This window comes from Planobispora rosea (genome assembly GCF_014648175.1).
Classification (GTDB): Bacteria; Actinomycetota; Actinomycetes; order Streptosporangiales; family Streptosporangiaceae; genus Planobispora; species Planobispora rosea.
In genome coordinates, this window is the sequence record NZ_BMQP01000015.1 from 114,408 (window position 1) to 171,091 (window position 56,684).

At 71.4% G+C, this 56,684-nt stretch carries 50 protein-coding genes, 1 pseudogene and 1 riboswitch (1 of these 52 only partly in view); of the genes and pseudogenes, 24 read left to right on the forward strand and 27 right to left on the reverse strand.

Translation table 11 applies throughout. From position 1 onward, the window contains the following. Positions 1–8: 8 nt before the first annotated feature. Complete coding sequence (locus IEZ08_RS17030) at positions 9–623, reverse strand: hypothetical protein (RefSeq protein WP_068927692.1); 615 nt, start codon at positions 621–623, stop codon at positions 9–11. Positions 624–861: 238 nt separating this feature from the next. Here IEZ08_RS17030 and IEZ08_RS17035 point away from each other — a divergent pair, with 238 nt between their 5' ends. Next, positions 862–2,364, forward strand: coding sequence for a PP2C family protein-serine/threonine phosphatase (locus tag IEZ08_RS17035; RefSeq protein WP_068927694.1), 1,503 nt, complete (start codon positions 862–864; stop codon positions 2,362–2,364). After that, positions 2,361–3,383, forward strand: coding sequence for a cobalamin B12-binding domain-containing protein (locus tag IEZ08_RS17040; protein ID WP_068927696.1), 1,023 nt, complete (start codon positions 2,361–2,363; stop codon positions 3,381–3,383). The genes IEZ08_RS17035 and IEZ08_RS17040 overlap by 4 nt, the downstream gene beginning before the upstream one ends. 45 nt (positions 3,384–3,428) lie before the next feature. On the opposite strand, the gene cutA is transcribed toward IEZ08_RS17040, so the two are convergent. Then, positions 3,429–3,779, reverse strand: coding sequence for a divalent-cation tolerance protein CutA (gene cutA / locus IEZ08_RS17045; protein WP_203863391.1), 351 nt, complete (start codon positions 3,777–3,779; stop codon positions 3,429–3,431). Between the two features lie 154 nt (positions 3,780–3,933). Further along, positions 3,934–5,325 (reverse strand): NCS2 family permease, encoded by a 1,392-nt coding sequence (locus IEZ08_RS17050; protein ID WP_268249339.1) that lies wholly within the window; start codon positions 5,323–5,325, stop codon positions 3,934–3,936. A gap of 222 nt (positions 5,326–5,547) precedes the next feature. On the opposite strand from IEZ08_RS17050, the gene IEZ08_RS39595 reads away from it, so the two are divergent. Then, positions 5,548–5,904 (forward strand): DUF2530 domain-containing protein, encoded by a 357-nt coding sequence (locus tag IEZ08_RS39595; RefSeq protein ID WP_229803194.1) that lies wholly within the window; start codon positions 5,548–5,550, stop codon positions 5,902–5,904. Between the two features lie 269 nt (positions 5,905–6,173). Here IEZ08_RS39595 and IEZ08_RS17060 read toward each other — a convergent pair whose 3' ends face one another. The 4 genes from IEZ08_RS17060 to IEZ08_RS17075 all read right to left on the reverse strand — a co-directional run bounded on the left by IEZ08_RS17060 (position 6,174) and on the right by IEZ08_RS17075 (position 12,351). After that, positions 6,174–6,815: a hypothetical protein gene (locus tag IEZ08_RS17060; RefSeq protein WP_189242461.1), complete on the reverse strand. Its 642-nt coding sequence runs from the start codon at positions 6,813–6,815 to the stop codon at positions 6,174–6,176. Between the two features lie 270 nt (positions 6,816–7,085). Continuing rightward, positions 7,086–7,904, reverse strand: a complete 819-nt coding sequence (locus IEZ08_RS17065; RefSeq protein ID WP_189242462.1) for a VOC family protein — start codon at positions 7,902–7,904, stop codon at positions 7,086–7,088. A 287-nt stretch (positions 7,905–8,191) separates the two neighbouring features. After that, positions 8,192–11,380 carry a sacsin N-terminal ATP-binding-like domain-containing protein gene (locus tag IEZ08_RS17070; protein WP_189242463.1) on the reverse strand — a complete coding sequence of 1,063 codons (3,189 nt, stop codon included), beginning with the start codon at positions 11,378–11,380 and terminating at the stop codon, positions 8,192–8,194. 155 nt (positions 11,381–11,535) lie between these two features. Further along, on the reverse strand, positions 11,536–12,351 hold the full coding sequence (locus IEZ08_RS17075) for a DUF3027 domain-containing protein (protein ID WP_068927717.1): 816 nt from the start codon (positions 12,349–12,351) through the stop codon (positions 11,536–11,538). A 202-nt stretch (positions 12,352–12,553) separates the two neighbouring features. Between IEZ08_RS17075 and IEZ08_RS17080 the strand changes: the two genes are divergently transcribed. Then, the gene (locus IEZ08_RS17080; protein ID WP_229803196.1) at positions 12,554–14,275 is read left to right on the forward strand and encodes an MFS transporter; all 1,722 of its coding nucleotides are present in this window, start codon (positions 12,554–12,556) and stop codon (positions 14,273–14,275) included. A 103-nt stretch (positions 14,276–14,378) separates the two neighbouring features. On the opposite strand, the gene IEZ08_RS17085 is transcribed toward IEZ08_RS17080, so the two are convergent. Continuing rightward, positions 14,379–14,777 (reverse strand): cold-shock protein, encoded by a 399-nt coding sequence (locus IEZ08_RS17085; protein ID WP_068927721.1) that lies wholly within the window; start codon positions 14,775–14,777, stop codon positions 14,379–14,381. Positions 14,778–14,889: 112 nt separating this feature from the next. Further along, on the reverse strand, positions 14,890–15,507 hold the full coding sequence (locus tag IEZ08_RS17090) for an HAD family hydrolase (protein ID WP_141704285.1): 618 nt from the start codon (positions 15,505–15,507) through the stop codon (positions 14,890–14,892). Positions 15,508–15,788: 281 nt separating this feature from the next. Between IEZ08_RS17090 and IEZ08_RS17095 the strand changes: the two genes are divergently transcribed. Continuing rightward, the gene (locus IEZ08_RS17095) at positions 15,789–16,418 is read left to right on the forward strand and encodes a TetR/AcrR family transcriptional regulator (protein ID WP_068927726.1); all 630 of its coding nucleotides are present in this window, start codon (positions 15,789–15,791) and stop codon (positions 16,416–16,418) included. Positions 16,419–16,425: 7 nt separating this feature from the next. Here IEZ08_RS17095 and IEZ08_RS17100 read toward each other — a convergent pair whose 3' ends face one another. Beyond that, positions 16,426–17,469 carry a hypothetical protein gene (locus IEZ08_RS17100; protein WP_189242465.1) on the reverse strand — a complete coding sequence of 348 codons (1,044 nt, stop codon included), beginning with the start codon at positions 17,467–17,469 and terminating at the stop codon, positions 16,426–16,428. A gap of 130 nt (positions 17,470–17,599) precedes the next feature. Here IEZ08_RS17100 and IEZ08_RS39600 point away from each other — a divergent pair, with 130 nt between their 5' ends. The 4 genes from IEZ08_RS39600 (at position 17,600) to IEZ08_RS17120 (ending at position 24,388) form a co-directional block, all read left to right on the forward strand. Beyond that, positions 17,600–20,170, forward strand: a complete 2,571-nt coding sequence (locus IEZ08_RS39600) for a helicase C-terminal domain-containing protein (RefSeq protein ID WP_229803198.1) — start codon at positions 17,600–17,602, stop codon at positions 20,168–20,170. 142 nt (positions 20,171–20,312) lie between these two features. Next, entirely contained in the window at positions 20,313–21,890 is a 1,578-nt protein-coding gene (locus IEZ08_RS17110) for an AMP-binding protein (protein ID WP_189242466.1), read from the forward strand. Positions 21,891–21,936: 46 nt separating this feature from the next. Beyond that, positions 21,937–22,521, forward strand: a complete 585-nt coding sequence (locus IEZ08_RS17115) for a hypothetical protein (RefSeq protein WP_189242467.1) — start codon at positions 21,937–21,939, stop codon at positions 22,519–22,521. A gap of 220 nt (positions 22,522–22,741) precedes the next feature. Next, positions 22,742–24,388, forward strand: a complete 1,647-nt coding sequence (locus IEZ08_RS17120) for a DNA repair helicase XPB (RefSeq protein ID WP_068927735.1) — start codon at positions 22,742–22,744, stop codon at positions 24,386–24,388. Positions 24,389–24,684: 296 nt separating this feature from the next. Here IEZ08_RS17120 and IEZ08_RS17125 read toward each other — a convergent pair whose 3' ends face one another. Beyond that, positions 24,685–24,966: a hypothetical protein gene (locus tag IEZ08_RS17125; protein WP_068927737.1), complete on the reverse strand. Its 282-nt coding sequence runs from the start codon at positions 24,964–24,966 to the stop codon at positions 24,685–24,687. A 161-nt stretch (positions 24,967–25,127) separates the two neighbouring features. Between IEZ08_RS17125 and IEZ08_RS17130 the strand changes: the two genes are divergently transcribed. Continuing rightward, on the forward strand, positions 25,128–27,233 hold the full coding sequence (locus IEZ08_RS17130) for a HelD family protein (RefSeq protein WP_189242468.1): 2,106 nt from the start codon (positions 25,128–25,130) through the stop codon (positions 27,231–27,233). A gap of 117 nt (positions 27,234–27,350) precedes the next feature. On the opposite strand, the gene groL is transcribed toward IEZ08_RS17130, so the two are convergent. The 5 genes from groL to IEZ08_RS17155 all read right to left on the reverse strand — a co-directional run bounded on the left by groL (position 27,351) and on the right by IEZ08_RS17155 (position 32,566). Continuing rightward, positions 27,351–28,979: a chaperonin GroEL gene (gene groL / locus IEZ08_RS17135; RefSeq protein ID WP_068927741.1), complete on the reverse strand. Its 1,629-nt coding sequence runs from the start codon at positions 28,977–28,979 to the stop codon at positions 27,351–27,353. Positions 28,980–29,484: 505 nt separating this feature from the next. Continuing rightward, positions 29,485–29,685 (reverse strand): cold-shock protein, encoded by a 201-nt coding sequence (locus IEZ08_RS17140; protein WP_068927743.1) that lies wholly within the window; start codon positions 29,683–29,685, stop codon positions 29,485–29,487. A gap of 348 nt (positions 29,686–30,033) precedes the next feature. Further along, entirely contained in the window at positions 30,034–30,309 is a 276-nt protein-coding gene (locus tag IEZ08_RS17145; protein WP_068927745.1) for a MoaD/ThiS family protein, read from the reverse strand. Between the two features lie 23 nt (positions 30,310–30,332). Continuing rightward, positions 30,333–31,619, reverse strand: a complete 1,287-nt coding sequence (gene thrC, locus IEZ08_RS17150; protein WP_068927747.1) for a threonine synthase — start codon at positions 31,617–31,619, stop codon at positions 30,333–30,335. Between the two features lie 14 nt (positions 31,620–31,633). Beyond that, positions 31,634–31,774: riboswitch (SAM riboswitch) on the reverse strand. 234 nt (positions 31,775–32,008) lie between these two features. Then, positions 32,009–32,566: an RNA polymerase sigma factor gene (locus IEZ08_RS17155; protein ID WP_068927749.1), complete on the reverse strand. Its 558-nt coding sequence runs from the start codon at positions 32,564–32,566 to the stop codon at positions 32,009–32,011. A gap of 100 nt (positions 32,567–32,666) precedes the next feature. On the opposite strand from IEZ08_RS17155, the gene IEZ08_RS17160 reads away from it, so the two are divergent. Together IEZ08_RS17160 and IEZ08_RS17165 are read left to right on the forward strand one after the other, a co-directional pair. Further along, positions 32,667–34,091, forward strand: a complete 1,425-nt coding sequence (locus IEZ08_RS17160) for an alpha,alpha-trehalose-phosphate synthase (UDP-forming) (RefSeq protein WP_068927751.1) — start codon at positions 32,667–32,669, stop codon at positions 34,089–34,091. 105 nt (positions 34,092–34,196) lie between these two features. Next, entirely contained in the window at positions 34,197–35,357 is a 1,161-nt protein-coding gene (locus IEZ08_RS17165) for an MFS transporter (protein ID WP_068927753.1), read from the forward strand. A gap of 51 nt (positions 35,358–35,408) precedes the next feature. Here IEZ08_RS17165 and IEZ08_RS17170 read toward each other — a convergent pair. Further along, a pseudogene (locus IEZ08_RS17170) lies at positions 35,409–36,320 on the reverse strand (AraC family transcriptional regulator); the annotation flags it as partial. 89 nt (positions 36,321–36,409) lie between these two features. Here IEZ08_RS17170 and IEZ08_RS39605 point away from each other — a divergent pair. From IEZ08_RS39605 to IEZ08_RS17185, 3 genes are read left to right on the forward strand one after another with little or no spacing between them, the layout of a single operon-like run. After that, the gene (locus tag IEZ08_RS39605; RefSeq protein ID WP_229803202.1) at positions 36,410–38,029 is read left to right on the forward strand and encodes an alcohol dehydrogenase catalytic domain-containing protein; all 1,620 of its coding nucleotides are present in this window, start codon (positions 36,410–36,412) and stop codon (positions 38,027–38,029) included. After that, positions 38,026–38,250 carry an NADPH-dependent FMN reductase gene (locus IEZ08_RS17180; RefSeq protein WP_068927757.1) on the forward strand — a complete coding sequence of 75 codons (225 nt, stop codon included), beginning with the start codon at positions 38,026–38,028 and terminating at the stop codon, positions 38,248–38,250. Before IEZ08_RS39605 ends, IEZ08_RS17180 begins: the two co-directional genes overlap by 4 nt. A 9-nt stretch (positions 38,251–38,259) precedes the next feature. Next, entirely contained in the window at positions 38,260–38,958 is a 699-nt protein-coding gene (locus IEZ08_RS17185; RefSeq protein WP_068927759.1) for a hypothetical protein, read from the forward strand. A 73-nt stretch (positions 38,959–39,031) separates the two neighbouring features. On the opposite strand, the gene IEZ08_RS17190 is transcribed toward IEZ08_RS17185, so the two are convergent. The 3 genes from IEZ08_RS17190 to IEZ08_RS17200 form a co-directional block, all read right to left on the reverse strand. Next, a complete protein-coding gene (locus IEZ08_RS17190; RefSeq protein ID WP_189242469.1) occupies positions 39,032–39,682 on the reverse strand; it encodes a hypothetical protein in 651 nt (216 codons plus the stop codon). A gap of 94 nt (positions 39,683–39,776) precedes the next feature. Then, positions 39,777–40,577 (reverse strand): trehalose-phosphatase, encoded by an 801-nt coding sequence (gene otsB, locus IEZ08_RS17195; RefSeq protein ID WP_189242470.1) that lies wholly within the window; start codon positions 40,575–40,577, stop codon positions 39,777–39,779. A gap of 51 nt (positions 40,578–40,628) precedes the next feature. Then, a complete protein-coding gene (locus tag IEZ08_RS17200; protein ID WP_068927767.1) occupies positions 40,629–40,931 on the reverse strand; it encodes a DUF3263 domain-containing protein in 303 nt (100 codons plus the stop codon). A 118-nt stretch (positions 40,932–41,049) separates the two neighbouring features. Here IEZ08_RS17200 and IEZ08_RS17205 point away from each other — a divergent pair, with 118 nt between their 5' ends. The 5 genes from IEZ08_RS17205 (at position 41,050) to IEZ08_RS17225 (ending at position 45,400) form a co-directional block, all read left to right on the forward strand. Continuing rightward, positions 41,050–41,856 carry an SAM hydrolase/SAM-dependent halogenase family protein gene (locus IEZ08_RS17205; RefSeq protein ID WP_068927769.1) on the forward strand — a complete coding sequence of 269 codons (807 nt, stop codon included), beginning with the start codon at positions 41,050–41,052 and terminating at the stop codon, positions 41,854–41,856. A 134-nt stretch (positions 41,857–41,990) separates the two neighbouring features. Then, positions 41,991–43,238 (forward strand): S8 family peptidase, encoded by a 1,248-nt coding sequence (locus tag IEZ08_RS17210; protein WP_176728627.1) that lies wholly within the window; start codon positions 41,991–41,993, stop codon positions 43,236–43,238. A gap of 117 nt (positions 43,239–43,355) precedes the next feature. Further along, positions 43,356–43,859, forward strand: coding sequence for a Zn-ribbon domain-containing OB-fold protein (locus tag IEZ08_RS17215; RefSeq protein WP_189242471.1), 504 nt, complete (start codon positions 43,356–43,358; stop codon positions 43,857–43,859). Further along, the gene (locus IEZ08_RS17220) at positions 43,856–45,040 is read left to right on the forward strand and encodes a lipid-transfer protein (protein ID WP_068927774.1); all 1,185 of its coding nucleotides are present in this window, start codon (positions 43,856–43,858) and stop codon (positions 45,038–45,040) included. Before IEZ08_RS17215 ends, IEZ08_RS17220 begins: the two co-directional genes overlap by 4 nt. 126 nt (positions 45,041–45,166) lie before the next feature. Then, positions 45,167–45,400: a hypothetical protein gene (locus IEZ08_RS17225; protein WP_068927776.1), complete on the forward strand. Its 234-nt coding sequence runs from the start codon at positions 45,167–45,169 to the stop codon at positions 45,398–45,400. Between the two features lie 119 nt (positions 45,401–45,519). Here IEZ08_RS17225 and IEZ08_RS17230 read toward each other — a convergent pair whose 3' ends face one another. The 5 genes from IEZ08_RS17230 to IEZ08_RS17250 form a co-directional block, all read right to left on the reverse strand. After that, the gene (locus IEZ08_RS17230) at positions 45,520–46,539 is read right to left on the reverse strand and encodes an ABC transporter ATP-binding protein (protein WP_189242472.1); all 1,020 of its coding nucleotides are present in this window, start codon (positions 46,537–46,539) and stop codon (positions 45,520–45,522) included. Then, on the reverse strand, positions 46,523–47,566 hold the full coding sequence (locus IEZ08_RS17235; protein WP_275424743.1) for an ABC transporter ATP-binding protein: 1,044 nt from the start codon (positions 47,564–47,566) through the stop codon (positions 46,523–46,525). The genes IEZ08_RS17230 and IEZ08_RS17235 overlap by 17 nt, the downstream gene beginning before the upstream one ends. A gap of 10 nt (positions 47,567–47,576) precedes the next feature. Beyond that, complete coding sequence (locus IEZ08_RS17240) at positions 47,577–48,623, reverse strand: ABC transporter permease (RefSeq protein WP_189242473.1); 1,047 nt, start codon at positions 48,621–48,623, stop codon at positions 47,577–47,579. After that, positions 48,616–49,557 (reverse strand): ABC transporter permease, encoded by a 942-nt coding sequence (locus IEZ08_RS17245; RefSeq protein ID WP_068927782.1) that lies wholly within the window; start codon positions 49,555–49,557, stop codon positions 48,616–48,618. Before IEZ08_RS17245 ends, IEZ08_RS17240 begins: the two co-directional genes overlap by 8 nt. Positions 49,558–49,637: 80 nt before the next feature. After that, entirely contained in the window at positions 49,638–51,266 is a 1,629-nt protein-coding gene (locus tag IEZ08_RS17250) for a peptide ABC transporter substrate-binding protein (RefSeq protein ID WP_189242474.1), read from the reverse strand. Positions 51,267–51,791: 525 nt separating this feature from the next. On the opposite strand from IEZ08_RS17250, the gene IEZ08_RS17255 reads away from it, so the two are divergent. The 4 genes from IEZ08_RS17255 (at position 51,792) to IEZ08_RS17270 (ending at position 54,574) form a co-directional block, all read left to right on the forward strand. Further along, a complete protein-coding gene (locus IEZ08_RS17255) occupies positions 51,792–52,745 on the forward strand; it encodes an ABC transporter permease (RefSeq protein WP_068927786.1) in 954 nt (317 codons plus the stop codon). Further along, positions 52,738–53,592 (forward strand): ABC transporter ATP-binding protein, encoded by an 855-nt coding sequence (locus IEZ08_RS17260; RefSeq protein WP_176728628.1) that lies wholly within the window; start codon positions 52,738–52,740, stop codon positions 53,590–53,592. Before IEZ08_RS17255 ends, IEZ08_RS17260 begins: the two co-directional genes overlap by 8 nt. A 53-nt stretch (positions 53,593–53,645) precedes the next feature. After that, positions 53,646–54,173 (forward strand): YbhB/YbcL family Raf kinase inhibitor-like protein, encoded by a 528-nt coding sequence (locus IEZ08_RS17265; protein ID WP_189242475.1) that lies wholly within the window; start codon positions 53,646–53,648, stop codon positions 54,171–54,173. Positions 54,174–54,370: 197 nt separating this feature from the next. Continuing rightward, complete coding sequence (locus IEZ08_RS17270) at positions 54,371–54,574, forward strand: hypothetical protein (RefSeq protein ID WP_068927790.1); 204 nt, start codon at positions 54,371–54,373, stop codon at positions 54,572–54,574. A 146-nt stretch (positions 54,575–54,720) separates the two neighbouring features. Here the strand turns inward: IEZ08_RS17270 and IEZ08_RS17275 are convergent, their stop codons facing one another. Continuing rightward, on the reverse strand, positions 54,721–55,455 hold the full coding sequence (locus IEZ08_RS17275; RefSeq protein WP_141704287.1) for a hypothetical protein: 735 nt from the start codon (positions 55,453–55,455) through the stop codon (positions 54,721–54,723). A gap of 458 nt (positions 55,456–55,913) precedes the next feature. Then, on the reverse strand, positions 55,914–56,684 hold the 3' portion of the coding sequence (locus IEZ08_RS17280) for a KamA family radical SAM protein (RefSeq protein ID WP_068927794.1). Its footprint extends 552 nt past the window's final position; only the last 771 of its 1,323 coding nucleotides appear in the window; its start codon lies beyond the right edge, outside the window; its stop codon occupies positions 55,914–55,916.

The window sequence follows — 56,684 nt, forward strand, 5'->3', positions numbered from 1 at the left end:
AACGGGGATCAGTCCGAGGACCGGGCGGCGGTCGTGACTGCTTCGGCGATCTGGGCGTAGGTCCGCCGAAGGGTGCCGGGGTCGGTGAGGACCGCCAGGGCGGCCACGTCGTGTGCGGCGTAGGCGTAGCGCAGCGCATCCTGGTGCAGGCCGATCGCGCGCTGCCCGTGTCCCCGTTCATCTTCCACATCGGCCGGTGCCCCCCAGACCCTCTCCAGCGCCCAGGCCAGGATCGACACCGTCGCGGGCTCCGCGTCGGTGCCGCGCACCGCCTCGGCGATCTGCCGCAGCCCCGGTGCCACCACCCCGGCCACCGCCTGCGAACGGTCCCGAACCAGCACCTGCTCCAGCAGCCCGCATGCCTGATCCCACTCCCGCAGCCGCAGCAGGTACGGCACCGCCGCCGGCCCGGCACGCACCACCAGCGGCCCGAACTCCTGTCCCTCCTCCCCCGCCATCACCTGGGCGAACACCGCCTGCCAGAAGGCCGTGAAACGCCGGTCGCCGACGCCGAGCCGTACCTCGTGATCGGTCAGGAACTTGCCCCCGGCCTCGCGGAGCGTCCACCGCCACTGCTCCGGGCTCCGGAAGTCATGGACCTCGGGATGCAGTTCTCCGGCCACGGCACCACCTCAGGAGGAGGGCTTTCCAGCGATGCTGAATCTTCGCCACTCGGTGTGCGCAGAACATTCACATGCGTAATGAAGCACCCCACCGACCGGCGTCCCGGCCCCGCAGTCGTACGGAGATCACCGTCCTCGAAGTGATCGAAAGCCCATCCGGGGGGCAGCACTCCCCAAGAATGATCCCCGCGTGGAAGGCAGCGGATAGGGTGGGGAGAAATCAACCGAAGGGCGCCGTATGTCAGGAACGCGCGCGACGGGCGATGCGGCCCACTCCGCCGTCGGCCGCCCCCTCCTCCCTCCTGACCATCCCGTCACCCCGGACGAGCAGCCCGGTCATCCCTCCGCCGCGGGCAAGCTCTCCGACCGTTCCGTCCTTGACGACCAGCAGCGGACCCGGTTCCTGCTGGAGGTCGGGGCACGTCTGTCGGCCTCGCTCAACCTGCACCGCTGCGCCCGCACCGCCGTCGATCTCGCCGTGCCGTTCCTGGCCGACGCCGCGCTGGTCGTGCTGCCGCCCGACGTCACCGGACGCTCAACCTGGCTGCGCGCCACGGGCCACGCCGTGGACTCCACCGCGGGCCGCGCCGCGGATGGCCGGCCCCGGCCGCACGAGGGCGTGATCACGGCGGCCGACGCCGCCGAGGTGCCCGGCCTGACCGAGGCCCTGACCGGCTTCCCGCCGGTACCCAGCCGCTGGCTGGTTCCCGCCCAGGCGCCCGAGTGGCTGCTGCCTGAGGGGTACGGTCCCGCTGCACACCTGCTGGTGACCCCGTTGCCCGGCAACGGGGTCGCCGCCGGGGCGCTGCTGCTGGCCCGCGGACCCGGCGCCCCGGCTTTCGGAGACGAGACCGAGGCCCTGGTACGTGTCTTCGCGGCCCGGACGGGCGCAGCGATCTCGGCGGCCCTGCTCTACCGGGAACAGAGTTCCGTCAACCAGGTGCTGATCACCGGCCTGCTGCCGCCGCCCCTCCCCGAGCTGGACGGGGCGGAGCTGGCCGGGTCGCTGCGCGCCTCACAGGAGGCCACCCAGATCGGCGGGGACTTCTACGACGTCTACCTCCCGGCTCCCACCGGCGACGGCGCCACCGGTGACGGCGCCACCGGTGACGGCGCCGCTCGCAACGGCGCCATCGACGAGGACGGCGCCGCGGCGCTGGTGGCCCTGGGTGACGTGTGCGGCAAGGGAGCCCCGGCCGCCGTGCTGGCCGGACAGATCCGCCACTCCCTGCGAGCACTCATGCTGGTCGAGCGGCGTCCCGAACGGCTCGCCGAGCTGCTCAACCGCTTCCTCCTCGGCTTCCCGCCGCCCCGCTCCTTCGCCACCATGGTGCTGGCGGAGCTCCGCCCCGCCGCCGGGCGCCTGCGGGTCGGCCTGACCTCCGCGGGCCACCCGCCGCCGCTGATCCTGCGCCGCGACGGCACCGTGGAGGAGAGCTCCGCCCTCGGAACCCTGCTCGGCGTGTTCGACGACGTCACCGTGGCCTCCAGCGGCGTCGAACTGGCCCCCGGCGAACTGTGCCTGCTCTACAGCGACGGCATCACCGAGGCGTTCGGCGGCCCCACCGGCGGGGAGATGTACGGCGAGCACCGGCTCCAGGCCGCCCTGGCCACCTGCGCCGGCATGCCGGCCCGGGCGGTGGTGGAGCGGCTGGAGCAGCTCAGCACCGAGTGGCTGGCCGACCGCGGCGGGACCCACGACGACCGGGCACTACTGGTCATCCAGGCGAGGACGCGGTGACCCCCATCTCCGAGACCGTGATCGACCGCTACCTGAAGCTGGCCGGTCTGGCCGACGAGTACGGCGCCATCGACCTGGCCCTCGAGCTCCTGGGCCGCGGCGTCCCCGCCGAGGCCGTCCTGCTGGACCTCGTCGCCCCCGCCCAGGCACGCGTCGGTGAACTGTGGGCCGCCGACGAGTGGTCGGTGGCCCGTGAGCACGCGGCCACCGCCGTCAGCGACCGGGTCGTCGCCGCCGTCGCCGCGCACGCGCGACCCCGGCCCACCCGGGAGCGGATCATCGTGACCTGCCCGGACGGCGAGTACCACGCGCTGCCCGCCCGGCTGCTGGCCGAGGTCCTGCGACTGCGCGGCTGGCAGGTCGACTTCCTGGGGGCCAGCGTCCCGGACGCCCACCTGATCACCTACCTCCACCAGACCGGCCCCGAGGCGGTCGCGCTCAGTTGCACCCTGCCCACCCGTCTGCCCCGCGCCCACGCCACGCTCACCGCCTGCCGGTCCGTCGGCGTGCCGGTCCTGGCCGGCGGGCGCGGCTTCGGCCCCGGCGGCCACCGCGCCTTCCTGCTGGGTGCCGACGCGTGGGCGCCCAGCGCCCGCCCGGCCGCCGACCGCCTCGACCGGGGACTGCCCTCGTTCCCGCCGCAGCCACCGGTCATGAAGCACCTCGCCGACGAGGAGTACACCTCTCTGGCCGGCCGGCGCGGAGACCTGCTGGCCCGGGTGATGCGGGCGCTGGGCGCCGCCTATCCGCCGATGGCCTCCTACGACGTCCGGCAGTTGGAGGCCACCGCCGAGGACCTCGCCCACTACGCCGACTTCCTCGCCGCGGCGCTGTACGTCGACGACAGCACGCTGTTCACCGACTTCGTCACCTGGACGGCCGGGGTGCTGCGGGCGCGCGGGGTGCCGGCCGGAGCCGTACGGGCGGCGCTGGACGTCTTCGCCGGCGAACTGCGTGAATTCCCCCGCGCCCGCCGCTTCCTCTCCGAGGCCGCCGCCGCTCTCACCTGCCCGGCGTAACCGCCACTCGCCGGTCCGGCGGAGCGGAGTATCCGGAGGATCGCTCTATGACGAAGTGTCGATCCGCTTCGTCTTCCTCCCGATCCAGGACAGATACCCGGCGCTTCCCGTGACGATCGGTGTCGCGATGATCTCCGGGGTGTCATACGGGTGATTCGCCGTGATGTGCGCTTCCAGAGCGGGGAAGGCCTCGGCCGTCGTCTGGATGAGGAGCTGCCACTCCTCCACCTGCCTGACCCTCCCTTCCTCCCAGCGCACCGACTGGACCGGGCCCACGATCCGCACACAGGCGGCGAGCCGTGCCCCGGTAATGCTCCATGCCAGCTTCGTCCCGTTCCGATAACCCTTCACCGCCGTCTGGACCTGCAGATACGTCGTCATGGCCTGATCCTTCACGGCATCCGAAGATCGTCGAGACGGCACCACCCTAACCACGCGCCCTCCGTTCCGGGACGCGGGCGCCGATCGGACATGAGCGGCAGCGCATCCATGCCGCCCAAAGGCCGTCGTGGTGGCCGCTCACGCCGGTCACCACGACGGCCTCCGGTTCTCAGCCCAGGCCGAGCAGGGCCTTGATCGGACCGAGGGCGAAGTAGACGACGAACAGGGCCGCGACCACCCACATCAGCGGGTGGACCTCACGGGCCTTGCCCTTGACCAGCTTGATCAGCACGAAGGTGATGAACCCGGCGCCGATTCCGTTGGCGATGGAGTAGCTGAAGGGCATCAGCACGATCGTCAGGAACGCCGGGATGGCGATCTCGTAGTCGGTGAAGTCGATGTCACGGACCGAGGTCATCATCAGGAAGCCCACCACGACCAACGCCGGGGCGGCGGCCTCGTGGGGGACGATGCCGACCAGCGGCGAGACGAAGATGGCCAGCAGGAACAGCACTCCGGTGACCACGCTGGCCAGGCCGGTGCGCGCGCCCTCGCCGACACCCGCGGCCGACTCGATGTAGGTGGTGTTGGAGGAGACCGAGCCGGCGCCGCCGGCCGCCGCGCCGATCGAGTCCACGAGCAGGATCTCGCGGGTGCGGGGAAGGGTTCCGTCCTCCCTGACCAGGCCCGCCTGTCCGCCGACGCCGACGATCGTGCCCATCGTGTCGAAGAAGTCGGTGATGAGCAGGGTGAAGATGAGCAGCAGGGCGATGACGGCGGAGACGGAGGCGAACGCGCCGAACGGGTCGAACTCCCGGAACAGCACCAGCGGGTTGGTGAATCCGAAGATCTCCTCGGGCCACGTGGGCACGACGAGCCGCCAGCCGGCCGCGTTGGGCTCGTCGGGCGTCCCGGAGCCGCCGACCTGGGCGACGGCCTCGACGATGATCGCGAGGATCGTGGTGGCGACGATGCCGATCAGGATGGCGCCCTTCACTCTGCGGGCCACCAGCAGGGCGATCAGCAGCAGGCCGACCACGAACACGAAGATCGGCCAGCTGGTCAGGTTGCCGCCGATGCCGAGTTCGAGCGGTACGGCGGGCGCCTTGCGGACGAAACCGGCGTCCACGAAGCCGATCAGCGCGATGAACAGGCCGATGCCGACGCTGATCGCGGTCTTGAGCGGGGCCGGGATGGCGTTGAACACGGCCGTACGGAATCCGGTCAGCACCAGCAGGGCGATGATGACGCCCTCCAGGAAGACCAGGCCCATGGCCGACTCCCACGACATCTGGGTGGCGATGCCGAAGGTGACGAAGGCGTTGAGTCCCAGCCCCGCCGCCATGGCGAACGGAACCTTCCCGATGACACCCATCAGGATGCTGAGCACACCGGCCACGAAGGCGGTGCCGGCGGCGACCAGGGGCACGTTCGGGGTGGTGCCGTCCCCGATGAACTGGCCCTGGGCGTCCGGGGCGGTGGCGATGATCAGGGGGTTGAGCACCACGATGTAGGCCATCGTGAAGAAGGTCGCGAAGCCGCCGCGGACCTCCTGCCCCACGCTGGAGCCACGTTCGGAGATATGGAAGAAACGGTCAAGGAAGCTTATTCGGGATTTTTCGGGTATCCGGGATGCTTTAGTGTCACTCACGGACGCAGGGTGACAGGGAGATTCTTATGCCGGAAGACCCGCGTCACGAATGGTGATCGGATCGCAACCGATCCGCGCCCTCACACCGTCCGTTTTGCGAGTAGTGAGGTTCCGTCGCCTACCCTGGATCGTGTGAACCAGCCTCACCGTCAGGATCTCCAGCCGCTGAAGACCAACGATACGGCGACGATCCTCGCGGGCATGGCCCTGTGGGCGGTCGCCCTGGTCGTGCTCCTGATCCTCCAGCCGGACCCGGAGGACCGCTGGTGGATCTGGACGTGCCTGTCGGGCATCGGTCTCGGAGTCTTCGGCCTCTGGTACGTCAGGCGGCGCGACCGCCGCGGCTCGCCCCCGCCCGCCCGGGAGGAGCCGATCGAACCCGCCACGGCGATCCCGTCCTCCCGGGAGGAGCCGATCAAGCCCGCGACGGCGGGCCCGCCCGCTCCCCCGGCGCCGTCGGCCTCCGACGCCGCCGGTTCCGCGTCCTGAATCCCGCCGAGCGCCACGGGTGCGGAATGGCGGCCCCGTACCGGGCCCGCCACCCGCACCCGTGACAACGGATCCGGGGAGTCTCAGACGGTGAACTGCTCCACGATGCCGTATCGGTCTCATGCGTCGAGCGCGTTCGCGCCCGCAATGCGACCATCGGCAGGGCCGGCCACGGGGTGGGTGGAATCACTCCACGGATGGCCTCGGATGGCCCTGTCCCTCCATCCGGTGTGTCCCGGATCTCGAAGAGGGCATCGCCGGACGGGCTCTCACCTGTGGGGATGGACGTGCGCGCAGTCGATCCAATAGTGCTCTCCGGGGTGCTGGCATTCGAAGTACGCCTTCTCGCAGTTGCACAGGCACTGCAGGTCATGTGGATCTCTGCACCGGACAAGGCAGGTCGCCCTCTTGCTGGCGCACGAGGAGGAGACCCCGCCGGGAGAGGATCCCCGTACGTCGATGGGCGCACCCGTCGCGTAGTCGATGTACATGCCGGTGGCTGCCGTGCGGGTGTCCAGGTACACACGGGGTGCGTAGTCGTCCGCGACGGGGACCGCGCGAAGCGCCCACTCCCTGCTGTCCGGCCCCGGAAGGGAACCGGTTGCCCGCTGCCTGCTCGGGTCGGTGAACTGCCTGACGACATCGGCCAGGGTCGGATCCGCAAAGTTCACCTGCACCACCGACAGGCGCTTGCCGCAGCACCAGTGATCCTCGTCTGTCGTGGTGAGTGATTCGATCGCCTCCTTGGGCAACACCACCGACACCGCGCACTGGCACCCTCCGCCCGGCAGGTACGGGGTGACCTTTACCTTGCCGGGCTGATCCGCGACGGCCTCGATCGTCGCCCGGATGCCCTGGGGCTGCTCCTGGTTCGCCAGGAGATCGTCGATGGAGATTCGCTTGCCGGACATCACAACCTCCGGATTCCCGGCGACCTGGAGTGACAACGACCGCATTCACGGTAACAAGGCGCGCGTCACCGGGACAGGGGCCGGGGCCTCATGCCCATCGCGCCGGCTCACAGGGCGTCGTTTCCTTCTGATCCCGCGGGGCCGGTCCTTCGGGAGGGGCCGGTCAGCGCCCGGCGTGGTGTCAGCTCACCGCCTTTCGATGCGGTGCTCATCGACGTCATGCTCCCTGTGCCGGGTTTTTGTGATCATGATGCTGACAGCGGGCGGGGTTCAGTGCGTCACTTTCCACCAGAAGCCGTCCGGGTCGGTGAAGTGGCCGCAGTAGTCACCCCCGGGGGTCTGCGCGGCGGCAGTGACATGGCCGCCGGCCGCGGCCGCGGCCGTCAGGAGGGCGTCGACGTCGTCGCGGGAGGCGGCGGTGTGGGTGAGGACCATCGCGGGGAAGCCGTCGCCGGCTTTGCCGGTGCCCGCATCCCGGGCCAGCACACCGCGTTCCATCAGGCAGAGCCTGGCTGCCGCCTTGGCGGGGTGGAAGTCGATGTACTTGCTGCCGTAGTCCCGGTCGACCGTCATGCCCAGGGCTCGGTAGAAAGTCGCGGACGCCTTCGGTGCGGCGACGCCAAGGATGACCGTGGTCTCGGTCGGCCGCGGGCTCTGCGCCGCGGGGCCGGTGTCCTTGCCGGTGGCCGCCGCCAGCTTCCACAGGGCGCCGTCCGGTGCGCGGAACACCCCGGAGAACGAGCCGAACAGGGCCTTCTTGGCGGGTTTGAGCACCTGTGCACCGCTGCGGGCGGCGGCGTCCATCAGGGTCGTGACCTCGGTGGGCTGGTCGAAGGTGGAGGTCAACAGGTAGCCGCGAAAGCCTGAGGTCGCCGGGTCGGCGCCGGCGTCCGCGGCGATCCTGTCGGTCACCGACAGCTCGAACTGCGCGGTGCCGTGCAGGTCGAGGCCCACAGAGTCACCGCCGTCACCGCCGTCACCGCCGTCACCGCCGTCGGTGACAGCGGGCGAGAACACGGTGGCGTAGAACCCGCGCGCGGCGGGCACCTCGGGCGCTCCGAGGGCGATGACGTCAAGCGTGAGATGCATGTGTGGCTCCTTGCGCCCGGCGCATCCGGAGGTGCTGTGCGGGCGGTCGATACGGCGTGGGAGGCGGGGAGGGCCGCAGGCTCAGCGCGGTTCCCGGATGCGGACCACGTCGCCCGCGGGGTCGCGGAGGGCGCACAGGAAGCCGGTGTGGATGGCGATGTCCATACAAGTGATGTTCATACAGGTAACGCTAGGGAGGGCCCGGGGACGCACGCTTCTCGATTCCTGATCGATCCGCCGCCTGCTCCGCCACGCAGCGCGGCGGACCCCCTCCGATCCTCGGCCGCTCAGGAGGTCGCGGCGATCCAGCTGTCCAGGTCGGCCTCGGCGAGCAGCAGCGGCACCGCGGCCGGGTCGCGCAGCAGCGCGGCGACCGCGAGCCGGTCGCCCCACTGACCCGCCGCCCACGCGAGCCCCCGCGCCAGACCCTCCACGCCCGAGGCGTGCACCGTGCCCTCGGCGAAGCGCCAGGTGACCGGCACCCCGTCCACCAGGAGCTTCTCGTGCTCCACATAGGTCGCGGGCGCGGTCGGCAGCAGTGACCGCACGGCGGGCGGGACCTCGCGGACCTCGCCCGACGACGTCACCTCCCCGGCCGTCGCCTCCCCGGCCAACGGCAGGTCGAGCAGCTCCGACAGGGCCTCGGCGAGATCGAACGGGGCGAGGACCAGCGGCCGGTCCGCAACCAGCGGCAGCAGGTCGGGCGCCTCGACCACGACCGGCTCGCCCGGGCCGGTACCGGAGCCTGTCCCCGAAGCACCGGGGATCGCACGCCCGTCCTCGGCGTCGGCGACGACGACCTCACCGTCGAGGACCGCGCGGACCGCCCTCGGGGGCGCGACGCGGGCCGGGTCGACGGCGGCCAGAGCCACCCACAGGGCCCTGAGCTGAGCCCGGTCCACCTCGATCGAGGGGTCGGCCAGCAGGTCGAGGAGCTCGTCGGGACCGCCGTGCGAGGCGAGCAGGTCGGGAAGCGCGGTCCGGACGCCGATCATCGCCAGGGCGGCCTCGTCCGCGGCGGCCGGGGCGTCGCCGTACAGGCCGAACAGGAGCGGGTCACCGGTCGGCAGACGCAGCTCCGTGGGGAGCTTCCCGCCGAGGACCGGATGGGTGGACAACCACCACGCGGTGTAGGACGGGACCTCCACGACCTCCCCCGCGGCCAGGACGCGCAGCGGGTGCAGGACCGAGCGGAGCGGCGGGCGGGAGAGCAGGGCCAGGGCGGAGGGCCAGTCGGCGATGTACTCCAGATCGCGGACGGCGGAGAACTCCCTGGCCACCGGGGGCACGTCCAGCTCGGGCAGCAGGTCGAGCACGTGCTCGACCCATTCGTCCTCGCGGTCCAGGTCGTGGTCGCACTCGTCCGGGTCGAGCATGACGTCGCTGTCGTTGACCACGGCGAAGCCGTCGAGCACGCCGGCCGCCGCCAGCACCCGCGAGCCGTACCGCTCCACCAGGTCGGGCGCGGCCGTGCCGAAGTGGGTCTCGGGGTCCAGCAGCCCGGCCAGCGAGCCGTCGGCCAGCAGCAGCTCCCCCGCCGGGTAGAGCTCGCCGTCGGTGCCGCGCAACGCCAGGTCCGCCAGCCACGGTGCCTCACCCGCGGTCAGCCCCGCGGCGTCGACCAGGGCCAGTACGGCCTGGGCCACCGGCTCGGGATCGGCGCTCTCCAGCGACTCGGAGACGGCCGCCCGGGTGAGCGGGTCCTCCAGCACGGTCCTGGGGGTCGCCTCGGCGGCACCGAGGCGGAGCAGCAGAGGATGGGCGGCGTCGGGGTGGACCACGCGGAGCCCGAGCGGGGCGAGCACCCCCAGGTCGAGGGAGCCGCGCTCGGTCAGCACGAGCGTGCCGCGCGGCCCTCTCACCAGGCGGCCGTCCGCCAGCGGAACCGGCAGCGCGCCGAGTGCCTCGGGGTCGTCGCCGGGCAGCACCTCGTACAGGGAGCGCCACCAGGCCGGGTCCCGGTCCTCGCCCGCACCGCCGGAGAGGTCGCCGGCGAGCATGTCCACGACGTCGGCCAGCTCCACCCGCTTCACACCGAGCGTGGTGATCGCGGGGTGCCGGGACGGCCATCCGGCGGGCAGCAGGCCGGGGACCATGGGGGCGATCTTCTCCAGCAGCTCGCCCGGGGCCGCCACCACGGACGCCTGCCGGCCGGTCACCACCGGGTTCGTGTTCCCCGCGTCGGCGGGCTCGGCGTCGGCGGACTCGGCGTCGGCGGGCAGGGAGAGGGCGGGCAGGAGCGGGGTGTCGGGGAGCCTGCGCAGGATGGCCCGGCGGATCCGGGCGTCGAGCTCGCCCCGGCCCATCAGGCCGGGCACGAGGTCGAGCAGCTTCGGCGTGCGGGGCAGCCCGGCGAGCAGCTCCAGGTAGGTCTCGGCGGCACGCTCGACCAGGAAGTCGGTGAGCGGGCCCAGCGCCACGTGCCGCCGGTCGGTGGCCAGCGGGAAGGACGCGATCAGCAGGGCGGGCAGGTCGAGCGGCTCGTCGCTCGGGGTCGGAGCGTGCACGACGGGCGGCACGTTCCCCGGCAGCGGCCCCGGCTCGCCGCCCCGCGTCCCGTCCTCGGCCCCGGCCTCGGAGCCGTTCCGCACTCCGCCCGGGGAAGCTGGCCCGGCGCCGCCGAGAAGACCGGCCCCGCCCGGGGAGGCGGGCCGGTCGGAGACGGGGACGGCCCAGCGGATCAGCCAGTGGGGGCGGGCGCGTTCCTCGGTCGGGCGGTCGGCGAACAGCTCGGCCACCTGCTCCGGGGTGAACCGGCCGGAGGCCGAGACGACCCGCCAGCCGCCGGGGGCGATGGTCCTGGTCTCGCCGTCCACGTCGATCTCGATCGACTCCAGGGCGGGCATGCCGATCAGCAGCGCGGGACCGGCCTCCCGGAGCATCGTCCGGACGGCCTCCACGGCGGCCGCGTCGCGGAGCGGGAGCCGGACGAGCGTGTCGAAGCCCTGCGGGATCTCCACCGGCCCGCCCGGGAACGGCAGGCGCAGCAGGGGCACGTGCCCGCCGCGCTCGGCGAGCTCCCGGGCCAGCGCGGGCTCGGCGGCCACCAGAGCGGCGGTCTGCTCGCGGGACCAGCGGACCACCCCGGAGCCGAGTGAACCGATCACCGGCTCGTCGCAGACCGACACCACGGCCGCGAAGCCGACGCCGAACCGGCCCGTCGCCCCGGCCTCGCCCCGCTTGGCGGAGACCCGCAGCGTGGACAGGCTCTCGATCCCGGCGGCGTCGATCGGCGCGCCGGTGTTGGCCGCCGACAGCACCCCTTCGCGCAGCGAGAGCCGCAGGCGGCCGGGGACCCCCGCCCGCAGGGCGGCGTCGGCGGCGTTCTGGGCGAGTTCGACGATCAGCCGGTCGCGGTAGCCGCCGAGTGCGAAGTCCTCCTCCGCGTTGGCGTCCTCGCGGAAGCGCGCGGGCGAGGCGGTCCAGGCCGCGAGCACGGCGGAGCGCAGTCGGTCGGTGCCGAAGGTGTCAGTCACAGCGATGCATCCAAAGGTCAGGGCCCCGGGGCCGCCGGTCCGGGGCGGTCCGGCGGCCCGATGACCCTATCCGGAGCGACGGACAGAAACGGCCCGGCGATGCGACGGCCCGGTCGGGGCGCGTCGGGCCGGGAGCGGCCCGGGGGCGCGTCGGGTCAGGAATGGCCCAGCGGCTCGTCGGAGGAGTCGTCGTCCACGGAACCGGCGAGGTCCGCGGCGGGGGTCTCCTCCAGGTCGTAGAGGTGGTCGTCGAGGATCGGGGCGGCCGGCTCGGCCTGGGGCGGCGCCACCGTGGCCTCGGAGTGCGCGCCGCAGCCGTGGTCGGCGGCGACCACCCGGCCGTCGTCGGGGGCGTACTCGTTGGCGCAGACGCCGAAGCCGATGCGCAGCGCGCCCGCGAGCGGCCAGTAGAACCCGCAGGTGGAGCACTGCGCGGGGGCGGCGTGCGCGATCGGGGTGTGCGGGCCGGGCTCGCCGGCGTGCCAGCGCCGCACCGCCAGGTCGCGGCCGAGCGGAGAGAGCACCCGGGCCCGGCCGAGGCCGTACTCGAAGATCACCTGGCGCTCGTTCTCGTCGTCCGTCTCGGTGAAACCGGGGGCGAGCCGGACGTCGTCCTCGGTGGCGGGCAGCAGGTCGCCCACGCCGAGGTCACCCGGGCGCAGCCGCTCGCTCCACGGCACCCACGGGGGCGCCAGCAGGGCGCCGGTGCCGGGCAGCAGCACGACCTCGCTGACCGTGACGTTGCGCGCGCGGGCGGCGCGGGTGACGGTGACGGCCCAGCGCCAGCCCCGGTAGGCGCGGTCGAGGCAGGCGAAGTAGTGGGTGACGACCCGGTCGCCCTCGCCCTCGACGCCGAGGTGCTCGCCGATCTCCTCGGGCCTGACGTTCTCCTCGACCGCGGAACGGGCCAGATCGACCGCGGCGGCGCACGCCTGGTCGAGAACCACGGCACGAGATCGAGTGCGGGTCACGACTCCTCCCCCGTCGTTCTCGTAACCCGAAGGGTGCTGTGCCCGTAGGCTCGCCCGCTGCGCTCGCTCACGGTTTCATTCTCGCCCATACCCGGAGCGGACAGCACCGCTACCGGTCAACATCCCGGGGCGGGTGTCGGAGCCGGATAACAGAACCGGGCACATCGGGCGTCGGATGTGTCCTTCGGGTAAGACTGGATGCGTGGCAGATGGCTGGGAGCAGACTCGGAGGACTGCGGGAGAGGCCTCCCGCCGGCTCGGCCGCGCCCTCGCCGGAGCGGGCAGGGCGACCGTACGGGCCGGGCGGGCGACCGCGCGGGCGGGCAAGGTCGCGGGGCAGGCGTCCGTACGGGCGGGGCGGGGCGTGGCCGACGCGGCGCACGGCGCCGGCCGGGCCGCGCGGCGGCTGACCCACGCCCAGGGCGCGGGCCGTACCGGCCTGGGACAGCTGATCGAGCTGACCGCCGCGCACAGCGCGGGTGACGCGCTGGTCACCGCGGCGCTGGCGGGGACGCTGTTCAAGCTTCCGGTGAACGAGGCCCGCGGGCAGGTCGCGCTCTACCTGCTGATCACGATGATCCCCTTCGTGGTGGTCGCGCCGTTCGTCGGCCCGGTCCTGGACCGGTTCCGCTCGGGCCGCCGTTTCGTCATGGCCGGCACGCTCTTCGGCCGCGGCCTGCTCTGCTTCGCGATGGCGGCGGCGGTCGTCTCGGAGGACGCGTTCACCATCTTCCCCGCGGCGCTGGCCGTGCTGGTGCTGTCGAAGGCCTACAACGTCTCGCGTGCCGCGATCATGCCGAGCGTGCTGCCCGCCGACATCGCGCTGGTCACCGCCAACGCCAGGGTCGCGCTGTTCGCGCTGGTCTCGGCGGGGGTGGCGATCCCCGTCGGCGCGGGCATCAGCGCCTGGCTCGGGGCGGAGTGGGTGCTGCGCGCCGCGATGCTGCTCTTCCTGTTCCAGGGGGTGCTGGCGGTACGGCTCCCGCGCCACGTCGACTCCCCCGACCTGGAGGAGGTCCAGGAGGGCGGCGACCGGCCGGCCCGCTGGCGCACCATGCTCAACGTGGGGCCGGTGGTCTCCGAGTCGATGAAGGCCAACGTCGCCATCCGCTTCTACTCCGGGTTCATGCTCTTCTACCTGCTCTTCCTGGTGCAGGAGAAGAAGCTGCCCGGTCTGGCCCCGACGGTCACCATCGGCGTGCTGGCCGTCGCCGCGGGAGCGGGCGGCCTCGCCGGGGCGGGCGTGGCCTCCTGGGTCCGAAGTCACTCGCCGCAGATCATCGTGCTGATCACGCTCGCGCTGGCGATGGCGGCCACGGTGGTGGCGGCCGTGGTGTTCGGATTGTGGACCGCTGTGGCCGTCGCGCTGGTGGCGGCGTTCGCGCAGGGGCTGGGCAAGCTCGCGCTGGACGCGATCGTGCAGCGCGAGATCGGCGAGGAGGTGCGCTCGTCCACGTTCGGTGTGGTCGAGGCGTTCCTGCAGATCGCCTGGGTGGTCGGCGGGCTGGTCGGGCTGCTGCTGTCGCTGTTCGCCGACGGTCCCGCCGGGCTCACGGTGATGGCCGTGGTGCTGGCGGGCTCTCTCGTCTGGCTGCTGGTACGGCGCCGCCGGCGCGTTCAGAGCGTGGACGCCAGGGTGGAGGCCGCGCGATCCGCGAGGCGTGCCCCCGGCCCGGCGCAGAAGCCCGGCCCCGCGCAGCAGGCCGGCCTGCCGGAGGAGGACGACGACCTGCTGGAGGAGGACGGTCCGACGGAGGAGGTCGGGCCGAGGAAGGAACCCGGGCCGCGGCAGGGGCCGGGGTCGCGGCAGGGCCATCGGCCGCCGGTCCCGGGGGACCGGCCGGGAGGGACCACCACCGTCGTACGGCGCGGCGATCCCCCCACCGAGAAGCGGACCAAGCCGCTGACCAACCCGCACGGCTGAGGGCCCCGCCGGAGCCCGCCGAGGCTTCCCCCGGACACGCCGGTCGAGGGCCCCGCCGGAGCCCGCCGGGGTCTCCTCCGGAGCCTGGTGCGGAGTGGGGCGGTCAGCCGTCCAGGTCGTCGGCCACGGCCCGGAGGACCGTGGCGATCTTCTTGGCGTGCACGGTCTCGGGGTGCTTGCCCTTCTGGTAGGACATGGAGATCGTGTCCAGAAGCTTGATCAGGTCTTCCACGATGACGACCATCTCGTCGGGCTTCTTGCGCTTGCCCTTCGGCTTGGCGGTCTTTGCGAGGGTCGGGGGCTGGTCGATCACGCGGACCGAGAGCGCCTGCTGTCCGCGGCGCCCCTCCGCCACGCCGAACTCGACCTTCTGACCCGGCTTGAGAGCATCCACGCCGCCGGGGAGCGCAGATGAATGCACGAAGACCTCACCGCCGTCGTCGCGGGTGAGGAAGCCGAAACCCTTGTCGGCGTCGTACCACTTGACCTTGCCACTCGGCACAGGGGTGACCTCGTTCAGACTGTCGTGAAAAGGATGGAAGTAGGTTATGCCCAAGGAAGGCTGAGGGCGACCGTGTAAACAGGCGCCGACCGGAGTGTCTTGTGGACACCGGCTACACGAGTGCGGCCCGGGCCCGCCACCCGTCGAACCAGCCGGCGAACTGCGTCAGATCGCCCAGCACGACGTCCGCTCCGTGCTCACGCAACTCTCCCGCCGGATAGAGACCAGTGGCCACCGCCACGCTGACGGTGCCTCCCGCCCGCGCCGCCTCGATATCGGCGACGTGATCTCCAACATAAGCCGCCGCGCCGAAAGTCGCGAGGGCCGGGCCTTTGTCGGCGCCGAAAACCGATCCGACGACCTCGTCCACGTCCAGGCCGAGGAACTCCACCGTGCTCTTGGCGTCGCGGGGGTTCTTCCCGGTGACCACGATGACCTTGCCGCCGGCCTGCCGTACCGCGTCGACGGCCTCACGTGCGCCGGCCATGAGGCTGGTGGCGGGTACGGCGAGCGAGGGGTACAGCGACCTGAAGACCGTGACGGCCTCGGGGATCTCGGCCGCGGGAAACCAGTTGGCCAGTTCCCACTCCAGCGGCGGTCCGAGCCGGGCCACCACGGCGGCGCTGTCGATGGTCACTCCCATGCGCAGCGCCAGCTCGTCGTAGACGGCGGCGATCCCGGCGCGAGTGTCCGCGAGCGTCATATCGAGGTCGAACCCCACAGATTGCATACCTCGCAGCATGTCAAACGCCAACATAACTGGGTAATCACACTTATTTCCTATGTTGTGGCACCGGTCTCCCCTGGTCCGCGACATGAGCCGTGGTATCGCTTCCCGCCCCACCACGGCCCCGCAGAGGTGCTGTACGCGACGACACCGCTGTGGAACCCTTCGGAAAGGAATTACTTACCGGCCGGGAAAGTTGCCATCACCACAGGTGATGAAGGGGGGAACCGCGTCCCGGCGGGTTCCGTACTGGATAAGGTCGTGATGGAGGTGTCGGAGCGGAAATGACCAGATCGACGCGTGAGCGGATCATCGACGAAGCCCTGCGGCTGTTCGCCGAGCGGGGATACTCGGCGACCTCGGTGGCCGAGATCGAGGCCGCCTCGGGGCTCTCGCCCGGCGCGGGCGGGCTCTACCGGCACTTCAAGTCCAAGTACGAGGTGCTGGCCGCGGCGATGAACGAGCACGCCACCCGGACCCGTGCACAGATCGCCGAGACCCTGAACGAGATGGGCACCGTCGACGCCACCCTCGACGTCGAAACCCGCCTGGCGCACCTGTGCAGGGCGGGACTGGCCAAGGTCCGCGAGGAGAGCGAGCTGACGCGCGTCTTCTTCCGTGACCTGAGCCAGTTCCCCGAGCTGGTGGCGATCGTGCGTGAGGGGTTGCTGCAGCCCATGTTCGACGCGATCACCACCTGGTTCCGCGCGCAGCCCGAGTACGCCGGGGCCGACGTCGACTGGCCCGCGATCGGCGCCGTGCTGGGAGGCGCGGTGGTCCACTACCGCCTGTTCCAGGAGACGGTGGGCGAGCCTCCGGGCCGCGCGGAGCGCGAGCGTTTCGTGGCCTCGTGGGTACGGCTCGCGCTGGGCCTGCTGCCCCAGCCCCACCCTGCGGTGCAGGCGGTCGGCTGAGCCGTCGCTACGGCCTCCCGGTGAACGGGGCGGGCGGGTTGACCAGGCGATAGGCCAGCCAGAGCGCACCCACCGCCGTGCCGAGGACGAACATGGACCCGCTCACGTCGTGGAAACCGCTGATCATCCGATCGAGATCGCCCTCCGCCCGGGCGATCGCCACCGCCGCGCCGCCGATGGCGTAGACGAGCACCGGGGCCGCCGCGCTGAGCACCTTGTCCCCGACCTCCCAGCCCGAGCAGGACAGCACGACCGCCGTCCCGACCGCCCACACCAGGAACGGAATCGGGAAGATCGCGACCGGCGCCAGGGGAACCGGGACGAGGAGGGCCGCCAGGACGAGCACGGCGATCCCTGCCACCTCGCGCGGGCGCGCCGCCGGAATCGACCCCGTGCCGGACCTCCCCCGCCGGCTCTCCCCGGCCCCGAAGTCCTCCCGTCCGTCCTCTCCGGCGCCGAACGCCCGCCCGCCCCCTCGGGCGTCCCGGCCTCTCCTCAGACTTCTCCGGCCTCGCCGGACTCCCCGGACGCCCGTTCCCTCCGGCCCGCGCTCTCCCGGATCCGGGCGCCGGCCTCCGGCCTCCCGCTCGGCCAGTTTCCTCCTCGCCTCTTCCGTGAACCGTGCCACTCCCGGCGGCATCCCTCGCGGCAGCCGCCCGGTACCCGGCCCCGCGGAGCTCGCGGGCCCCACGGAACTCGCGGGGCTCGCGGGGCTCGCGGGGCTCGTACGCGGAGGTTTCGACCGCACCGGGGGCAGCTCGCGGGTGACCGCCTCCGCGGCGGCCATGAGGGTCGGCGAGTCCTCCTCCTTCGGGGCCCGGGCCTCCTGCAGGCGCCTGACCTCGCGCGCCACCAGGGCCTCCGGGTCACCGAACACGGCGAGCACCTTCCTGACGGCGGCGGGACTCTCCAGCCCCCTCCGCTCGGCGTCGATCCGCTCGCGCAGCCTCCGGATGAAGTCGAGCCGCTGGTCCTGGCGCAGCACACCGTGAGCGGCGTCGGCCACCTTGCTGACGTACTCCAGGACGAGCTGGTCGGCACGCTCGATCACGCCGTCATCCTCCCTCAGCGTTCCCCCGCCCGCGACCCCTTCCCTGATTCCCCGCCGATCGGACGACCGCCACGCTTCCCGGCATTCCCCCGGCGGCACACTGTCGGTACGGCGTCTTACCATTGACGGAATGAGCACGGACTTCGCGGAGTGGCTGCGCGCCCGGAGCGACGAGCAGCTACGGGAGCTCGTCGCCCTGCGTCCCGAGCTCATCACTCCGGTCCCCGCCCACGTCGAGGGGCTGGCCGGGCGGGCGAGCAGCCCGTCGGCGATCGGCCGGGTGCTCGACCGGCTCGACCGGTTCACCTTCGCGGTCGTGGAGACGATCGCCGTGCTGCCCTCGCCGATCGCCTGCGCGCCGCTCCGCGACCAGGTGGCCCGGGCGTTGCCGGAGGCACCGGGCGCAGCGGACACGGCGACGACGGACACGACGGCAGCGGCGACAGCGACCCCGATCACCGCGGCCTCGGTGTTCGAGGCCAGGTTCCGGGAGACGCTCGACCGGCTGCGGACCCTGGCGCTGGTCTACGGTCCCGACGAGGCCCTGGCCCCCGCGCCGGGCGTGCGGGAGGTGCTGGACGCCCCCGCGGGCCTGGGACCACCCGCGGCGGAGGTCTTCCGCCACCACCACCGGGAACGGCTGGCCGAGCTGATCGAGGACCTCGGCGGCACCGGCGACTCCAGGGAGGAGCTCGCCGCGCTGCTGGCCGACCGGGAGACCCTGACCCGGCTGCTGGGCGAGGTCTCGCCGCAGGCGCGTGCCGCCCTCGACGAGCTGGCCTGGGGTCCGGCCGGGGGCCGGGTGCCCAACGCGCGCCGGGAGGTCCGGCTGGCCGCCGCCCAGTCGCCGATCGAGCAGCTCCTGGCCCGCGCGCTGCTGGGCGCGACCGGCGAGGAGTCCGTCGTCCTGCCCCGCGAGGTCGGACTGTTCCTGCGTGGCGGCCGGATCCACCGCGACCTGTCGCCGGTCCCGCCGCCGCTCGGCGGCGTCGAGCGGGACCGCGCGCGGGTCGACCTGACCGCGGCCGGTCAGGCGTTCGCGTTCACGCGCGCGGTGGAGGAGCTGTGCGAGCGGTGGAGCGCCGACCCGCCCGGCGTCCTCCGCGGCGGCGGCCTGGCCGTACGCGACCTGAAGCGCGTCGCCGCCCTGCTCGACCTGCCCGAGTGGGTGGCCGGTCTGATCGTCGAGGTGGCGCACGCGGCGGGGCTGGTGGCGGCGGGCGGCGCGGTCGACGGCGAGTGGTTGCCGACCCCCGGTTACGACGCCTGGAAGGTGCGCACCACCGAGGACCGGTGGGTCGCGCTGGCCACCGCCTGGCTCACCATGGACCGGGTGCCGGGCATGATCGGCGAGCGGGACGAGCGCGACCGGCTGCGCAGCGCCCTCCACCCCGACCTGCGGCACCCGGCCGCGCCGGAGGTCCGCGTGACCACGCTGAACCTGCTGGCGGCGGCCGCGGAGACAGCCACAGCGGAGACAGCGGCTCACGAAGCCCAGGAGACGCGCGCGGCCCGTGGCCGAGGGGCCCGGAAGACGGCCGGGGCGATCGTCCCGGCCGGAGCCGCCGGCGCGAGGACGACCGTCCCGGCCCCGACTCCGGAGGCGATCCGCGAGCGCCTGGCCTGGGAGCAGCCCCGCCGCCGCGGCGCCCACCGCGACCGGCTGATGGAGTTCACGCTGCGCGAGGCCGAGCAGATCGGGATCACCGGCCTCGGCGCCCTCTCCGGTCACGGACGCGCCCTGCTGCCCGCCGCACCGGGTGGCGAGGGCGGCAGCCGTACGGCCTCCGCGGCCGAACTGCTGGCGCCGCTGCTGCCCGAGCCGCTCGACCACGTGCTGCTCCAGGCCGACCTGACCGCCGTCGCCCCGGGTCCGCTCACCGGTGAGCTGAGCCGCTGGCTGGCGCTGGCCGCCGATGTCGAGTCCACCGGCGGCGCGACGGTCTACCGGTTCTGCGAGAGGTCGATCCGGCGGGCGCTGGACGCCGGGCAGGGCGCCGACGAGATGCTGGCCATGCTGGAGCGGCACTCGACGACCCCGGTCCCGCAGCCGCTCGGTTACCTGGTCGCCGACGTGGCCCGGCGCCACGGCCGCATGCGGATCGGCACGGCCAGCGCCTACGTGCGCTGCGACGACCCGTCGGTGCTCGACGAGGTCATGGCCGACCGGCGGTCGGCCCCGCTCCGGCTGCGCCGCCTGGCCCCCACGGTGATCGCGTCCAAGACCTCCCGGGCCACCCTGGTCGACTCGCTGCGCGCGATGGGATACGCCCCGGTGGCCGAGTCCCTGGACGGCGACGTGATCATCACTCAGCTCGACGTCCGCAGGACCGAGGGCCCGCCGCAGCCGCGGGGCCCGGTGACGTTCACCGGCCCGGACGCCGACGTGATCGCGGCGGCGGTGCGCGCCGTACGCGCCGGAGACGCCGCCCACCAGGCCCGGCGCAGGCCGGTGGACGCACCCGCGGGCCAGGTGCCCCGTTCCCCGGCGAGCGCCACGATCACCGCTCTGCGCGAGGCCATCCGGCAGGGGTCCCAGGTCTGGATCGGCTACCTCGACTCCCAGGGCAACGCCACCAGCCGCATCCTCGAACCCGCCCGCATGGAGGGCGGCTACCTGACGGCCTACGACGAGACGCGGGCCGCGGTGCACCGCTTCGCCCTGCACCGCATCACCGGAGTCTCCGAGCTCCAGGCGTAGCCCCCGGCCTCGCGTCCCCGGCCCCCCCGCGTCCCCGATTCCCCGCGTCCCCGGTCCCCGGCTCCCGGTTCCCGCGCGCCGGACGGGGCCGGACCCGGTGGGCGGGGTTGACGGCGTGGCCGTACCGGATCACGTTGGCCTTATGGGCGCTGAGCACACGCTGGGCCGGTTGGCGGAGGACTCCTGGAGCCGGTTCGGGGACTTCGACTCGCTGTACTACGAGGGAACCTGGCACCGGGCGCTGACGCTCGCCGAACGGGCGCGGCGGGCAGCGGGCGGTTTCAGCGCGTTCGGCGTCGAACCGGGCGACCGGGTGATCGTCATGATGGCCACCTGCCCGGAGGTGCCGATCGTCTACCAGGCGCTCTGGGCGGCCGGGGCCGTGGTCACACCGGTGGTGTTCCTGGTCGGGGCGGGGGAGCTGCGGCACATCCTCGCCGACAGCGGCGCCGCGGCGGTGGTCACCTCCCCCGAGCTGCTGGAGACCGTACGGGCCGCCTCCGAGCGGACCCCGGTGATCGTGGTGGGCGACGCCCCGCCGGGTACGACGCCGTTCTCCGAGATAGAGGCGGCGACGGAGCGGGGAGCGGTGGCCCGGGACTCCGCCGACCTCGCCGCGCTCATGTACACCGGCGGCACCACCGGCCGGGCCAAGGGCGTCATGCTCACCCACGGCGGTCTCTGGCACGTCTCGAAGGCCGCCTGGGAGATGTCCCACCTTCCCGGGGTCGACCGGGCGATCGTGCCGGTCCCGCTCTCCCACGCCTACGGGCTGATCATCACGATCGCGGGCATGCACGCCGTCGAACCGCCCCAGGCCGTGCTCATGCGCTGGTTCGACCCCAAGGCGTTCCTGAGCCTGGCCACCGGGCAGCGCGTGCAGTACGGCGCGGTGGTCCCGGCGATGTTGCAGATGTTGCTGGCCGAGCCGCTGGAGGAGTTCGACCTGTCGGAGCTGCGCTACCTGACCTGCGGGGCGGCGCCCCTGGGCCGGGAGGTGCTGGAGGAGTTCGAGCGGCGGGTGCCGGGCACGCAGATCCTGGAGGGGTACGGCCTGACCGAGACCAGCGCGGTCACCACCTTCAACCCGCCGGGCAGGCGCAAGGTCGGCAGCGTCGGCCTGCCGCTCCCGGGTTACACGATCACGATCCGCGACGACGACGGCGAGGAGCTGGAGATCGGTGACGTGGGGGAGATCTGCGTCCGCGGCGAGGCCCTGATGACGGGGTACTGGACCGGCGACCCCGCAGCGGCCGCCCCGGACACGGCGCCCACCCCGTCCACGACGGCGCTGGTGGGCGGCGAGCTCTACACCGGTGACATCGGCTGCCTGGACGACGACGGATACCTGCACGTCGTGGACCGGAAGAAGGACCTGATCATCCGGGGCGGGTTCAACGTCTTCCCCCGCGACGTCGAGGACGCCCTGAACGAGCACCCGGATGTGGTGATGTCCGGCGTGGTCGGCCGCCCCGACCCGATCCACGGTGAGGAGGTCGTGGCCTTCGTCCAGCTCCACCCGGGGGCCACGGTCACGGCCGAGGAGCTCATCGAGTGGGCCCGGGCCCGGGTCGGCCGGGTGAAGTACCCCAGGGAGCTGCACTTCACCGACTCGATCCCGGTCACCAGCGTCCTCAAGCTCGACCGCAAGGCCCTGCGCACCCGCCTGACCGAACGCCGCGACCTCGGCGACCCCGGGACCGGTCCATCCCTGCCGTGATATCTGTTATGTGCACGCTTCCACACGGGCGAGACGAGATTTTCCAGTGAGCAGTGGCACCCCCGAAGGCCCCAGCACGAACCCGGGCGACTGGAAGAGCCCTTACAGCACCGGTCCCGGGCAGACCTCCGGATACGGCGGGCAGCAGCCCTCCGGCTACGGGCAGCCGGGTCACGGTCAGCCCGCGACGGGCTACGACCGGCCCTCGACGGGTTACGGCGAGTCCCCGGCCGGCTATGGACAGGCCGAGTACGGCAGGCCCTCCCCCGCCGCCTACGGAGGTTACGGCCCGTCCCACGACGCCTACGGTCAGGCGGGTTACGGGCAGGGCGGCTACGGCCGGGGATACGGTTACGGGTCGCCGGACTACCACAACGTCGACGGGGTCAGGACCCACGGGATCGTCGCGCTGATCGTCAGCCTCGTCCTGGCGCTGAGCTGTTTCCTCAGCCTCGGCGGCGTCGCCGGGGCGATCCTGTCGGGCGTCGCGCTCAGCAAGGTCGACCATGAGACCGCGCGGGCCAGGGACCTGCTCAAATGGACCTGGATCAGCATCGGCGCCAACGTGGTGCTGCTCGTCCTGGGCGCCGCCGTCTTCATCGCGGCGGGCGTCAACGACGCCTTCCGCTGAAGGACGCCCGGTGCGGCCTCTCGCCCGTCCGGCCGCCCGGGCGGCGGGGATCCGCGGGCCGCTTCCATGAACCGCCCGGATCGGGGACTGTCCGGCCGCGTTCTCTTGTTGGATATGCGGTAGCCGTACCTCGGGTGTGCCCGGCGACCCTCCCCGCACGGCGGGCCGGTCGCTCGGACGCCCCGCGAGGATCCACCAGACACGCCCGAGGGGAGATTCAGTGGCCGACGGCCCGTTGATCGTGCAGTCCGACAAGACCCTGCTGCTTGAGGTCGACCACGAGCAGGCCGACGCCTGCCGCAAGGCGATCGCGCCGTTCGCCGAGCTGGAGCGCGCGCCCGAGCACGTGCACACCTACCGGATCACCCCGCTGGCGCTGTGGAACGCGCGTGCCGCCGGGCACGACGCGGAGCAGGTGATCGACGCGCTGATCGGCTTCAGCCGCTACCCGGTCCCGCACGCGCTGCTGGTGGACATCGCCGAGACCATGGCGCGGTACGGCAGACTCCGGCTGGAGAAGCACCCCCTGCACGGGCTGGTGCTGACCAGCACCGACCGGGCCGTGCTGGAGGAGGTGCTGCGCTCGAAGAAGGTCCAGCCCATGCTGGGCGAGCGGCTGGGCGACGACGGGGTGGCGGTGCACCCGAGCGAGCGCGGCAACATCAAGCAGCTCCTGCTCAAGCTGGGCTGGCCCGCCGAGGACCTCGCCGGCTACGTCGACGGCGAGCACCATCCGATCACCCTGGCCGAGGACGGCTGGGAGCTCCGGTCCTACCAGCGTGAGGCCGCCGAGGCGTTCTGGCACGGCGGCTCGGGCGTGGTCGTGCTCCCCTGCGGGGCGGGCAAGACCATCGTGGGCGCGGCGGCGATGGCGCACGCCCGCGCCACCACGCTGATCCTGGTGACGAACACGGTCTCGGCCCACCAGTGGAAGCAGGAGCTGCTCCGGCGGACCTCCCTGACCGAGGACGAGATCGGCGAGTACACCGGGAGCAAGAAGGAGATCCGGCCGGTCACCATCGCCACCTACCAGGTGATGACGACCCGGCGGCAGGGCGTCTACAAGCACCTGGAGCTGTTCGACGCGCGCGACTGGGGACTGATCATCTACGACGAGGTGCACCTGCTGCCTGCGCCGATCTTCCGGATGACCGCCGACCTGCAGGCCCGGCGGCGGGTCGGGCTGACCGCGACGCTGGTGCGTGAGGACGGCCGGGAGGGCGACGTCTTCTCCCTGATCGGTCCCAAGCGTTACGACGCGCCGTGGAAGGAGATGGAGAACCAGGGCTGGATCGCCCCGGCCGACTGCGTCGAGGTGCGGGTGACGCTCGGCGACGAGGAGCGGCTCGCCTACGCGATGGCCGAGGCCGAGGAGCGCTACCGGTTCTGCGCGACCACGCCCTCCAAGACCCGCGTCACCGAGGCTCTGGTCAGGCGGCACCCGGACGAGCAGGTGCTGATCATCGGCCAGTACATCGACCAGCTCGACGAACTGGGCGAGCATCTGGACGCACCGGTGATCAAGGGGGAGACCAAGGTCAAGGAGCGCGAGCGGCTGTTCCAGGCCTTCCGCGACAAGGAGATCCGGGTCCTGGTCGTCTCGAAGGTCGCCAACTTCTCCATCGACCTGCCGGAGGCGTCGGTGGCCATCCAGGTGTCGGGCACCTTCGGGTCCCGGCAGGAGGAGGCCCAGCGGCTCGGCCGGGTGCTGCGTCCCAAGTCCGGCGGGGGCGGGGCACGGTTCTACTCCGTGGTGAGCAGGGACACCGTGGACCAGGAGTTCGCCGCCCACCGGCAGCGGTTCCTGGCCGAGCAGGGCTACGCCTACCAGATCATCGACGCGGACGACGTGCTCGCCGGCGACTGACCCGGGCCGCGGTGCCCGCCGGGGACCGGCCCGGGCCTCGGCGGGAACGCGGACGGCGGTCGGGGCGGGAAGGCGGACGACGTGCCCGCCGCCGACCGCAGTCGTCTGGCGAACACGTCGTCACGTGGTCGTCACTTCAGTCAGATCCACGAGAGACCGCGGGTCTTCGACAAAGCAACCACCCCCTCGCTAGGTCACGATGACCAGTGGCGGCATACCCTATGATCTGAGTAATTCACCAGGTTTGCCCACCTTTTTCGGGCTTCCATGAAGAATGACCGAGAGTTACCCATCAGCTACCGGGCGATCAGCCCGCCGACGAACAACGTCCCCTCGGCGGCCACCCACGCGATCACGGCGGCACCGGTCAGGGCCGTGAAACGCCCCTCATCTCCGCGGGCCTGCGGGGACAACCAGGCCACCGCCGTACAGCAGGCCGCGACCAGCGCGAAGAGGCCGGACAGCATGGCGACGCCGACCATCCGCTCGGCGCATTCCAGGTCCGAGCAGAACGCCTTCGTCCCCCAGCCCGCGAAGACCGACAACCCCCACAGCAGGCCGAGGAGGATATCGGCCACGGTCGGTATCACGAAGGAGAACCGCACGGTCGTCGGAATACCCGCGGCAACGATGACCCACGCGGGCGTTAATCCTTTTGAGAGCGGTGCGGGGCGTCAGTAAGCTGGTCGATTCGCTGCCTGACGACCACCTCCGTTTACCGAATGGGAGGCACTCTCGCATGCCCGCACATCAGCTGGCCCCGAACATAACCACCGGCACATCTCCCGCCGACACCTCTCCCACCGGCACATCTCCCGCCGACACCTCTCCCACCGGCACATCTCCCGCCGACGCCGAAGACCCCGCGGCCGCGACCCTCGCCGCCGAACGCGAGCACCTGGCCGTCTCCCGGGCCGCGCTGCGCGCGATGCGCGAGCACGCCCAGTCCCTGTCCGCCGACGCCGCCGGCGACTGGGTCTCCCAGCAGATCCTCCAGGCGCTGCTGGACCAGCGGGTGGCGGCGCTCGCCGACCACGCCGGCACGCCGCTTTTCTTCGGCCGCCTCGACCGGTCGGCCGACGACGACCTGCCCGGCACCATCTACGTCGGGCGCAGGCACGTCCACGACGACCGGAGCCGGCCCCTGGTCATCGACTGGCGCGCGCCCGTCTCCCGCGCGTTCTACCAGGCCAGCCCTTCCGACCCGATGGGCGTCTCACGCCGCCGCCGGTTCGGTTACCACGGCGGTGACCTGACCGCCTTCGAGGACGAGCAGCTCGACCAGGGCCAGACGCTCCAGCAGTCGAAGATCCTCACCGAGGAGATCGAGCGGCCCCGCTCCGGTCCGATGCGCGACATCGTCGCGACTATCCAGCCCGACCAGGACGAGATCGTCCGCTCCGAGCTGGGCCGCACGGTGTGCGTGCAGGGCGCCCCCGGCACCGGGAAGACCGCCGTCGGCCTGCACCGGGCCGCCTATCTGCTCTTCACCCACCGGGAGAAGCTCGCCCGCTCCGGCGTCATGATCGTCGGCCCCAACCGGGCCTTCCTGTCCTACATCTCCTCGGTGCTCCCCGCACTGGGCGAGATCAAGGTCGACCAGACCACGGTCGCGGGCATCCTCGGCGACCACTCCGCGCCCGAGGACCCCGCCGTCTCCGCGCTCAAGGGCGACGCGAAGATCGTCCCGGTGCTGGAACGCGCTCTGTGGGCGCACATCGTCAAGCCGGCCGAGGGCCTGCTGTTCACCAAGGGGTCCAACCGCTACCGGGTCGCCGACTACGAGGTCCGCGAGATCGTGGCCTCCCTGCGCGGCACCACCCGGTACGGCCCCGGCCGCGCGGCCCTCGCCCAGCGCCTGGCGCACCAGGTGCTCGTCCGGATGGAGCAGCGCGGCGAGTCCCCCGACGACCGGGTCCAGGACGCGGTCGCCCGCTCCAAGCCGGTCAAGCAGCTGGTGGACCAGGTCTGGCCCAAGCTCACCCCGGCGCAGGTGCTGTACCGGCTCTTCAGCGACGCCGCGTTCCTCGCCGCGGCGGCGAAGAACGACCTCACCGCCGACGAGCAGGCCGCCCTGCTCTGGGACAGGCCCGCCAAGTCGTTCCGCTCGGCGAAGTGGTCGGCGGCCGACTGCGCGCTGATGGACGAGCTCGCCGACATGATCGAGCGCACCCCGTCCCTCGGCCACCTGGTCGTGGACGAGGCCCAGGACCTGTCGGCCATGCAGCTGCGCGCCCTGGGACGGCGCTGCCGCACCGGCTCGGCGACCGTCCTGGGCGACATCGCCCAGGGCACCACCCCCTGGTCGGCCCGGTCCTGGACCGACGTCCTCGGCCACCTGGGCTTCGCCGACGGCGCGGTCACCGAGCTGGTGCTCGGCTTCCGCGTGCCCCGCGAAGTCCTCGACTACGCCGCCCGGCTGCTCCCCTCCGTCGCCCCCGGCCTGGCCGCACCCCGCTCCCTCCGTCCCGGCGCGGGCTCGTTGTCCGTACGGCCCGCTCCCGACCTGGCCTCGTCCCTGGCCGAGGCCGCCGGGCAGGCGCTGGCCCGGGAGGGTTCGATCGGCGTCATCGTCCCGGACGCCTCGGTCACGGCCGTCTCCGGGATGTTGTCCCACCTCGACCACGGCGTGCTGGCCCCCGACTCGACCGAGGACCACCGGCTCCTGATCGTGCCGGCCACCCTGGCCAAGGGTCTGGAGTACGACCACGTCATCGTGGTCGAACCGGCCGACATCGTGGCGGCCGAACCGCGTGGCCTGGCCCGGCTGTACGTGGTGCTCACCCGCGCGGTCACGTCCCTGACGGTGCTGCACGCGAAGGATCTCCCGGCCGAGCTGACCTGACCTGCGGCGGGAAACGTCCTGCTCCCCGAAGCCGTCCTCATCGCCGGGGACGGAGGGGAGAAGAAGAAAGGGCCGGTCCCGTACGGGACCGGCCTTCTCTTCGATCAGGCGATGGACTTAGAAGTCCATGTCGCCGCCGCCCGGCATGCCGCCGGCCGGGGCCGCGGCCTTCTCGGGCTTCTCGGCGATGACGGCCTCGGTGGTGAGGAACAGCGCCGCGATGGACGCCGCGTTCTGCAGAGCGGAACGGGTCACCTTGGCCGGGTCGATGATGCCCGACTCGAACATGTTGACGTACTCGCCGGTGGCGGCGTTGAGGCCCTCACCCGGGGTGAGGTTGCGCACGCGCTCCACCACGACGCCGCCCTCGAGGCCGGCGTTGACGGCGATCTGCTTCAGCGGCTCCTCGAGCGCCTTCTTGACGATCGCGGCACCGGTGGCCTCGTCGCCCTGCAGCTCGAGCTTGTCGAACGCCTTGGCGCTGGCCTGCAGCAGGGCCACGCCACCGCCGGGGACGATGCCCTCCTCGACGGCCGCCTTCGCGTTGCGGACGGCGTCCTCGATGCGGTGCTTGCGCTCCTTGAGCTCGACCTCGGTGGCCGCGCCGGCCTTGATGACGGCGACGCCGCCGGCCAGCTTGGCGAGGCGCTCCTGGAGCTTCTCGCGGTCGTAGTCGGAGTCGGTGTTCTCGATCTCGGCGCGGATCTGGTTGACCCGGCCGGCGATCTGCTCGGCGTCACCGGCGCCGTCCACGATGGTGGTCTCGTCCTTGGTGACGATGACCTGGCGGGCGCGGCCCAGCATGTCCAGGGTGGTGGACTCGAGCTTGAGGCCGAGGTCCTCGCTGACGACCTGGGCGCCGGTCAGCGTGGCGATGTCGCCCAGCATGGCCTTGCGGCGGTCACCGAAGCCCGGGGCCTTGACGGCGACCGAGCGGAACAGGCCGCGGATCTTGTTGACGACCAGGGTGGCCAGGGCCTCGCCCTCGACGTCCTCGGCGATGATCAGCAGCGGCTTGCCGGCCTGCACGACCTTGTCGAGGACCGGGAGCAGGTCCTTGTTGGCGGAGACCTTGGAGTTGACGACCAGGATGTACGGGTCGTCGAGGACGGCCTCCATGCGCTCCGGGTCGGTCACGAAGTACATCGAGATGAGGCCCTTGTCGAAGCGCATGCCCTCGGTGAGCTCGAGCTCCAGGCCGAAGGTGTTGCTCTCCTCGACGGTGATGACGCCTTCCTTGCCGACCTTGTCCATCGCCTCGGCGATCATCTCGCCGATCTGGGCGTCGCCCGCGGAGATGGAAGCGGTGGAGGCGATCTGCGCCTTCGTCTCCACGTCCTTGGCCAGCTTGGAGAGCTCCTCGGAGACGCGCTCGACGGCGGCCTCGATGCCCTTCTTCAGGGACATCGGGTTGGCGCCGGCGGCGACGTTACGGAGGCCCTCTCGGACCAGAGCCTGCGCGAGCACGGTGGCGGTGGTGGTGCCGTCGCCGGCGACGTCGTCAGTCTTCTTGGCGACTTCCTTGACGAGCTCGGCCCCGATCTTCTCCCACGGGTCCTCGAGCTCGATCTCCTTGGCGATGGAGACACCGTCGTTGGTGATGGTGGGGGCGCCCCACTTCTTCTCCAGGACGACGTTACGGCCCTTGGGGCCGAGGGTCACCTTGACGGCGTCCGCAAGCTGGTTCATACCGCGCTCGAGACCGCGCCGGGCGTCCTCGTCAAACGCGATCATCTTGGCTGCCATACGGCTAGACCTCCCAAACACAGGGTGGCGTGCACCGGATCGAGCCGACGCCCGCGACGGCATATGGGTCCGCGACTCCGTTCGGCGGGCCCCATCGCCTCGATCCAGGTTTGGCACTCTCGAACAGAGAGTGCCAACGAACTGTTTAGCACTCTACCCTGCCGAGTGCAAGCTCCGGCCACAGTGACCTGCACTCAGCCCAGAGCGAAGCCGCGGACGCGTCGGCCCGGCCCGCCCGCTGAGGCGGCGGGCCGGGCCGGCATGGACGATTCCCCTCGGATCCCAGCGATCCCCTCGGATCCCGGTAATTCCCTCGGATCCCGGTAATTCCCTCGGATCCACCGGACGCCGGGCGCGGGATCGGCATGGACTTCAGCGTGTCCGCCCCGGCGGACCGCCACGCGTGGTGAGCCACGCAGACTGCGCTGCCGCATGGACCACCGAGCACCTGCGGCCTCCGGCGACCTGGCGGAATCGCCGGTTCAGCCGGTACGGAATCGCCGGTTCAGACGGCCCGGACGGACTCCGCCTGGGGGCCCTTCTGTCCCTGGGTGATCTCGAACTCGACTCGCTGGCCCTGCTCAAGGGAGCGGTAACCATCCATCATGATCGCGGAGTAATGGACAAAAACATCCTTACCACCGTCGACCGCGATGAAGCCGTAGCCCTTGTCCGCGTTGAACCACTTGACGGTGCCCTGCGCCACTTGCGACTCCTCTTACTGGCCTTGAGAACCACGCCCATTCCTCTCGCGCGACCCTCAATCTCCGTGGCGGAGACACCGCCTACGTCGATCGTCCTCGACCATACCTGTGGGATGCCGTGGGGCAACAGAGTCAATCTGACAATCGTTCCTTTTAGACGGCGTTTCATACGGGACATAGTTTTGCTATCACAATTAGTTAGTTAAAATTTGCATTATGTCTCTCGCCCCAGATACGTCCTCCCGCCACAAAACGCGACACCCGCACGCGGCCGGGAGGGCCGGTGCGGGTGTCCGGAAGCGTCGCGGGGACGCGAGGGGCGATGGGTGCCCGGGAGACCGGTGCGCGGATCAGCCTCCGGCGACCGCCGGGATGATCGAGATCTGGACGCCGGACGGCGTGGCGGTGTCCAGGTTGTCGGCGAAACGGACGTCCTCTTCCCCGACATAGACGTTGACGAAACGCCGGATCTTGCCCGTCTCGTCGAGAATGCGCGCACCGATACCGGGGAAATCCGCGTCGAGCTTCTGCAGAACCTCGCGGAGGGTCGCCCCCTCACCGCTCACCTCGGCGGAGCCGTTGGTGTATGTGCGCAGAATCGTCGGAATCCGTACAGAAACGCTCATGATTAACGACCTTTCAGGAGTTCTTACGCGAAAGCCGTACGGAATGCGTCCAGCGACGGCCGGATGACGGCGGTGGGACGCGCCTGGTCGGCCACCGCGTCGAGGGTCTTCAGGCCGTCACCGGTGTTGAGGACCACCGTCTCGGCGTCGGGGTCGAGCCTGCCCTCCGCGACCAGCTTGCGGAGCACGCCGACGGTGACGCCGCCCGCGGTCTCCGCGAAGATGCCCTCCGTCCGGGCCAGCAGCCGGATCGCCTCGACGATCTCGGTGTCCGTGACGTCCTCCACGGCGCCGCCGGTGCGCCGGGCGATGTCCAGGACGTAGGGCCCGTCGGCCGGGTTGCCGATGGCCAGCGACTTGGCGATCGTGTCGGGCTTGACCGGGCGGATCACGTCGTGGCCCGCCTTGTACGCCGCCGAGACCGGGGAGCACCCCTCGGCCTGGGCCGCGAAGATCTTGTAGGGCCTCTCCTCGACCAGCCCCAGGGCGATCAGCTCCTTGAAACCCTTGTCGATCTTCGTCAGCTGGGAGCCGGAGGCCACCGGGATGATGATCTGGTCGGGGATCCGCCAGCCGAGCTGCTCGGCGATCTCGTAGGCCAGGGTCTTGGAGCCCTCGGCGTAGTAGGGACGGAGGTTGACGTTGACGAAGCCCCACCTGTCGCCCAGTTCGTCGCCGATGAGCTCGGAGCAGAAGCGGTTCACGTCGTCGTAGGTGCCGTCGATGCCGACGAGGCGTCCGCCGTACACCGAGGCCATGACGATCTTGGCCTGCTCCAGGTCGGCGGGGATGAACACGCAGGCGTCCAGGCCGGCGCGGGCGGCGGCGGCGGTGACCGCGCCCGCGAGGTTGCCGGTGGAGGAGCAGGACAGGGTGTGGAAGCCGAAGTTGCGGGCCGCCTCGACGGCGATGGCCACCACGCGGTCCTTGAAGGAGTGCGTGGGGTTGCCGGAGTCGTCCTTCACGTGCAGGGAACGGATGCCCAGCTCCCGGGCGAGGTTGTCGGCCTTGACGAGCTTGGTCCAGCCGGGGGCCATGTTGGGCTTGGCGGCCACGTCCGCGGGGACCGGGAGCAGGGACCGGTAACGCCAGATGTTGGTCGGTCCCGCGGCGATCTCCTCGCGGGTGACCCGGGAGAACTCGTAGGCGATTTCGAGAGGGCCGAAACACTCGATACAGGCGAAGATCGGACCGAGGTCGTAGCGAGCGCCGCACTCGCGACAGGACAGTGCGGCAGCGGGGCCGAAGCGGCGGTCCGCCGAGCCGGCGGAGGCGGAGCCGAGAGTGGTTTCAGCGGTTGTGAGCGCCATGAAGCGAGGCCTTTCCCTCATCTTCGTCTGCGGCCACCTTGGTCGCAGACCGGAATTGGCACCTGTCCCGGCCGACCTCGTCAGATCACGAGCCTTGAACCGGGAGGGTTGCCGGGGCTTCGCAGGGCCGGTCCCTCCACCCCTCTGGATGAGCAATATGCAGTTGTCGTCCTGGTGACCAGGTCACACGCACTCTACCTTGCCTGAACGCCTCCTTGACCACTCGTCTCACTCAGCGAGACAGGATGTGTTATCCACTGGACGACCGCCACCGGCCGTCCGCCGCCCACAGGGTGTGGATAAACTCCGGATGAAGCCAGATGAACGATCACCAGTCCCGGCGGCGGCACCCGCGGGGCCGCCCACCGGGGCCAGCGAGGTGGGCGAGGTCAGATGCTGTAGGCCTCGCCCAGGACTCCCTGGACGTATTTGCGCGCCTGGTGGATGCGGGACTTGGCGGTGCCGAGGGGGATGCCGAGCTGCTCGGCCACCTCGCTGTAGTCGAGCTGGCAGATGTCCCGGAGCACCAGTGCCTGCGCCAGCTCCGGCTTGTCGGCCTCCAGCGCCTCCATCGCGTCGAGCAGGTCCAGCCGGGAGCCCGCGATCACGCTCACCCGGGCGACGTCGGGCTTCTGCAGCGGCAGCTCGTCGGAGCTCTGCTCGGCGGCCCGGCGCTTCAGCGAGCGGTAGGTGGTCCGGGCGCAGTTGGCGGTCACGATGTGCAGCCAGGTGCTGAACCGCGCCCGCCCCTCGAACCGGCCGATGTTGCGGGCCACCGCCAGCAGGGTGTCCTGGCTCGCCTCCTCGGCGTCCTGCCGGTAGGGCAGGATCCGCCCGCAGTGCCGCAGCACGTCGGGTTCGATCCGCTTGAGCAGCTCACCGAGCGCTCGGTGGTCACCCCCGGCGGCCGTACGGGCCAGTTCCTCGGTCGTCTCGTCAAGCGCCATCACGGGCCCCCATCAGCGGTCACAGTCGCTGCACATCCTACGGTCGAAGGTCATGGTTGGTTAACCTTCGAGGCAAGCACTCCTGCCGGTGAGGGAACCGATGAACGCGATCCTGGTGGCCTCCAACCGCGGCCCTTTCTCATTCACCACGTCCGAGGACGGCTCGTTGTCCATGCGCCGGGGCGGCGGCGGGCTGGTGTCCGGCCTGTCGGAGGTGGCCAGGGACCTGGACGTCCTGTGGGTCTGCGCGGCGCTGTCCGACGGCGACCGGACCGCGGTACGGCAGGCGCCCGGCGGCCGCCTGGACCACGCGGGCTACGACACCGGCGCCCTGCGGATGCTCGACATCCCGCAGGCCACCTTCCACCGGGCCTACAACGCCGTGGCCAACTCCACTCTCTGGTTCGTCAACCACCTGCTCTACGACACGCCGAACACCCCCAGCTTCGGCGCCCGCTTCCGCCGGGAGTGGGAGTCCTACCAGTCCTACAACGCGGCGTTCGCGCTGGCGCTGGCGGAGGAGGCCGCGCACGGGGCCCAGGTGATGGTGCAGGACTACCACCTGACCCTCACCCCGGCCATGCTCCGGGTCGAGCGGCCCGACCTGCGCATCTCCCACTTCTCGCACACTCCGTGGGCCCCTCCGGAGTACTTCGCCCTGCTCCCCGACGGCGTCGCGGCCGAGGTCCTGGAGGGCGTCCTGGGCGCCGACCACGCGGGGTTCCTGACCGCGCGCTGGGCCGGGGCGTTCATGGACTGCTGCGAGAGACTCCTGGGCGCCGAGGTGGACCGCATGGGCCGTACCGTCCTCCACTGCGGCCGGAGCACCCGGATCGGCGTGCACGGGCTGGGGGTGGACGGCGAGGCGCTCTGGGCCCGGGCGCGGGAACCCGACGTCGAGTCCAACATGACGGCCCTGCGCGACCAGGTCGGCGACCGGAAGCTGATCGTCAGGATCGACCGGACCGAGCTGTCCAAGAACATCGTCCGGGGCCTGAGGGCCTACCGGGAGTTCCTCGACACCCACCCCGAGTGGCACGGCCGCGTCGTGCACCTGGCCTTCGCCTACCCGTCCCGGCACGACCTGCCCGAGTACCGCGAGTACACGGCGGCGGTGCAGCGGTGCGCCGAGGAGATCGAGGACAGGTACGCCACCGAGGACTGGGATCCGCTGATCCTCAACGTGAACGACGACTACCCGCGCTCCCTGGCCGCCTACCGGCTGGCGGACGTGCTGCTGGTCAACCCGATCCGCGACGGGATGAACCTGGTGGCGAAGGAGGGGCCCATCCTCTCCCCGGGCAGCGTCCTGGTGCTCTCCCGCGAGGCGGGGGCGGCGGCCGAGCTGGGTGAGCACGCCCTGCTGGTCAACCCCTACGACGTCTCGGCCACGGCCGACGCGCTGCACCGCGCGTTGACCATGCCCGAGGAGGAGCGGGTGCGGCGGGGCTCCCGGCTGGCCGCCGCGGCCGCCGCGCTCCCTCCGCACCGCTGGTTCTCCGAGCAGCTCGCCGCCCTCAAGTGACCGCCCCGGGGCGGGCGGTCCGGGAACAGGCGTCTGCGGGTGGACTATCCCGGGTGAGATAGTTTTCGTGGACATTTCAACTTTCATCCGCTCGGGGGAGCCTCAGTGACCACGATCACGTCCGTCCGCCTGACCCGTGATCGCGCCACCTGGCTCATCTACCTGCAGCTGGGCGTCTTCGCCACCTACCTGTACGGCCTCAGCGCGGTCCTGCCGATGCTCCGCCTCGACCAGGGGGTCAGCCAGGCCGTCGCCGGCCTGCACGGAACCTCGATGGCGGCCGGCGCCATCCTGACCGGGCTCGCGCTCCCCTGGATGACCCGGCGGATCGGCCGCCGGGCCGTCACCTGGACCGGGCTCGCGGGAATGAGCGCGGGCATGCTGCTGGTGGCCGTCGGCGAGGCCCTCCCGGTCACCCTCCTGGGGTACGGCGTCGCCAGCGGCATGGGATCGATCACCCTCTACGCGGGCATGGCGGTGCTCAGCGACCACCACGGCCCGGCGGGTCCCTCGGCGATCAGCGAGGCCAACGCGGTCTGCGTGACCGTGGGCATCGCGGTGCCGTTCGCGGTCAGCTTCGCCGCGCAGAGCGCGCTCGGCTGGCGGGTCGCGCTGCTGCTGAACCCGATCGCGGCCATCCTGCTCGCGGTGACCATGGGCCGCGTCTGGATCCCCGCGCGGGAGGACACGGGCGCCCTCCCCGACGCCCCGGAGACCGGCGGCCGGTTCAGCGGGCGGTTCTACCTGGCGGGCGTGGTGCTGCTGTGCTGCGTCGCGATGGAGTTCTGCTTCAACCTGTGGGCGGCGAAGCTGGTCTCCGACCGGACGGAGCTCTCGGTCGAGCTGGCGGCGACCGCGCTGACCGCCTTCACCGCCGGGATGGCGGCCGGGCGGTGGGGCGGGGCGCGGCTGGCCCTCCGGCTGCCCCCGGCGTCGCTGCTCGTGGGCGCGCTCGCGCTCACCGGCGCGGGCTGGCTGATCTTCTGGATCAGCACGAACCCGGTCCTGTCCTACCTCGGCCTCGTCCTGTCCGGACTCGGGGTCTCCATGCACTTCCCGCTGGCGCTCGCCCGCGTGCTGGCCGCCTCCGGCGGGCGGCCGGACCGGGCCTCAGCCGTGGCCTCGGTCTTCTCGGGCGTCGCGGTCGGGCTCGGCCCGTTCCTGCTGGGCGCGCTGGCCGACGGATACGGCACCCACCAGGCCTTCCTCATGGTCCCCGTCCTGATCGGCCTGGCCGTCGGCGGGGTGCTGGCGAGCCGCCGGTAGCGGACCGGGAGCCGCGCCTGCCGCCGTTCGGCCTGAAGACGGACAGCCCAGGCGGCGGTATCTGCCGGGGGCCATGCCGTACTCGCGCTTGAAGGCATTGGCGAAGGCGAACTCCGAGCCGTAGCCGACGGCGCCGGCGATTTCGCTCAGGGCGGCGTCGGAGTCGCGCAGCATGCGCGCCGCCGTCCCCAGCCGCCACCAGGTCAGATAGGTCAGCGGCGGCTGCCCGACGAACCGGGTGAACCGGCGGGAGAACGCCGCGCGGGACAGTCCTGCACGGCGGCCGAGCGACTCGACCGTCCACGGGTGGGAAGGGTCGCGGTGGATGCCGTCGAGTGCGGCGTTGATGGCCGGATCGGCCAGCGCGGCGGCCCAGCTGTCGACCTTGCAGTGCTCCGTCGAGACGTCGAGCCAGGCACGCAGGATGTACAGCAGCAGCATGTCCAGTAGCGCCGGCACCACCATGTCCGCGCCTGGCCGCGGGTCCTCGATCTCCTTGCCGAGCAGTTCGACGGCGGCGCGCAACTCGGTGCTGCGCCCCAGCCTGGCGGGCAGATGGACCATCTCGGGCAGCCCGCTGAGCAGCGGATGCGCCCGGCTGGAGTCGAGTCGGTAGCCGCCGCAGAGCGTCACGGTGACGGGGCCGGTGCCCTCCATGGAGGCTGAGGCGAACAGCTCTGCGGGGGCATGGGGGTCACAGTCGGGCTCCGCGACGGGACTGGTGGGCGAGTCGGCCAGCGTGTAGCCGTGTCCGTGGGGGAAGAACAGCACGTCGCCCGTCCCGACCGGGATCGGCTCGCCTTCCGGTGGAACCACCCAGCACGAGCCCTGCAGCACCACCTGGAAGCCCGCCGAGCCGGGCGCCGACGGGAACCGCTGCCCCCAGGGCGCCGACCACTCGACACGCGCCGACCGCGGTGTGCCCGTGCGCATCGTGGCGACCACGTCACTGAGCACATCCATACCGTGAGTCTAAAGCAGGAGACGATCACGTATGAATCACAGACAGAGACGCATTGGATGCCTCGCTCCAGGCTCATACGGTTGACGGCATGACAAGAGTCCTGGTCAGCGGGGCGACCGGCACGATCGGCCGTCCACTGGTGAACCGACTTCAAGACGCGGGCGTCGACGTTCGCACGGTGACGAGGGAGCTGACCGACCCGGTCGCGCTGGAGGCGGCTCTCGGCGGCGTCGACGCGGTGTTCCTGCTGTGGCCGTTCGCCTCGGCCGAGGGCGCCCGCGAGGTGCTGGAGCTGATCGGGGCGCGGCGGGTGGTCTACCTGTCCTCGGCCGCCGCCCGCCCGCACGAGGTCGAGATCGAGCGCCTGATCGCCGGGACCGCCCGCGAGTGGACGGTGCTGCGCCCGCACGCGTTCGCGGCCAACACCCTGCGGTGGGCCGAGCAGGTCCGCGCGGGCGTCGTGCGGCAGCCGTACGGCGACGCGGTCTCCTCCCCCGTTCACGAGCGGGATGTCGCAGCCGTCGCGGTACGCGCGCTGCTCGGCGAAGGGCATCACGGCGCGGTCCACACGCTGACCGGACCCCGGCCGCTGACCCGGCGGGAGCAGGCACGGGCGATCGGCGCCGCGATCGGCCGGCCGGTGCGCTGGGAGGAGGAGCCTCCACAGGAGGCCAGGCTACGGCTGCTCGGACTGGGATGGCCCGCGCCGGCCGTGGACGGGATGCTGCGCGGTCTCACCGAGCCGGGACCGGCCACCGGGACCGTGGAGGAGATCACCGGAGCGCCCGCGCACACGTTCGAGACGTGGGCGAGCGAGCACGCCGCAGATTTCCTCGGCACCATGCGGGCCGCCCGCATCCACGAGTACGGCGACGCCTCGGTGATCTCGCTGGACGAGGTGCCGGTGCCGAAGCCCGGGCCGGGCGAGGTGCTCATCAGAGTGGCCGCCACATCGTTCAACCCGTCGGAGGTCGGCCTGCGGATGGGCCTGCTGCAGGACGTGCTCGGCGTCACGTTGCCGCACACGCTCGGCTGGGACGTCGCGGGCACCGTGGTCACCGGGGCGGGTGACCTCGCCCCCGGCGATCGAGTGATCGGGTTCATCGACGGGGCGGCGGCCGAGTACGCGGTCGCAGAGGCGAGCATGCTGGCCCGGGCACCGCAGCGGATCCCGCTGACGGACGCGGCCGCCGTGCCGGTGGCCGGGCTCACCGCGTGGCAGGCGGTCTTCGACCATTCCCGCATCGGTCGTGGCAGCCGGGTGCTGATCAACGGAGCCGGTGGCGGCGTCGGTCTGTTCGCCGTGCAACTGGCCAAGCATGCGGGCGCGCACGTGGTGGCGACCGCCGGCCCACGCAGCACCGCCGCCGTACGGGCACTGGGCGCCGACGAGATCGTCGACTACACCGTCGCCCCCCTGCCGGGCGGCAACGACGTACTGATCAACCTGGTGGCCGACGTTCCTGCCTCGGTGACGGAACTGGCCGAGGAATTCGTCTCGATCACCCAGCCGATCGAGCATCCGCGCGCCGTCCGGTTCGTGGCCCGAAACGACCCGGGTCAGCTGGCCGAGCTCGTCGCGCTGATCGACGAGGGCGTGGTGGGCGTCAAGGTGGACACTCGCCCGCTGGAGTCCCTGGCAGACCTGCACCGCGCCGCCGAGCGCGGTCTTATCCGCGGAAAAATCACGCTAAAGGTGGAGAAATGATCAGGATTGGCATCATCGTCCGCAGCACGCGACCGGGACGCAACGGCGAGGCCGTCGCCCGCTGGGTACACGACCACGCGGTCAGGCGCGGCGACGCGCACTACGAGCTGGTCGACCTGAAGGACTACGGCCTGCCCCACCTCGACGAACCGGAGGTAGTGCCAGGGCTACCCCCAACCCTCGCCCGGCCGCCAATGCGCGCTCCGACCTGCGCCGATTGAATCGTGGTCATGAAGACGAACGAGGGTTTCCCCGGCAAATGGATCGAAGGCACCGGGTTGGTCCTGGGGCCGACGCTGGTGATGATCGGCGTCCTGCTGAAGCTCGGCCACGACGCGTTCTTCCCCGGACAACTCGCCGCCTTCGCCGACAGCCCCGCACAGATGACGGCCGCCTACAGTTGCTTCGCCGCCGGGGTCGTACTGCTCGCCCCCGCTGTCCTGGGTGTGGCCGGAAGGATCGACGCCACCCACCCGCGCCTGGCCCGATGGGGCCTGGCCCTCGCCCTGGCAGGCCTGTTCGCCCGCACTTTCCACGCCGGCGTCAGCCACCTGGCTTCCCAACTGGTGGACGTACAGGGGTTGGGGACGGCGCAGCAGGCGGTCAGCGGGCAGTACGGCTCCTTTCATGTCTTCCAGACGATCAACCTGGCCACGATGGTGGGCTGGATCGTCCTCGCGGTCGGTGCATGGCGCGCGGGCGTGCTTGGACGGGTGCAGTCGTCGGGGCTGGCGTTGATGACGGCCATGCCTCTCGGGGTGCTCAAGGGCAGCGGCGTGATGTCGATCGTCGCTGCGGCCGGATTGTGCCTCGCCCTCGTCCCGCTCGGCATCAAGGTGCTGTCGCAGGGACCGGCGCCCAGGTGGTGGGCCTATCCCCTGGCCGCCGCCATCGCCGCCACCGGCGCCCTGGTCGGCCTCGTCGGCTAGGAAGCCGTTCGGGGTTCGGCCATGTGGCTGAAGTTCCTCACCTCAACCACATGATCCGGACCCCGGGCAGCTCCTAGCGCCAGGTGGCCTTCTTCAGGATGTCCGCCAGGCCACGGGTGTTCCACACGTCCACCACGAGGATCCTCGACGTGGGCAGGAACCACTCGCGCTGGTCGAAGGTGGCCGTCTGCTCGCCGTTGCCGTGCTTCACGCACCGCCCGAACCAGGAGACGTACTTGGCCCTGTGCCCGCGGCCGACCTGGCGCAGGCCGAGCGCGGTGGGCTTGCCGATGACCTGGCCGTGCTTGCCGTTGAAGGGGCACGCCTGCACGTCGCTGGCCGGGTAGAACGGCTGATCGCCCCGGTAGGGGTCGAAGCCCTCGTCACCGTACTTGATCGCCTTCGGCCCGAGGATCCAGAACCCCTGGCACTTCGCGGCGAAGTAGGCCGGCGTCTCGCACCCGCCGGTCTGCACCAGCATCCAGTCGCCATCGCGGTGCACCTGCCAGCCGGACGGGACCTTCAGGCTCATCCCGCGGAAGGACACGGTCTTCACCCCCGCCGTGGAGGTCGCGGAGACCTCGGCGGGCGCGGAGACCCCGGCGGGCGCGGAGACCCCGGCGGGCGCGGAAACCTCAGCGGCCGTGGAGGCGGAGGCGATCGCGGGGGTGCCGAGGAGGGCGGAGCCGGCGAGCGCGGCGATGACGATGGAACGCTTTCTCATGCGGGAGAAGCTATCGGTGCCCGCTTGCCGTCTGCTTGATGCCGGGTTGTAGGGGACTTCCGCGGCAGGTGGGAGAGCCCGTGCGCGCGGGGCCTTAGGGGCCCGTGAGGGCGTCGGCGATGGAATCGAGGAGCTCGATCACCCCGGCGGGGCCGTCCACCACGATGTCGGCCTCCGCGCCCAGCTCCGCGCCGACCTCCGCCGAGCCGCTGAACACCGTGACCCCGGGCAGCCCTGAGGCCCGTACGGCGGCGAACGCCGCCACGTCTCCCAGGTCGTCCCCGGCGAACAGCACCGAGCGGGCCGAGCGTTCACGGAGGAAGGCGGTCAGCGTGCCGCCCTTGTCGACCCCGGGGGGCCGCAGCTCCAGCACGAACTTGCCCGGCTCGACCGCCAGTCCGGTCTCGGCCGCCAGCACGCCGATCGGCGCGCGCAGCGCGTCGATCGCGGCCTGCGGTTCGGGGGCCTGCCGCGTGTGCACGGCGACGGACCGGTCCTTGTCCTCGATCCTGACCCCGTCGAGCCCGGCGATCAGCCGGGGCAGCTCGGCCCGGACGTACGCCAGGCCCGGATGGACGGGCGGGGTCGTCAGCCTGCCCGCCTCCCAGCGTTCGAGGCCATAGTGACCGAGGACGACCAGCCCCGGTACCCGGTCCAGAGAGCCGTACTCGACGGCCGTGGCGGCGGGGCGCCCGGTGATGACCACCAGGGAGCCGACCAGGTCACCGAGCCTGGCCAGCACCCCGGGACCGGCCGGATGGATCCTGGCCGACTCGGGGTCGGGCACGATCGGGGCGAGCGTGCCGTCGAAGTCGACTCCGATCACCGCTCCGGCGGGATCGGCGAGGATCGCCTTCAGCCCGTCGGTGAGGATCTTCTCCAGTCCCTTGGTCATGCGTCATGGCCCGTTCTGTGCTGATGTCCTTCCCGCGGCCATACCCGGGGATCAGGGACGTAGGCCGAGCCGCCGCGCGGCGCGGTCGCGCCTGCGGTTGTCGCGGAGCCGGCGCAGGCGTTTGACCAGCATCGGATCGTGCGCGAGCGCTTCCGGCCTGTCGATGAGTTCACTGAGCAGCTGGTAGTAACGAGTGGCGGAGATGTCGAAGGCCTCACGGATGGCCTGTTCCTTGGCGCCCGCGTAGCGCCACCACTGGCGCTCGAAGGCGAGCAGCTCCCTCTCCCTGTCCGTCAGGGCCTTCGGGGTCGGTTTCTGGGCAGCACTGTCACCGGGAATCGGCGCAGTGTCCATGGGCGGTCCTCCTCGGTCGGGCGCGGGGTGATCCCACCGCGCGCACGCGGCCCGAAGCCAGGATAGTCGGGAATTTCCGGCTGTTCATGGCCGATGTGGAGACGTACAGTCACCAAATGTGACCTCTGTCATCACCCTCCTCACTGACTACGGGCTGGAGGACGGCTACGTCGCCGCCTGCCACGGCGTGATCGCCCGGATCGCCCCCCAGACGCGGATCATCGACGTGTGCCACCTGGTCCCCTCCGGCGACGTGCGGCGCGGCGCGGCGATCCTGGCACAGACCATCCGCTACCTTCCCGCGGGCGTGCACGTCGCCGTGATCGATCCCGGCGTGGGCGGCGCGCGCCGGGGGGTGGCGATCGAGGCCGGGGACCACGTGTTCCTGGGCCCGGACAACGGGGTGCTGTCCTGGGCCGTGCAGGCGGTCGGCGGGGCCCGGGCGGCCTACGAGCTGACCAATGAGGACCTCTTCCTCAAACCGGTCTCGCTGACGTTCCTGGGCCGCGACGTCTTCGCCCCGGTGGCCGCCCGGCTGGCGGTCGGCCACGACCTGGCGGGGGTGGGCCCGCAGGTCCCGCTGGATCGGCTGGCCGCCTTCCCCGCGCCGACCTCCCTGGTACGGGACGGGGCGGTGGAGGGCGAGGTGCTCTCGGTGGACCACTACGGCAACGCCCAGCTGTCGATCAGCGCGGGCGACCTGGCCACCCTGGGAGCCCGGCCGGGGACCACGCTGGCGGTACGGCTCGGCAGGCGGCAGCTCTCGGTGCCGTTCCGCGAGACGTTCGCGTCCGTACCCCCGGGAGAGGTGGTCGCCTTCACCGACTCGGCCGGGCTGATCGCCCTGGCCATCAACTCCGGCGACGCGTCGCAGCGGCTCGGTCTCCCGCCGGGGGCTCACGTGCGGCTCTCCATGGCTCCGTAGGGGTTTCCACCTTTCACGACTAAACAGACTAACCGCCCGTATCGGCCTGTTTACTGAAAGCATCGGATTGAGCGGGGAGGTGCGTGTCAGAATCCCCATCTGACGTGCCCTCCCCTCTCCGACACGAGGTCACCGTGTTCCCCACGCGTGCGCTCGGCGCGGCCCTAACCGCCGCCACCCTGACCGCTTTCTCCTGGCCTTCCGTCCGCGGTCCCGACGAACCCCCCGCCCCCTCGGAGCGGCGGGCCCGGCAGTGGGCGCTGGACCCCCTGGACGTGCCGGAGGCGTGGCGGACGACCCGCGGTGAGGGTGTGATCGTCGCCGTCCTGGACACGGGGGTCGACGCGCGCCACCCCGACCTGGCGGGCGCGGTGGTCAGCGGCCCCGACCTGACGGGCACGGCGCACCGGCGGTCCTGGTGGGGACATCACGGTACGGCCATGGCCAGCGTCATCGCCGGACGCGGGCGCGGCGACGGCCGCTCCCGCGGGGTGACGGGGATCGCTCCGTCCGCGACGATCCTGTCCGTCCGGGTCGCGCTCGAACACGACGACCCCCGGCGCCGCCAGCACCGCGAGCGGGGGAAGGGCGCCCTGGCCCGGGGCATCCGCTACGCCGTGGACCGCGGGGCCAAGGTGATCAGCATGTCGCTGGGCGGCGGCGGCCGGTCGTGGCAGGGGTCGGCGGCCGAGCAGCAGGCGGTGCGGTACGCCCTCGACCGGGGCGCGGTCCTGGTGGCCTCCTCGGGCAATGACGGCGCGGGCCTCAACCGGAGGCACTTCCCCGCGGCCTACCCCGGCGTGATCTCGGTGGGCGCGGTGGACCAGGCGATGCGCGTGGCGCCGTTCTCCAACCGCCAGGACCACCTCTCGGTGGTCGCGCCCGGCGTGGAGATCGTCGCCGCCGACGGACCCGGCTCCTACACCGTGGGGAACGGCACCAGCTCGGCCGCCGCGCTGGTCGCCGGGATCGCCGCGCTGATCAGGGCGGAGTACCCCGAGCTGAGCCCCGAGCAGATCCGCCACGCCATCGAGTACGGCACGACCCACCGTCCCGCGGAGGGCCACAACCCCGCCTACGGCCACGGCGTGGTCAACGCCTCCCGGGCGCTGGAGCGGGCCGCGCAGCTGCGGCGGCAGTGGCTCCGGGCGCCGGGAGCAGACCGGGAAACAGGCGGGGCGACGGGCGAGGCGACGGGCGGGGAGCCGGGAGGGGAGCCCGGCCGGGACGCCGTCGGCCGGGACGGTGGGCGCGACGGCGGCGGGGCGTCGGCCGGAACCGGCATGGGGCACGGTCTCCGCCGGATCGTCTGCGGCGCCCTGTCCCTTCTCGTCATCGTGCTGGCGATCCGCCTGCTGCTCGGCCGCCGTCCCTACCCCTGAGAGCACCCGCCGCCCGGCCGTCCCTGTGCCCCGAGGGCTCCTGCCGCCCCGCCCCCCTCGCCCACGGAGAGCGCCCGGGGGATGCAACCTAGCAAGCGCTTGTGTCATATTGGCTCCATGGACACCCCCGCGATCGACGGCTGGTTCACCGTCGACGACGACACCGTCCACCTGATCGGCACCCGCTGCGCCGAGTGCCGGACGGTCTGCTTCCCGCCCCGGACGGGGTTCTGCCCCAACCCCCGCTGCCCGGGTGAGGAGCTCGTACCGGCCCGGCTCTCCCGGCGCGGCACCGTGTGGTCCTACACCGACGCCCGCTACCCGCCCCCCGCGCCGTTCGTCGCGGCGGAGCCGTACACGCCGGTGACCCTGGCCGCGGTCGAACTCGCCGAGGAGGGCATCGTCGTGCTCGGCCAGGTCAAGGACCTGACCGTGGACGACCTGCACGTCGGCATGGAACTGGAGCTGACCGCGGGCCCGCTCGCGGACGGCCCGCTGGTGTGGATGTGGGGCAGGCCGCGCGGTCCCGGGCAGACGGGCGCGGGCGCCCCGGCGAGCACGGGAGGCACGGGAGGCACGGGAGGCACGGGAGGCACGGGAGGCACGGGAGGCACGACATGAGCGTCGTCATCGCGGGCACGGGGATGCACCCGTGGGGGAAGTGGGGGCGGCCCTTCGCCGAGTACGGCGTGGCCGCCGCCCGCGCGGCGCTCCGCGACGCGGGCCTGGAGTGGACCGACGTCCAGTTCGCGGTGGGCGCCGACACGATCAGGAACGGCTACCCGGGATTCATCGCGGGCGCCACCTTCGCCCAGGCGCTCGGCTGGACCGGCGCGCGGATCGCCTCCTGCTACGCGGCCTGCGCATCGGGCGCGCAGGCCCTCGACATCGCCCGCACCCGCATCCTCGCCGGCCTCTGCGACGTCGCGCTGGTCGTCGGAGCCGACTCCACGCCCAAGGGCTTCTTCCGGCCGGTGGGCGGCGACCGCCCAGACGACCCGGACTGGCTCAGGTTCCGGCTGCTCGGCGCCACCAACCCGGCGTACTTCGCGCTCTACGCGCGCAGGCGCATGGCGCTGTACGGCGACACCTCGCAGGACTTCGCCGCGGTCAAGGTCAAGAACGCGCTGGCCGGCTCCCTGAACGAGAACGCCCGCTACCGCAGGACCGTGACCGCCGAGGAGGTGCTCGCCTCCCCGATGGTGGCCGACCCCCTGCGGCTGATGGACATCTGCGCCACCTCCGACGGAGGCGCCGCGGTGGTCCTCGTCTCGGAGGAGTACGCCCGCCGCCGCGGCCTGAGCACGGCCGTGCGGATCGCGGCCGTCTCCACGGTCACCCCGACCTTCCCCAACACCGTCCTCGAACTGCCCTGCTTCGCCACCGACTCGACCGCGGCCGCGCCTCCCCCGGAGCGGGCCTTCCGCGCCTCCATCGCCCACGCCGCCTACGAGGAGGCCGGGCTCGGTCCGGCGGACCTGTCGTTCGCCGAGGTCTACGACCTGTCCACCGCGCTGGAACTGGACTGGGTCGAGGACATCGGGCTGGCTCCGCCGGGCGAGGCCGCCAAGCTCCTGCGCGCCGGGGACACCGCGCTCGGCGGCAGGGTCCCGGTGAACCCCTCCGGCGGGCTCGCCTCCTTCGGGGAGGCCATCCCGGCGCAGGCGATCGCGCAGGTGTGCGAGCTGACCCGGCAGCTGCGCGGTACGGCGGGAACCCGTCAGGTGGTCAACGCACGGGCTGGCCTGGCCGCGAACCAGGGCCTGTTCGGTCATGGATCGGCCATCATCGCCATTACCTGACGCGCCTGCGTGTCGCGTCCGCGGGCGAGGGGCCCATACTGCTAGGCGCCAAAGCGTAGTCGCGCGGGCACGGAGGGCGGCCGGAGCCGCGCGTCCGGCCCGGAATTCCTTCGGGGGAAGAACATCATGGTCCGTCGCATCATCACCGCCTCCGCCATCGTCTGCCTCGCCGTCGTCGGCACGGCCACGGTCGCCTCCGCCGAGCCCGAGCCCCAGCAGTCCCAGCAGCAGGAGCAGCAGCCCGTCTCCCTCGGCACCTCCCTGCCCGGCCCGCTCGGCAGCCTGCTCAACGGCCACGGCCCGCTGGGCACCATCGCCAACGGCCTCCTGGGCAACCTGCTCAAGGCCGTCCGCGACTGACATCCGTCCCGCGAGCGGCGCGGCCCTCCCCACCCCGGGGAGGGCCGCGTCCGCGTCCGCCGGAAACACCCTGCCGGTGACTGCCGGGAACACCGGGCGGACATCCGCCGGGGTCCCGGTCAGAACGGGCGGCGCATGATGTCGTAGACCTCCGCGAAGTGGCAGGCGCTCTCGTGCCAGGTGCCCGGCCGCAGCTGGAGCGGGGGCTCCTGCTGCGCGCAGATCTCCTGCGCCTTCCAGCACCGGGTACGGAACCGGCAGCCCGAGGGCGGGTTGGCCGGGGAGGGCGGATCGCCCTGCAGGACGATCCGCCTGCGCCGCTCACGCCCGTCCGGGTCGGGGACCGGCGCGGCCGACAGCAGCTCCTGGGTGTAGGGGTGCGCGGGCTGGCCGTAGATCTCGGCGTCCCCACCGAGTTCGACCATCTTGCCCAGGTACATCACGCCGACCCGGTCGGAGATGTGGCGGACCACCGACAGGTCGTGGGCGATGAAGACGTACGCCAGGCCGAGTTCCCGCTGCAGCCTGGCCAGCAGGTTGATCACCTGGGCCTGGATCGACACGTCCAGCGCGGAGACCGGCTCGTCGCAGACGATGATCTCCGGCTGGAGCGCCAGGCCGCGGGCGATGCCGATGCGCTGGCGCTGCCCGCCCGAGAACTGGTGCGGATAGCGGTTGATGTGGTCGGGGTTGAGGCCCACCATTTCCAGGAGCGCCTGGACCCGGCGGCGGCGGTCGCCCTTGGGCGCCGCCCCGGGGTGGATCTCGTACGGCTCGCCGACGATGTCGCCGACCGTCATCCGCGGGTTCAGCGAGGTGTACGGATCCTGCATCACCAGCTGGATGGTCCGGCGGACCCCCTTGAGCTCGCTCTCCCTGGCGCCGGCGATCTCCCTGCCCTTGATCCGGACCGAGCCCGAGGTGGGTCGCTCCAGTCCCATCAGCAGCTTGGCCAGCGTGGACTTGCCGCAGCCGGACTCCCCCACGATGCCGAGCGTCTCGCCGCGGCGCAGGTCGAAGGAGACCCCGTCCACCGCCCTGATCGCGCCGATCTGCTTGCGGACGAGTACGCCCTGGGTCATCGGGAAGTGCTTGACCAGGTCGCGGACTTCGAGGATCGGACTACCCGTGGCCGCCATCGAGGACCTCCCTCCAGTAGTGGCAGGCGCTGCCGCGCGTCGCGCCGATCCGGTACAGCGGCACCGGCTCGGTGACGCAGTTGTCCTGCCGGTAGGGGCAGCGGGGGGCGAAGGCGCAGCCCGGCGGCATGTCGAGCAGGTCCGGCGGCATGCCCGCGATGGCGTACAGTTCCCGGCCCTTCCGGTCGGCCCGGGGGACCGACTCCAGCAGGCCCCTGGTGTAGGGGTGGGCGGGGTTGCGGTAGATGTCGCGCACGGGGGCGTTCTCGACGACGCGCCCGCCGTACATGACAACGATCTTGTCGGCGACGTCGGCCACCACGCCGAGGTCGTGGGTGATCAGGATCAGGCCCATGCCGCTCTCCCGCTGGACCTCGGCGAGCAGCTCCATGATCTGGGCCTGCACCGTCACGTCGAGCGCGGTGGTCGGCTCGTCGGCGATCAGGACCTCCGGGCCGAGCGCGATCGCCATTGCGATCATGATGCGCTGGCGCATGCCGCCGGAGAACTGGTGCGGGTAGTCGTGCAGGCGCTGCCGGGCGCCGGGGATGCGGACCCGGTCCATCAGCTCGACCGCCCTGCGCTCGGCCTCGCGCCGGGACACCCCCTCGTGCACCTGGAACATCTCGCCGATCTGCGAGCCGACGGTGAACACCGGGTTCAGCGCGGAGAGCGCGTCCTGGAAGATCATCGAGATCCGTCGGCCCCGGATCTGGGTGCGGGCGTCCTCCGAGAGCCGGAGCAGGTCCGTGCCCCGGAAGCGGACCCGGCCCTTCGGGATGCGGGCCGGCGGCGTGTCGAGAATGCCCATGATCGCCTGGGCGGTCACCGACTTGCCCGAGCCGGACTCGCCGAGCACGGCCAGCGTCTCTCCGGGGCGCAGCGCGTAGCTGACCCCGTTGACCGCCTTCACGACCCCCTGCCGGGTGGCGAACTCCACGTGCAGGTCCTCGACGGTGAGCAGCGGCTCGTTCTCCGCGCCGCCCATCCCCCAGGCCGGCAGCGGCGGTGTCGACGTCACGTTCACAGCTGTCCCCCTACCGCAGCTTCGGGTCGAGGGCGTCGCGCACCGCGTCGCCCAGCATGATGAAGGCCAGGACGGTGACGCTCAGGAAGGCGGCCGGGAACAGCAGCGGACCGGCCGCCTCCAGGAAGCGCGGCCGGGCGTCGGCGATCATGAGACCCCAGGAGATCGACGGCGACTGGATGCCGACGCCGAGGAACGACAGGCCCGCCTCGGCGGCGATGAAGACGCCGAGGTTGATCGTGGCCACCACGATCACCGAGGCGACCGAGTTCGGCAGGATGTGGCGGAACATGAGCCGCCCGCCGGACGCGCCGAGCGCCCGTGCCGCGATCACGTAGTCCTGCCCCTTGGCCGTGATCACCGCAGCCCTCATGATGCGGAAGGTCATCGGCCAGGCCAGCATGGACAGCGCGAGCATGACGGTCCACACCGTGCCCGTACGGAAGACGGCCAGGATCAGCAGCGCGCCGAGGACCGACGGGATGGCGAAGAAGATCTCCGCGACCCGGGACAGCAGCGCGTCCGGCCACCCGCCCCGGAACCCTGCCAGCAGGCCGAGCAGGCCGCCGACGAGGACGGTCATGACGGTGGCGCTCAGGCCCACCAGCAGGGAGACGCGCGTGCCGTAGACGGTCCGGGCGAAGGTGTCGCAGCCCTGGTTGTCGGTGCCGAACCAGTGGTCGGCGCTCGGTGCCTGGCGGGCGTCGCCGAGCCGGCAGTTCACCGCGTCGTACGGGTCCACCGACGTGAACAGCTGCGGCACCACGGCCATGAGCAGGATCACGCCGATCAGCACGGCGGAGGCGACGAAGAGGGGGCGCCGCCGCAGATCGTGCCAGGCGTCGCTCCACAGGCCCGCGGGCCTGGCGTCGTCGGCACCCGGGGTTCCGGTGCCCCCGGGGTCCTTCGGCGACCGCGGACCCTGCGGGGAGGACTGCGCCGGCCGCTTGGCGTGCCTGGCGCGCCTGCCTCCCGGCGCTCCCGGGACTCCCGGGGCTCCCGGGGCTCCCGGGGCTCCCGGGGCTCCGGGGGTCCTCGGAATCGTGGTGTCACTCATAGCGGATCCTCGGGTCGAGCACGGCGTAGAGCAGGTCCACGATCAGATTGGCCAGGATGTAGACGAGGACCAGGAGCGTCACGATGCCCACGACCACGGGCTGCTGGCGCTCGTAGACCGAGCGGAACAGCTCCTGGCCGATGCCGGGCAGGTTGAAGATCGTCTCCGTGATCACCGCGCCTCCCATCAGCGTGCCCAGGTCGGCGCCGAGATAGGTGACCAGCGGGATCAGGGCGTTGCGCAGCGCGTGGCGCCCGATGACCCTGCGCCGCGGCAGGCCCTTGGCCACCGCGGTGCGGATGTAGTCGGCGCGCAGGGTCTCGGCGAGGTTGGTCCGGGTGAGCCGGGCGAGGTACGCGATCGAGGTGCCCGCGAGGACGAAGGCCGGCAGCAGATAGCTCCGCAGCCCGTCCGAGACGCCGGCGACGGGGAAGATCTCGATGCCGGTGCTCTGCTTGAGCTTGACGCCCAGCAGGAGCTGGAGCACGAACCCGGTCACCAGGGTGGGGATCGAGATCAGCACGAGCGTGGACGCGAGCACCAGCGTGTCCTGCGCCCTGCCGCGGCGCAGCGCCGCGTACAGCCCGAGGCCCACGCCGATGACGGCCTCCATGACCAGAGCGGTGAACGCCAGGTTCAGCGTGACCTGGAACTTGCTCGCGATGATCTCGGAGACCTCGACTCCCGCGAAGGTCCGGCCGAAGTCCCCCTGGAAGACCCCGGAGATGTAGTGCCAGTACTGGACGATGAACGGGTCGTTCAGGTGGTACTGGTCGCGGAGGATCCCGACGATGTCGGGGTCCATCCGCTTCTCGCCGGACATCGACGCGATCGGGTCGCCGGGTAGGGCGAAGACGACGGCGTAGATGAGCAGCGTGGCGCCCAGCAGTACGGGGATCGCCTGGAGCAGGCGCCTGATGAGGTAGCGGCCCATGTGTTATGGCTCTTTGTTCGCGGCAGTCGGGGTTCGCGGCAGTCGGGCCGGGCGGTCCTCCGCCCGGCCCCGGGAAACCGTCAGGCCACCTTCTCCACCGAGGCCCACTCGACCTGGTTGAGCAGGTTGATCCGGACGCCCCTGACGTGCTCCGAGAACGCCGCGTTCATCCGGTAGTAGAAGATCGGAATCATCGGCAGGTCACGGAGCAGCAGGTCGTCGGCCTGCTGGTAGTACTTCAGGCCCTCCTCCAGGGAGGCGGCGGAGTCGCCCTTGGCCAGGAGCCGGTCGAAGTCGGTGTTGCTGTAACCCGCGTAGTTGGCACCGGTCTTGATGGCGCCGGTCGAGAAGACCGGGGTCAGGTAGTTCTCCGCGGACGGGTAGTCGATCAGCCAGCCCGAGCGGAACATGCCGGTGTACTGCTTGGCCTCGAGCCGGTCGAGGATCTCCTGGAACTTCTCGACCTGGTCGAGCTCGACGGTGACCCCCAGGTTGGAGCGGAGGTTGTTGGCGACCGCCTCGATCCACTCCTTGTGGCCGTTGTCCATGTTGGAGCCGAGCTGCAGCGTCCTGGGACCGTTCGCCTCCTCGTAGAGCTTCTTCGCCCCCTCGGGATCGTAGACGCAGGCCTGGCAGGCGCCGGGGCGGTAGCCGGGCAGGAGCGGGTTGATGAAGTCGTCGGCCGGGGCGCGGGTGCCGGAGAAGACCGTCTCGGTGATGGTCTTCCGGTCGATGGCCATGGAGATCGCCCGGCGGATCCGCGGGTCGTCGTAGACGTCACTGGCCACGAGCGGGAAGCCGAGGTAGCCGATGCTGGCGTCTTCCTGGTCGATGTAGCGGTCGCCCAGCTCGGCCTTGGCGGCCGAGATCGCCGAGGGAGGCAGCTGCTCCTGGATGTCGATGTTGCCGGCCTGCAGGTCGTTCCAGGCGGTCTCCGCGCTGTTGTAGACCTTGAACTGCAGCTTCTTGAACTTCGGCTTGTCGAGCGGGAAGCCCTCGTACTGGGTCAGGTTGATCGTCTGATCGGTGCCCTTGTTGTAGGGCTTGTCGATCTGGAACATCCCCTGGCCGATCGGCTTCTTGGCGTACGCCTCGGTGACCTTCCCGTTGTCGTCGAAGGCCGCCTTGGGCAGCGGGTAGAACGCGCTGTATCCCAGCATGGTCAGGAACTGGGAGAACGGCTGCTTCAGGGTGACCTGGAAGGTCTCCTCGTCCAGCGCCCGCAGACCGCTCATCTTGTCGGTCGAGGGGGTCTTGCCCTCGCCGGGGTTCAGGGCGTCGTATCCCCGCACGCGCGCGAAGAAGTAGTTGGTGCTCTGCGCGTTCTCCTGGTTGGCGGCGTAGTTCCACGCGTCCACGTAGTTCTGCGCGATCAGCTTCTCGCCGTTGTGCCAGGTGAACTTGGACTTGATCTTGATCGTCCAGACCCGGTTGTCGTTCGTCTTGATCGACTCGGCGACGAACTCGACGGGCTTCTTGTCCTCGTCGTACTTCACGAGCGGAGCGAAGATCGAGGCCAGGACCTCCGCGCCCTCGGACTCGACGGTGTCGCTGGGGTAGAACAGCTTCTGCGGCTCGCCGATCCTCATGCGCACGGGCTGATCCGCACCGCCGGCGTCACCCGTGGACGTGCCGCTGCCACACGCGGCGAGCCCCAGAGAGAGCAACGCCGCACCGGCGATGATCTTTGCGCCCTTGAAGACACGCATTTGTGGTAAATCCTCCCTTTGCAGGCGAGCGCCGAGACTGAGCACCGCCATCCGGGGCAGCGCCGCGAAGGGTGTCGCCCCCGCATCCCACTGGCCCGGCCAACGCTCCGACGCCACACCGGTCGGACGCGACTATTCCGCACCGCCCCACACCGGGTCGTCTCCGGGATGTTGCAGTTCGGTCACACGAACGCCGATGCGCCGTCACACCACAACCAGCCCGACCCGACAACCCCAAACCCCCCAAAAGGGACGATGGCATAAATGTGGCACGGGAATGGTCACGTCAACATACCCCTACCGCCAGAGTGGGCGCGCCATTGCCCGCGGTCGACCTCCGCCTGGGCTACCGTTGACCGGGTCACGCGAGACAGCCGACCGGGTCGCGCGGGGCAGGGGCGAATCGGGGGCAGGAGGACAACTCGCGCAATCTATGTGGAACCTCCCATCCCGCTCTCCCGTCCAATGTGCGGCGGAGCCCCGCCGCAGGCATGTCATCCACCCGCATCCAATAGAGTCCTAGCCATGAGCCAGCCGGAATCCGCCACCGCGGACGCCCAGGCGGGCGGCCCGAGCAACGGCACCCCCTCCACGGGACAGGAGCCGCTGGCCAAGCTCGCCGAGCGTCACGGACTTCGGCGTGCCATCGCGCGCCCGAGTCTCCCCGTCTACCTGCGCCAGTTGTGGGAACGACGGCACTTCATCATGACGTACGCCACCTCGCGCAACGTCTCGAAATACAGCAACTCCGCCCTCGGCCAGCTCTGGCAGGTCCTCACCCCGCTGCTCAACGCGGCGATCTACTACCTGATGTTCGGCCTGATCCTGGGTGCGAGCAAGGGCACGGTGAGCGACTACTATCCCGCGTTCCTGATCACCGGGATGTTCGTCTTCACCTACACCCAGCGCGCGGTGAGCGGCGGCGCAAAGTCGATCTCCAGCAACCTGTCGCTGATCCGCGCCCTGCACTTCCCGCGCGCGGCGCTCCCGCTGGCCTACACGATCCAGGAGTTCCAGCAGCTCATGATCTCCATGGGCGTGCTGGTCGTGCTGGTGGTCGTCACCGGTCAGCCGATCACCTGGCTCTGGCTGCTCATCCCGGTAGCGCTGCTCATGCAGACGATGTTCAACATCGGCGCGAGCCTGGTCCTGGCCCGCGTCGGCGCCACCGCGCGCGACCTGAACCAGCTCCTGCCGTTCATCATGCGCACCTGGCTCTACGCCTCCGGAGTCTTCTTCTCCATCGAGGACAAGGTGACCAGCCCGGTCAACGGAGCCGGGCTCCCCCAGTGGGTCGCGGACCTGATGTACTTCAACCCCGCCGCCGCCTACATGGAGCTCATGCGCCATATCCTCATCGAGGATCACGGCGGCATCCGGCCGTACATCTGGTTCGTTTGCGTATTCTGGGCAGTGTTCGCCCTGCTCGGCGGCTTCTGGTACTTCTGGCGAGCCGAGGAGAAGTACGGCCGTGGCTGAGTTGACGGAGGAGCTGTCCCGCGTGAAGGCCGAGGAGCCCGGCGTCCCGAGCACGGACGTCAGGGTGCACCCCAACCCGGAGCCCCCCCGCCATTCCCGCGCGGGCACTCCCACCGTGGTCGTCGACGACCTGCACATCATCTACCGGGTGTACGGCGCCGCCACCGAGGCGGAGAAGGGCAACGCCGCCAACGCCCTCATGCGCCTGCTCAAGCGCCAGGGCCGGCCGCAGATGAAGGAGGTCCACGCCGTCCGCGGCGTCTCCTTCGTGGCCTACCACGGCGACGCGATCGGCATCGTCGGCCGCAACGGCTCGGGCAAGTCCACCCTCCTGCGCGCCATCGCGGGCCTGCTGCCCCCGCACTCCGGGGCGGTCTACACCGACGGCCAGCCCTCCCTGCTCGGCGTGAACGCCGCGCTGATGCGCGAGCTCACCGGCGAGCGCAACATCGTCCTTGGCTGCTACGCCATGGGCATGAACCCCACCCAGGTGAAGGAGAAGTTCGACGACATCGTCGACTTCTCCGGCATCGGGGAGTTCGTGCAGTTCCCCATGTCCACCTACTCGTCCGGCATGGGCGCCCGGCTCCGCTTCGCCATCGCCTCGGCCAAGAAGCACGACGTGCTGCTCATCGACGAGGCCCTGGCCACCGGTGACCGCGAGTTCAAGCGCAAGAGCCAGGAGCGCATCAAGCAGATGCGCGAGCAGGCCGGCACGGTCTTCCTCGTCGCGCACAACCTCGACGTGATCGAGGAGACCTGCAACCGGGTCATCTGGCTGCACAAGGGGAAGATCAAGATGGACGGCGACCCCAAGACGGTGCTCGCCGCCTACAACAAGGGCTGAGGACGGGGCAAGATGAGGAGCGTCCGAAACGACGCTCCCATCGGAGGTGAATCGTGTCGCCACGGCCGCCGATTCCATATGATTTCCTGCCGCAGGTTCCCGCGCTGACCGTCGAGAGCGACGACATCCGTGACGGCGGGACCCTGTCCGAGACCCACGTCTTCAACGACTGGGGCATGAGCGGGCAGAACCTCTCCCCGCACCTGCGCTGGTCGGGCGCCCCCGAGGGCACCCGGAGCTACGCGGTGACCTGTTTCGATCCCGACGCCCCCACCGGCAGCGGGTGGTGGCACTGGCTCCTGTACGACATCCCCGCCGACGTCACCGAGCTTCCCCGGGGCGCGGGCTCCGCGGACACCGACTTCGGCGTGCACGGCCGCACCGACTACAGCACCAACGAGTACGGCGGCGCCGCCCCGCCCCCCGGTGCCCCGCACCGCTACATCTTCGCCGTCCACGCCCTGGGGGTGGAGAAGCTCGGCCTGGACGCCGACGCGCCACCCGCCGTGGTGGGCTTCAACATCACCGCCAACACCCTCGCCCGCGGCTACGTCATCGCCGAGTACGGCGTCTCCGGCTGACACGTCGTCATCGAACACGCCCTCTCCGGCTGAGGGAACCCCACCCGGCCGGGTCCCGCCGGTGACCCCCACCAGGCCGGGCCCGGCCGGTGCCGCCGTACGGCGAGTCACGAGGCAATCGACTGACACTGGGACAGACGTTCCGCTATGATTCGAACGTTGTTTCGATCAGGGGGTTTGAACCCGAGGAAGCCGTCATGGAGTGGGGGCGCGCGATGCGAGAGCTGTCCACCGCGATCGACCACCTGGCAGCAGAAGACCCGTCCGAGATTTCCCGCCTCCAGCTCGCCGAGCAGCTCATCGAACTGCACTGGCAGATGGCCAGGCTCCAGGCCCAGATCGCCCGCCGCACCTCCGTGCGGGCCCCCGGATATCCATCCGGGCAGAGGCATACCGCGTGAGGCACTGAGAAGCGCGTGACGCACCGAGAAGAACGACATGCCGCATGACGCACTGAGAAAAGCGACATGCCGCGGGACGCATGAAGAGACCGGCCGGTGCGCACCGGCCGGTCTCTTCATCGGTCCGCGACCCAGGGTCGCGGCTGTCACCGGGCCTCGGTGGCCCTCCTGCTCGCACTGCCGACGGCGTCGGCCAGGGAGTCGACGAGTCCGGTCGTCGAGGCCGCGGTCTCCCCGCCGGTGTTGCTCACCAGCGGGGCGAGCTCGTCGATGGAGGCCGACTCGGTGACCGGGGTGACCGCGCCGGTCACCGGCGCCGCCTCGTTCGGGGTCACGGTGCTGACCAGCGGGGCCACATCGCCCGCGGTCCCGCGGCCCTGCGGGAGCGCCTGGTTCACCCCGTGGACCAGGCCGTCGACGGCGCCCCGCTGGTTGCCGAGTCCCTCGGCGCCCTCGCTGGTGTCCTGAGCGCTGTCCGCCAGGCGCCCGAGGGAGGACGCCGCGTCGGCGGTGGTGCCGGTGAGGCTCCCGACGGTGTCGACGGTCTGGCCGACCGGGCCGGAGCCGTCGCTGACACCGCGCGCCGGAGCGCCCCAGGTGATGTTGTCGGTGGAGACGCCCAGGATCCTCTCGACCGTCTCCGTCCCGGTTCCGAGGACACCGTCGGCGGTCATGGTGCCCTGGCCGCTGCCCAGACCGCTCAGCGCGGCGCCGGTGTCGAACAGACCGCCGGAGAGTCCCTGGACCGCCGCGGCGACGGTCCCGGCCGCGCCGTAGCTGTCGAGGGCGCTGTCTGCCGTCTCCGCCTGGGCGGGCGAGCAGATCGCCGCCGCGAGACCGAACGCCGCCACGGCCACAGCCGCTTTGATGACTCGCTTCATTATTGCCTTCCCAGCTCGTAATGGCGCCGCCTTTCCCGGGGACCCGGATATCCGGGGAAATCCGAGAAAGCAGTGCCTGAGACCCATTTCACCGGCGGGCGCGCTGTGGGAAATTACACGGAACACCCCCGGCCGGAAGCTGCTCCGGCATTTCTACCACCGGCCCGAGCGGCTCCCGAGCTTGTTTACGATGAGCAAACCACTCGCTGGTTCAGGCAAGATGTCCGCGGCGGGGACGCCCCGGAGGGCCTGGACCGATCGTCCGAAGCGTCCCATAAAAACGGAAATAACAGCGAGAAGGACTGCGTTCCTTCACGCCTTATGCCGGAAATGTCGAAGAAGTCCGAGCCGACCCTTCATGGCGTGAACGGCAAGCCCGGGACAAGGAACAGGAAAGCGGGGGCCGCCGTTCCGGGAACAGGGTTTTCCCGGACCCGTACCCCCGCTTGACCCGGACATCACGCAGTCGGCACCGGGGCGACGGCCTCGCGCTCGAACGGGAAGTGGTCGGCGAAGGCCGGCCGCAGATCGGTGAGCCACACGGCCTCGGGGTCGTAGTGGGCGAAGAAGGGGCGGCCGACCAATTCGGGGTCGCGCGCCTGGATGAGGTGGAGCACGAAGACCTTCTGTCCGGCGATCTCCGTCACGCCGTCCACGCACACCTTGCCGGGCGTGGCCGACATGGAGGGGCCGCGCACCGTACGGCACAGCCCCGAGACGCTCGCGTAGGCGTCCCGGAAGACCCCGTAGGCCCGCGCGAGCGGGACCGCGAAGTAGTCCTGCGGCCCGGTGTCCCGCTCGACGAACATGTAGTACGGCACCATGCCGAGCGTGAGCTGGCGCCGCCACATCGCCGCCCAGAGGCCGGACTCGTCGTTGATCGACCTGATCAGCGGCGCCTGGGTCCGGATGATCGCCCCCGTTCCGAGGATCCCGGCCACGGCCGCCTCCACCACCGGCGGTTCCATCTCCCTGGGGTGGGAGAAGTGCGCCATGAAGGCGAGGTTCTTGCCCGCCTCCACCACGGAGGCGAACAGGCGGAGCGTGTCACCCGCGTCCGGGTCCGAGACGAACCGCTGCGGCCAGTAGGCCAGCGACTTGGTCCCGATCCGGATGGACTCGATCTGCTCCAGCTGCAGTAGCGGCTCCAGGTACCGGCGGAGCACCGGCTCCCCCATGATCATGGGGTCCCCGCCGGTGAGCAGCACGCTGGTCACCTCGGGGTGTTC

Excerpts from the sequence above, each read along its gene's own strand:
- IEZ08_RS17035 (WP_068927694.1), top strand. The coding sequence starts at position 862 with ATGTCAGGAACGCGCGCGACGGGCGATGCGGCCCACTCCGCCGTCGGC.
- IEZ08_RS17060 (WP_189242461.1), bottom strand. The coding sequence starts at position 6,815 with ATGTCCGGCAAGCGAATCTCCATCGACGATCTCCTGGCGAACCAGGAG.
- IEZ08_RS17065 (WP_189242462.1), bottom strand. The coding sequence starts at position 7,904 with ATGCATCTCACGCTTGACGTCATCGCCCTCGGAGCGCCCGAGGTGCCC.
- IEZ08_RS17090 (WP_141704285.1), bottom strand. The coding sequence starts at position 15,507 with ATGCAATCTGTGGGGTTCGACCTCGATATGACGCTCGCGGACACTCGC.
- IEZ08_RS17095 (WP_068927726.1), top strand. The coding sequence starts at position 15,789 with ATGACCAGATCGACGCGTGAGCGGATCATCGACGAAGCCCTGCGGCTG.
- IEZ08_RS39600 (WP_229803198.1), top strand. The coding sequence starts at position 17,600 with ATGAGCACGGACTTCGCGGAGTGGCTGCGCGCCCGGAGCGACGAGCAG.
- IEZ08_RS17110 (WP_189242466.1), top strand. The coding sequence starts at position 20,313 with ATGGGCGCTGAGCACACGCTGGGCCGGTTGGCGGAGGACTCCTGGAGC.
- IEZ08_RS17130 (WP_189242468.1), top strand. The coding sequence starts at position 25,128 with ATGCCCGCACATCAGCTGGCCCCGAACATAACCACCGGCACATCTCCC.
- groL (WP_068927741.1), bottom strand. The coding sequence starts at position 28,979 with ATGGCAGCCAAGATGATCGCGTTTGACGAGGACGCCCGGCGCGGTCTC.
- IEZ08_RS17145 (WP_068927745.1), bottom strand. The coding sequence starts at position 30,309 with ATGAGCGTTTCTGTACGGATTCCGACGATTCTGCGCACATACACCAAC.
- thrC (WP_068927747.1), bottom strand. The coding sequence starts at position 31,619 with ATGGCGCTCACAACCGCTGAAACCACTCTCGGCTCCGCCTCCGCCGGC.
- IEZ08_RS17155 (WP_068927749.1), bottom strand. The coding sequence starts at position 32,566 with ATGGCGCTTGACGAGACGACCGAGGAACTGGCCCGTACGGCCGCCGGG.
- IEZ08_RS17160 (WP_068927751.1), top strand. The coding sequence starts at position 32,667 with ATGAACGCGATCCTGGTGGCCTCCAACCGCGGCCCTTTCTCATTCACC.
- IEZ08_RS39605 (WP_229803202.1), top strand. The coding sequence starts at position 36,410 with ATGACAAGAGTCCTGGTCAGCGGGGCGACCGGCACGATCGGCCGTCCA.
- IEZ08_RS17180 (WP_068927757.1), top strand. The coding sequence starts at position 38,026 with ATGATCAGGATTGGCATCATCGTCCGCAGCACGCGACCGGGACGCAAC.
- IEZ08_RS17185 (WP_068927759.1), top strand. The coding sequence starts at position 38,260 with ATGAAGACGAACGAGGGTTTCCCCGGCAAATGGATCGAAGGCACCGGG.
- IEZ08_RS17190 (WP_189242469.1), bottom strand. The coding sequence starts at position 39,682 with ATGAGAAAGCGTTCCATCGTCATCGCCGCGCTCGCCGGCTCCGCCCTC.
- otsB (WP_189242470.1), bottom strand. The coding sequence starts at position 40,577 with ATGACCAAGGGACTGGAGAAGATCCTCACCGACGGGCTGAAGGCGATC.
- IEZ08_RS17200 (WP_068927767.1), bottom strand. The coding sequence starts at position 40,931 with ATGGACACTGCGCCGATTCCCGGTGACAGTGCTGCCCAGAAACCGACC.
- IEZ08_RS17215 (WP_189242471.1), top strand. The coding sequence starts at position 43,356 with ATGGACACCCCCGCGATCGACGGCTGGTTCACCGTCGACGACGACACC.
- IEZ08_RS17220 (WP_068927774.1), top strand. The coding sequence starts at position 43,856 with ATGAGCGTCGTCATCGCGGGCACGGGGATGCACCCGTGGGGGAAGTGG.
- IEZ08_RS17225 (WP_068927776.1), top strand. The coding sequence starts at position 45,167 with ATGGTCCGTCGCATCATCACCGCCTCCGCCATCGTCTGCCTCGCCGTC.
- IEZ08_RS17230 (WP_189242472.1), bottom strand. The coding sequence starts at position 46,539 with ATGGCGGCCACGGGTAGTCCGATCCTCGAAGTCCGCGACCTGGTCAAG.
- IEZ08_RS17240 (WP_189242473.1), bottom strand. The coding sequence starts at position 48,623 with ATGAGTGACACCACGATTCCGAGGACCCCCGGAGCCCCGGGAGCCCCG.
- IEZ08_RS17245 (WP_068927782.1), bottom strand. The coding sequence starts at position 49,557 with ATGGGCCGCTACCTCATCAGGCGCCTGCTCCAGGCGATCCCCGTACTG.
- IEZ08_RS17250 (WP_189242474.1), bottom strand. The coding sequence starts at position 51,266 with ATGCGTGTCTTCAAGGGCGCAAAGATCATCGCCGGTGCGGCGTTGCTC.
- IEZ08_RS17255 (WP_068927786.1), top strand. The coding sequence starts at position 51,792 with ATGAGCCAGCCGGAATCCGCCACCGCGGACGCCCAGGCGGGCGGCCCG.
- IEZ08_RS17270 (WP_068927790.1), top strand. The coding sequence starts at position 54,371 with ATGGAGTGGGGGCGCGCGATGCGAGAGCTGTCCACCGCGATCGACCAC.
- IEZ08_RS17275 (WP_141704287.1), bottom strand. The coding sequence starts at position 55,455 with ATGAAGCGAGTCATCAAAGCGGCTGTGGCCGTGGCGGCGTTCGGTCTC.